This is a genomic window from Runella limosa DSM 17973 (assembly GCF_000482465.1).
Taxonomy (GTDB): domain Bacteria; phylum Bacteroidota; class Bacteroidia; order Cytophagales; family Spirosomataceae; genus Runella; species Runella limosa.
Genome location: NZ_KI519423.1, coordinates 1 through 45,761, shown reverse-complemented (window position 1 = coordinate 45,761; position 45,761 = coordinate 1). Strand labels below are relative to the sequence as shown.

Genomic DNA, 45,761 nt, shown 5'->3' with positions numbered 1-45,761 from the left:
TGTTCAGCAGGGGCTATCAACACCATTGTTTTGAGTGGAAACGTAGCAAACACTACTTATAATTGGACGCGAGATAATTCAGCAACAGTAACGGGCATTGCCGATAGTGGCAGTGGGAACATCAGTGGCTCTTTGACCAACACGACCAACGCCCCGATTACAGTCACTTTTACCATTACCCCCACGGCCAATAATTGCCCAGGAACACCCATCACGGCCACGGTGTTGGTCAATCCGACCCCCAACGCAGTGGCTACGCCTTCTGGTCAAACCATTTGCTCGACATCTGCTATCAACACCATTGTTTTGAGTGGAAACGTAGCAAACACTACTTATAACTGGATGCGAGATAATTCAGCAACAGTAACGGGGATCGCCGATAGCGGCAGTGGGAACATCAGTGGCTCTTTGACCAACACCACCAACGCCCCGATTACAGTCACTTTTACCATTACCCCCACGGCCAATAATTGCCCAGGAACATCCATCACGGCCACGGTCTTGGTCAATCCATTGCCCATGGCGATGATTTCGGGGGCAACAACCGTTTGCCAAAACAGTCCATCACCGAGCATTATTTTCACAGGAGCCAACGGCACAGCTCCTTATGCTTTCACTTACAAAATCAATGGCGGGCCTGTTCAAATGGCGAGTACGAATGTTGGAAGTAACAGCGTGACAGTTCCCGTTCCGACGACTACAGTAGGAGAGTTTACTTATACTTTATTGAGTGTGTCAGAAAGTTCCTCAACCAGTTGTAGCCAGGTTCAAAGTGGCAGCGTGGTAGTAAAAGTCCAAGGTAAACCCACAATTACGTTATCGACGCTTCAACAAACGTTAAACGAAGGCAATTCTCAAACGTTCTGCGATACAGATGCGAATCCTGTTAACAGTTTGCAGTTTACGGTTTCGGGTTTGTGTGTGGTTGGTTCTCCCGTTTGGCGGGTGCAAGTAGGTAATGGTGCATGGAGTGACTGGTCGCCCAATCCCCCAGTTTCCCAATCCTCCAATAACCAAGTTCACCGCTACCAAGCGGCTTGCGATGCCAATTGCTCTGTGACGTACACGACGCCGATTGAATTGACGATTAATTACCGCTCAACTGTCCCACAAAACGTATCGTTGTTAGTCGATGGCGTGACAGTGGTCGTGGGAGAGAGCAAAGAAGTGTGTAGTTTGGTGACAATTCCGCTGACATTTAACGCCAATTGCGCTGTTGGGGAAATAACACTTTATTCGGTGGACGGCGGTGAATATTCATCGGGCGTGCCAACTGGTTTGGTGGATAATCAGTATCACAATTACCGCGTACGTTGTCGTAAATCAGACGGAACACCGTCGTGTGTGGAGTCAGAATCGGGGGTGATGCGTTTGAAATTAGTAACCATTCCAAGTGCTCCGACGGTATCGTTGTCATCAACGAGCAGTTGTGATGCGACGGCCAGTTTCAGCGGCCAGTCATCCTGTGGGAGTTTGCGGACGGTTTGGTACAATGCTTCTACGAACGTAGCCTTGCCCAATTTACCATCGGTTGTTCCAAGCCAGACGACGTCGTATTACGCTCGTTGCCAAACTGAAAATGGTTGTGTAAGTGAAAAGAGCAATGTGGTGACATTCACGCTAACCTCCACGCAAGTCGCTCCAGTAATTACGGCGAGTCAAGAGATAGTGTGTACAGGAACGAGTGTAACAATTTCGGCGAATTGCCCCGCAGGAAGTCAGACGTTCTGGAATACGGGCGTGACCACGCCGAGTTTTGAGGTGGCGTTCAACAACGTAACCAAGCAGACCTACTGGGCAAAGTGTATTTTTGTAGGTGGTTGTCAAAGTTCAGAGAGCGTTCGCAAGGATATTTACTGGAATGCCTTTGTGGTGACTTTAATAAACGTTGGAGAAAGCAAATCTTCGGTAAAAACCAACGACCGCGCAGCATGGGCAAGTCAGTTTATCACGCGTGACGGTGGGCCAGAATTAGAACAAAGTACGCAACAAAATCCGACTTTATATTTTGTAGAAAACGCTAATAAAGTAGCCCCTCGTTATTGGACAATCAACGTGGAAACCTGCGGCTTGAGCATGGATGGTTCACTAACCTTTGATATGTTGGCAACACCCGAAATGGGGATGATTCGCTCTTTCAACACCCACGAAAACAATGCGCCGTATTTTATGTACGCCAACCGAGAAGGCTGGACGGAATTGTACGCGCAAAACCATCCAGCCTACGGTTTTTACCAAGACAACGGTGCGGGCGGTAACGCCTACGATGCTGGATTGCCTAAAGGTTTGTACAAGTTGGGGGTAAGGTATTGGGATCAAAAAGGTTGGGGTAGTATTTATCCTTCAACGCGCAAACCACAAGGCAACGTGTTGGCGTATCAAGAATATTGGTTCAGAATCCAGTCGAAAGACGGGGTAGGCGTAGGCGCTGCTAGAACAGCCGAGAGCAGTGGGCAAGGTGTATTAGTTCCCCCATTGGGACGGTACGCCGCGCGGGCTAGGGGGCTGGCTGTCCTCCCCAACCCAGTCACTAACATTCTCCGCCTCCAAGTACAAGATAGCAAGGGGCAATCGGTGCAAACTACATTGACTGATGCCTCGGGGCGGCAAGTGTTAGACCGCCGATTCGTCCCTGAGACCAACACGCACCAAGAGGAGTTTGTGGTGAGTGAATTACCAACGGGGATGTATTTCTTGAAGGTAACAACGTCTGAACAACAAGCGACATTGAAAGTAGTGAAAGTACAGTAAGCGCTACAAGGGCTATACAAATAGAGCGGCTCTTGTGGGAGCCGCTCTATTTGTATAGACGCTCAATTCCAATTCTAAATCCTCTTTTGAGGGAGTGAGACATTCTAAAATACCATCGAAAATGTAGTGACAGCATATTCGACCCTCTGCATTTGACCTTCGACATTTTTTACAACATTCCTTCATCAGCAAAACTTAGGTAGCCAAGCTCAGAGACAATTAAATGATCTAAAACGGGAATGTCAAGTAGTTTACCCGAAGTTACCAGCCGACGGGTAAGTTCTTTGTCGGCCTCGCTTGGTTTTAAATTACCAGAAGGATGGTTATGTGCCAAAATCATTGAACTCGCAAGGTGTTCTAGTGCTGACTTAAAGATGATTTTGGGGTCGGCAACGGTGCCAGAAATCCCTCCTTGGCTAATTTGAACGGGGCGGATGACTTCATTGGAGCGGGTGAGGAGCAAAATCCAAAACTCTTCGTGGGCTAAATCCATCAAATACGACCTGATTTGTTCATAAGCATCTTTAGAAGAGGTTATTTTGGGGCGACGCACTACGTCGCTGTCTTTTCTGCGCCTTCCTAATTCTAAGGCTGCGGCAATAGAAATCGCTTTTGCTTCGCCGATTCCTTTAATTTTCATTAAATCTTTGAGGCTAATTTTTGCTAGCTCATTGAGATTATTACTCGCTTTTTGAAGAATAATTTTTGACAAATCAACCGCCGACAATTCTCGGGTGCCCGAGCCAATAAGAATGGCGATGAGTTCGGCATCAGACAATGCGCCTTTCCCTTTTAACAATAACTTTTCGCGTGGACGGTCCTCTTCTGCCCAACTTAAAATTCGTCGTGAAGTGCTGTACTCTGTTTCTTCAAAAGCCATATTCAAATGCGAGGTTGGTCAATCTTGCTGAAAATTATAGTAACTTGCCGTGGTAAATCATGCGATATGCGCAATTATAGTATTATCATACCTGTTTATAATCGCCCCGATGAATTGGGAGAATTGCTGGATTGCCTTGCCCAACAAACCTTTAAAAACTTTGAGGTAGTGGTCGTGGAAGATGGCTCCAAAATCAAATGTAAAGACGTTGTGGACTCTTTTAAGTCACAATTAGATATTGCTTACTACTACAAAGAAAACGGCGGACAGGGGTTTGCCAGAAACCATGGCTTTGAACGTGCCAAAGGAGACTATTTTATTCTTTTGGACTCGGATGCACTTTTAGAACCCAATTATTTAGCGATAGTTGACAATCGCTTAAATACCGACTATGTGGATTTGTATGGTGGCCCCGACACGGATCATCCCAGCTTTACACCCATTCAAAAGGCAATCAGCTACTCGATGACGTCCGTTTTTACGACGGGCGGGATTCGGGGTAAAAAAAGCAATCTAGGAGGTACGTTTCACCCAAGAAGTTTTAATATGGGGCTGTCGAGACAAGTATGGGAAAAAACGGGTGGCTTTCAAATTAGCCGAATGGGGGAGGATATTATTTTTAGTATTTCTGCACTTCGATTTGGTTTTAAATCAGCCCTCATTCCCGAAGCTTTTATATACCATAAGCGAAGAACGGGCTTTGGGGCTTTCTTTAGACAATTGCGTTTTTTTGGTCGGGCTCGTATCAATATTGGGAGATTTTATCCTACTGAGTTGAAATTAGTACATACTTTTCCTCTGTTATTTACGCTGGGTTGCCTGAGTATTCCCTTTTTAGGGTTGATTCATCCGTGGTTATTTTATTTGGGTGCGGGTTTTCTTTGCCTTTACGTCACGCTCCTTTTTATGGATGCTACCCGTCAGTCTAAAAGCGTAAAAGTTGGTTTTTTGAGCGTTATTGCGGCATTTGTACAGTTGTTTGGTTATGGATTTGGTTTTATTCAAGAAGGGTGGACGCGATTATTTGAAGCCAAAACCCACCGCGAAACGGGCGCTCATATAGAGTATCCTTCTTAGGAAACAAAAAGCTGGAACATAAAAAAGGCGACCCGAGGGTCGCCTTTTTCTGTAGTGTCATTGGATTAGTATTCCCACAAACCGTGCTCTAGTTCCATCAATTCGTTTTCTACTTGAATTGATTTCCAAAGTGCTGATTTTTCGCTACCATAGATACTAATAAGGTCGCGATCCATTGGGTTTGAAAGTCTTGTAATACGACCGTTGAACAAACGCAAGTCGAAGGCATCGGCTAGGTTTTTGTGTTGAGCGGTGTTGTATTCGTTAAACCAAATGAATTTTTTCGGGTCGCTACGGAAAAGTTTATCCAAGTCTTTGTACTTAATTGTAGCCACAGGCATTTCAAGGCCAGCGGGGTGTACATCGGCAGGAATATAGATTGTAACGGTCTGAATGTCATAGTATTGGCGTGAACGCTTGCGGTCAAACACCCAGTCTTCTTTAATCTCCAATACTGACAACTGATCAGGGAAGTACATGTTCTCAGCAAGTGCAGTGGCTTCTGCGGCGGCTTTAGCAGCAGCTTCTTCGGCCATCTTCTTCTTGATTTCTGTAGAATCCACTTTTGGAGGTTGAACTTTCGCTACAACAGCTCCTTTTTTACCTTTTGTGGTTTTCTTTTTAGTTGGAGCACCCCAACCATCATCAACGGGCTGAGTTTCTTTCTTAGGAGTACTACCCCAGCCATCATCAGCAGGTTTGGCAGCTGTTTTTTTGTCATCCTTTTTGGTGTCTCCCCAGCCGTCTGTACCTGTAGTAGCGTTGTCGAGCCCAAAGCCAGCTTTCTTTTCTTCTTCCGTTAGTACTTGACCTTGGTTAGGGATTTGGAGTTTTTTGACAAACTCGTCCATCGTCATTTTCTTGGTCATATCTTGGTCAACGTAAGCATCCAAAAGCCCCGCTTTCACGGCGTCCATGATGTACTTGGTGATTTCGTTACCTTTTGAAAACATGGGCTGGTTTTGCTTTTCCTTCAAATCCAACCGACGCCACAGTGTACGTTTCATCATGATGTCTGCATCATTAAATTCACGTACTGAGAGCGGATTAACCCCACGGTTATCTTTCTCCTGCGCCAACGCTCCTAAGCTCACAGTAGCTAATGCTACGCATCCCAATAAGGTTTTGACTCTGTTCATTTTATTTTGTATTTAATTCGCTAGGGTATTAACGAACAATTTGTTACAAACGATATGCTTGTTTCCTGCAAAAATATTAGTTCAAAGGAATGTTTCTCAACTGGGTAGGTAAACCCGCATCATTTACGCTTCCTTTAAAGTTTTTACGTTGAACGCCCGAAACCTCAATGAACAGACGGTCACCAGCCTGAGCTTGGGATGCCAATGGTGCAATAGAACCACTCGGGCCACTGATAGAAACAGGCTGACCAACAGGGCGGTTGTTGCGTACAAGTCGAACAGTCATTTCTGAAACACGGAAACTTGCGTCTTCAGGCGAGAAAGCTTTAAAGCTAGGGTCAGCAACGGCATCCACGCGGATGCTACGTGCCATACTTGCCTGAACACCTTTACGCTCATCTGCCAAAGCTCCATTGATATAATACTCAAGACTTGGACGAGGAACTGGTGTAACGCGGAATGGCTCATTACCCATTACATTCCCTTGGTTTGAGATGCTGAGGGTTACGTTTCGGCTGTTTGGTACGATGATTACTTTTCCTTTACCATTGTTGATAAATTCGGCACCATCGCCACCAAATGATGGATTCCACAACGCACCAAGTGCGGCACTTTGTACGCTCAACACGTTTTTACAACCAAGGTAAAGCGGAGGCAACGTCCCTGTTTCGATTTGGTAAGTTGGACGAGCTACTTTATACTCATATTTCATTGAAATAGACGTATCACGACCGCTTGGAGTTGGGAATGAAATAACTCCTTGCAATACTTTTGTGGCCAAACCATCTTTGTCGTATGCACCACCTTGAGCCGTAAACTCAATGATTCCTTTTCCGTCTTGAACGCGTACTGGAGAACCACCCAAGCTCATACGTGGGGTAAGCGCACTAGAAGAAGCGGCAATGAACATTTCGCCTTTGAACTTCGTCCCAGCCACAACCACCTTCGATTCGGCGCTAATCATGGCCAAAATTTTGTCAAACTTGATGTCTTTCGCCCCTACTTTTGCGGCGAGGGCATCCAACACCTCTGCTTCCAAACGGCGGATTTCCGATTGACGCTGGCTCAATACCGCCAACGCTGCTGGAACTGGTGTTTGTTCAAAGTTGATAGCGGCAAAATCTTTGTTACGCTGATCAGCATCACGTTTAGCGAGCGGGTCGTCTTTGCCGTCGAGTGCCAACGGAGCAAAGTTCGTACCAGCAAGCTTGTTCATTTGGTCAACAAATCCGTTCAACTTGCTTTTAAGCTCATACGCTTTTCCATTTTTACCAGGACCAATCATGTAGATAGCCACTTTATCTTCTTCGTTGGGGTTTTTCACTTTGCCCGTTTCAGGGTCAATTCCACCACCCGCTTCGTCGATAAGTTTTGTTTTGATGGCATCTATCTCTGATACAATCCCGCTGGCGATTTTGCGCACATCTTCGGCTTGTTTTACGATAGCGACTTCAAACGCACGGTTTCCAGACTTTTCCACTTTGTCGCGGATGCTTTCAACCGTTCTTTGATTTATTTTATTGGCAGCATTTGCCGAACCTTCCATACTTGTGTTCAACAATTGGAATTTTTCCAATAACGCCGAACTCACTTGCAAGGCCAACATCGCTGTTAGTACTAGATACATCATCCCGATCATCTTCTGCCGGGGTGACTCTTTTCCTCCTGCCATTTTTGTAGATTACAGTTTTAGTTTACGGTATTACAGATACTTGCTCTTGGTAAGACACCTAAGAACACGTTTTAGCCACGCATGGCAGCAAGCATGTTACCATACACATTGTTAAGCGACGTGATGTTGGTAGTCAACTTAGACATTTCGGCTTTGAACTGCTGTGATTCTTTTGTCGCATCAGCCATGTTTGACATGGCAGTCGTCAAATTACCGTAGAAAGCGTTCATCGCTTTCAAATGCTTCGTAGTATCTTGCAATTCTAGTTCGTAAACTGCATTAAGGGCGCCCATGTTTTTAGTAATGAGCTGAAACTGCTCACGGTATTGTTGTGCGTCTTTGGTCGCATCCGCCATTGATGACATGGCGTTGATAGCTACTCCGTACGACTTGTTCATTTCGTTGATTGCGCCAGATGCTGTTTTTACATTTTTAGCGTAATCGTTCGTCGCTACGGTTGCGTCCGTCAAATCGCCGATTTTTGAAACATTATCCGTCAAGCTCTTAAAGCTTTTACCCAAATTTTGGAAAATCTCAGGAGTGATGTTTGCTTCAGCAAGCATTTTGTCCATGTTGGCAGTTAAGCCAGTCCCTTTTTTCTCTTCTTTGCGAGGAGCGGCTACTGGTGCCGAGTCATCTAATAATTCAGGATATACTTTTTCCCAAGCGTATTCGTCGGCAGCAGGATATAGAAAACTTTGAACTGCATATAATACGAAAATGAAAGCTTCAGTCAAAAGACCAACTGTTAGAATCTCACCGCCACCTTCGACGTGAGTAATTTTTGCCCAGGCACCGATGATAACAACCGCTGCACCGAGCGCATAAGCAGTAGGGACTATTTTACTCCAGAAAATACCTTGCTTTTGTGCTGCCATGATTTAATCAAAAAAATTGGTTATGAGATCAGTTAGAAATTATTTGTTTTAATACAGAAAGGGACAAAAATTGGGGTGCCGCTTTATGGGCAGCACCCCAATTCAGTAAAATCATTTTGATGGATTATCTTTTACGTCCTCCGCGAGCAGTTGCGGCACGTCCTGCTAGGTTTTCGACCACGCAACGGAAACCGATGAAAGCGCGTTTGTTGTCTTCATATTCCCAGCTACGTGTTCCTGTTTCGAGGAAGTAAGCGACGTCTTTCCATGAACCACCACGGATAATTTTACGTGGTTCGTCAGGATTATCATTCATTGGGTTCATATCCCAGTTAACAACGGTCGCATTGTCGGCAAAGGCATCTAGTGTCCATTCGGCTACGTTACCTGCCATGTTATAAAGGCCATAATCGTTGGCGTTGTAGGCATTGGCAGGAGCAGTGTAAGGGTAGCCGTCGGCGTCGTAGTTACCACGTTGTGGTTTAAAGTTAGCAAGGAAACAACCTTTTCCATTGGCTACGTAAGGGTTACCCCAAGGATATTTGGCCGAAGCACGACCACCACGCGCTGCCCATTCCCATTCTGCTTCGGTAGGAAGACGGAACTTAGGTGAGCTGTATTTCCCTTCTTTTGAACGGTAATCGTTGTACAGATTAGAGCGCCAAGTTGAGAAATAGCGAGCGGCTTTCCAGCTAACACCTACGACAGGGTATGTATCGAAGGCTGGGTGCGAGAAATAATACTCAGTCATTGGGTCACCATTGTGGTAGGTGAAGTCTTTCCGCCATACTGTCGTATCTGGGTGGTATTTCGCCATGATTTCTTCTTCACCTAGCACAGAAAGTGAGTCGGTCATCAAAGCAGTGACGAATTGACGGTACTCGTGGTTGGTGATTTCAGTATCGTCCATGTAGAAAGAAGTAATTGTCACGCGGCGGTTGAAGTTTACCTGCGTTGCTGCTACATCTTCATCAGCTTGTCCCATCATGAACGAGCCCGAAGGAATCAAGACCATACCATAGGGCGTATCTTGCTTGTAATCTTTACGACCAGCTGCAATGACTTCCCCATTCCGAACACCGACCTCTTGTTTGGCTCCTTTTTTGCCACCTTTACTCCCTCCTTTGCTGTTTTTACCGCCAAATTTGTCTTTGACAAAACCGCAGCTTTGTAGCATGACTGCTACCATCACAATCCAAGCTCCTTTGGTGGCATAGCCGAAAAATCCCCTTTTGTTCATGGTTATTCCCGTTAGATTCAAAATTTCAGTATAGAAACGAAGTTCTATGAGTTTATTGTGTGCTTGTTTTTAAATTTCTGTTGTTTATTATCGCAATTAGTTCGCTACTGAGCCCTAAAAATTCTAAAAACAGCCCAAAATTACTAAAAAAGCGATAACTTTTTATCAAACCTGTACTGGTGGTCTAACAATAATTCTGCCAAATGGCTTGTCGTAGTAAAAAAGTTTCAGCAAATAGTAGAATACAGTTGATAAATAGGGTAATGATGATTGTTTCTAATATCTAAATCGTGGTGTACGAACTGGCATTGCTTTCCGCTTAACAAATGGTGGTAAGGCATACGATAACATCATTTCAAACGATGCAGGGGCTTTGGTTGTTCTACCAAAACCTGTTAAATCGACCGCTCCACCCAATCGAAATGATTGCCAATTGACCCCAGCAAGCAAATTGACAGATTCCTGTAAGCGGTAGGTAATGCCGCCAAAAATCCAGTCATTCCAAGTCGCCATGGCACCTCCTTCGATAGAGAGGGTCTTGGTACTGAAATTAACGGGCGTTTTTACAAGTACCATTGGTTGAACAATCAGACCATAAATAGGCTCAAAACGATAACCTGCGGTTAGATAAGCGTTAGGTTCCAAGGCATTTTGAGCATCTCCACTCAAACTAAACTTCGGACGGTTGAGGTGGTTAATACTCGCGCCTACGTAAAAGGTGGTAGCATCATAAAAAGCCCCCAAAGCAATGTCAGGCTGGCTTTGTCCCAGTCGGCCTGTTGGAATCAGTGGATCACCTGGGTCACGCGAGATTAATTTATTAAAATCAATGTAACGGTTCTGAAATCCGACGCGCGCGCCAAGCGCTAGGGTATTATCGTTGATGTTCATCTTGTAAGCATACGACAACTGTACTTCTTGGCTACCCATGGCGCCAAGTCGGTCGTTTACATAGTTGACCCCAATGGCACTTTTAATAAAATTAAGCGGTACACTCCCCGTGAACATCAGGGTATTGGGTGCGCCACCTTCGCCGCTGGAGGTTTGATAACCTTGCCATTGCATACGGTTGATAAGCTGGAAACGCGTAGTACCGTCTTCCCCTGCCGTAGCTGGGTTAAAATAAAGTTGGCTGAAAGGAAAAAGCGTAAACTGTGCGTCCTGCTGGGCGTGCGAGATGGCAGAATGTCCTAACCAACTTATAATACTCAATAGAAGTAGCCGTGGGTATTTCATAGAGAAAAAGGGGGTATTTTCAATACAAACGACAATTAGGGAAAAAAATTTGATATAAAAAAAGGGTTGAAGACTCAACCCTTATCTTAACGCATAAAATGATTCTAATGTTGCAACTACCTCCAAGAGTTCATTGGAATGGTGTTTTGTTGCTTTACTTTTAAAGGTTATTGGCCTTTTTAATGTAAATTTCGAGTGCCCCTGTCATAGAAGGAGCGTTGGGCATTGGTGCTTCAATGTCCAAAATCAAACCGGCATCCGTTACTGCTTTGGCGGTTGTTGGACCAAAGGCAGCAATACGGGTTTTATTTTGCTCAAAATCAGGGAAATTACGGAACAAAGACGTGATTCCTGATGGGCTAAAAAAGCACAAAATGTCGTAATACACATCGGTCAAGTCGGATAAGTCGGCTGACACGGTTTCGTACATCACTGCTTCCGTTAGGTGTAATTCATGGTTGCCCATAAACTCAGGAATATCATTGCGGCGCTTATCAGAGCACGGGAATAAAAATTTTTCGTTTTTGTGCTTTTTGATAAGATCAAGCAAATCAGCTGCTGTTTTTTGACCCGCAAAAATTTTGCGTTTTCGAATCTGAATATATTTCTGCAAATAGTTGGCGGTTTGCTCGGTCACGCAAAAATATTTCATTTCGGCGGGCATTTCGAGCTTGGCCTCCTTACAGATTCGGAAGAAGTGGTCAACAGCGTTACGGCTCGTAAAGATGATAGCCGTATGGTCCATAATGTTGATTTTCTGTTTACGAAAATCTTTGTATGATATCCCTTGTATTTCTATAAACGGACGGAAATCAACCTTGAGGTTGTACCAGCGCGCTAACTCGAAGTAAGGGGATTTTTCGTCACTTGGACGAGCTTGTGAGACAAGAATACTCTCTACTTTATTCAATCGGTCTTGTTGCATCAAAATCGTTTCACTCATATCACAACTTCCTACAGGGCATACCTAACCCCGATGATGAGGGGGATTAATTCGACGATGCAAAGGTACGAAATTAAATATAAACTTTTAACAGTTGTGCTCCTGCTAATTGTAAAGAAGATGAGAATTATCCTCAAAACGTAGAAAATTACGCCTGGTATAAGCAGCATAGAACGCACCAAAACACTCCAATCAACGATATAAAACGACGTCAAAGCCGTCAAAAGAAGCAGGCTGCTGTAAAATAGTAGAGAGGATTGCAGGATTTTGAAAAAATGGATATTAGCAATTCCTTCTAGGTTGTATAAAGTGCCCAGAATGTACAGACCCACGTATTTTGCAAACAGCAAGCCCAAGCAAATGAAGATGACCTTGAAGTAATCAACCCAAGTATCAAAAAGCGATTGACCAGAGAGAATGAGTTCTTTGGACGAGAATAAATTATATTGTTTGTCTTGGGTAAAAATATACAAATAGCCGAGCTCCAAACACAAGAGTACGACAAACAGCAGGTTGACTCGACTGAAGGGCTTGTTGATAAGAAACGATTCATCACGCACATCTACTTGAAACAAATCGGGGAGGCTATAGAGCCGTTCGAAGGCGCGTGGATAACCGTTGAAAAGAAAAGCAGCAAAGGAGAGTAAAAACAACATTCCAAGAATAAAAAAATTGGAAATGCGGGCGTCTTCTTTGGGAAGAAGATTTAGAAATGACTCTTCTTCAATGGTGATGAGTTTTTCGATGGCGGCTTTTTTATGGCCAATGAGGATCGTTTTGCCAACTTGCCCAGGTGTGCCGTAAAGTGTAAGCATGAGCTGCGGACGGCGATACACTTTGTACAAACTATCAATGCTCATTACGTACCATTGTCCACCTTTTAGGTTTTGTTTCAAAGAGCTGTTCAAAAACAAATAATTGTTTTTATCGACATAGATTAATAGTTCATAATGCCGATTGCTTTCAATATCAACAATGGTGTTGATTGAAAGCTGGGTGTTGTGTTGCTCAGTGACGTAGGGGACATATTCTTTCTCGCGTTGGTCATATACTAGCCAATCTTGGGTCAAATCTTTGACCAAAAAGTACTGCTTGTTGGGGCCTACCTCGGCTTTAGCAGCCAATGAAAAAAGAATAAAAAACAGGAAAAAGCAGCGTTTTGGGTAAAAAACACGCGATTTGACCAAGGAAGAAAATGTTCCTAAGCTAGAATAGTTGGAAGTACTATGTGTTAAAAAAATCAACGTGTTTGGGCGGCTTTTGTCGATGATATAATCAGACAATAAAAAAACAGGCAACTATCGTTTGCGATAATTGCCTGCAAAATTATACATTTTGACGGTATTTATTAGGCTTTGCCCAATGCTTTCAACATCGTTTCGCCAAGAAGTGCAGGAGATTCTACCACGTGGATACCACACTCACGCATGATACGCATTTTTGCTTCGGCAGTGTCGTCTGCGCCACCGATGATGGCACCTGCGTGACCCATACGGCGACCTTTAGGTGCTGTTTGGCCTGCGATGAACCCAACGACAGGTTTTGTACCGTTTTCTTTGATCCAATGAGCAGCGTCAGCTTCCATGCTTCCACCGATTTCACCAATCATGACGATACCTTCTGTTTCAGGGTCGTTCATTAATAATTCAACCGCCTCTTTGGTAGTTGTACCAATGATTGGGTCACCACCGATACCGATGGCGGTAGTTTGGCCAAGGCCCACACGGCTCAACTGGTCAACGGCTTCGTAGGTCAACGTACCTGACTTAGACACAATACCAATCGTCCCTTTTTTGAAGATAAAACCAGGCATGATACCTACTTTACATTCGTCGGCAGTCATAACGCCTGGGCAGTTAGGTCCGATAAGGCGGCATTCTTTGGTACTGATGTACTCTTTGGCCATCATCATGTCTTTGGTAGGAATACCTTCGGTAATACAAACAATCACCTTGATACCCGCATCAGCCGCTTCCATGATAGCGTCGCCTGCAAATGCAGGTGGAACGAAAATAATTGAGACATCAGCGCCGGTTGTTGCAACAGCATCAGCGACTGTGTTGAACACAGGACGCTCAAGGTGAGATTGTCCTCCTTTACCTGGAGTAACGCCTCCGACAACATTCGTACCGTACTCAATCATTTGTTGAGCATGGAAGGTTCCTTCCGAACCTGTAAATCCCTGTACAATTATCTTGGAATTTTTATTGACTAATACGCTCATTGGTGGTTAGTGTAAAATTGCGTGATTCAAGATGTTAACTTTATTTTATTCAAGACAGGAGTCTAAAATTTTCCAGTAAAAGTAGGTTTAAATGAAGAAAGTACAAAAGCTATTCGTCAAGAAAAATTTTAAATTCAAAAAAAAACGCCCCAATTAGCGACGAAAATGGAGAATATCCCCTACCTTGTTAAAGCCCTTGAGGCAGGGATTTTGGGTAGTTTTTTTACGTCAGAGCCTTGTATTAAACGGTTTTTGAACCTAGCCTAAACTTACTTTTTTCATGCTACATCTTTCCAATGCCATTTCCGACGCCGTTTTAGCACTTGTGTGTATTGTTGCTTTTTTTCGCTTTTTTGCTCGGCAACCTTTTTATAATCGAATTTTGTGGGGCATTTTTTTGGTCACGACGGCACTGGCTGCGGCGGCTGGTGTTTTTAGGTATTTGGGCGTCAAAGATTTGACGGCTACGCATCGTTCGCTTTCTACCTTGGCAGGAAGCGTGGGGTTGGTGGCAGTGGTAGTGGCTATTTGGGCATTGGTGATGCGCCAAAGCATGTCGAAGTGGGTGGTGGTGAGTTCGGTAGGAGTAGGGTTGTTGATTTTTGTGACGTTACTTGACCCCGCTTACGAAGTGTTTGGTTCGGTGATACAGGCGTTTTCTATGCTTTTGGTCATGCTCATCGCTGTTTTTGGGCTAATGAAAAAATACCAAAAAGCAGTTTGGATTGTGGTAGGGGTGATGATTATTGGGTTAGCCACCAAAGTAGCCAATAATCACCTCCCCTTCAATCCCACGGATGTCTATCACTATGCGTTGGCGGCCATGGTTGTTTGTTTTGGTAAAGCCGTTTAGCTTTCGGCTTTGGCATTTTCGATACTTTGAACAAAAGGTTTTAGCCCTGTATATAAAAGGAAGCACGAAAGTCCAGTAGCCATGACCAATGTGATGGCGAAAGACAAATGCACTTGGTTGGGGTCATGGAATAGTTTATCGTTGAGAAGCCCGACCATGAGTGGCCCTCCTCCCAAGCCAAGTAAATTGACCACAAACAAAAACAAAGCGGAGAAAGTAGCCCGCATGGGCGCAGGTATCATTTCCTGAACCGCCGCCGTAGCTGCGCCATAGGGCATAGAAGTAGCAAAACAGCAGAGCGCCAATAACACCACAAAACCCTGAATAGGTGCAGGCGTAAGGGTGAAAAAAATAAGAATAATCAACGCTAAAAATAGCCCAATAGACATCCCGATAAAACCTACCCGCATTTTGGCGTCGGCTTTGCCTTGTTGGGTAAGTCGGTCGCTGTAACGGCCACCTACAATAACGCCCCCCGTGGAAAAGATGGTAACGATGCTACCAAGTAATAACCCCGCTTGGGCTTCGGTGAGGCCGTAGTGGCGAACGAGCAAAGTAGGTGTCCACGAGGTGGTAGCGTACGAGCCAAAAGCCATAAAGGCAATGCCGAAAAACAAACATAAAATAGCGGGACGATTGGCGGCAAAGTATCGTTTTACTTCTTGGGTCGAAACGGCGGCTTTGGAAGCGTTTTGGCGTTCGGGCTCTTTGATGGTGAAAGCAATAAGGGCAACAATAAGTAACCCAGGGATGCCCACAATGAAAAACACGCTTTGCCACGGATAAATCTCCCCAAAGAAAGGTATGCTCCAAGTCCCTTCGACGCTCACCAGTTTGAGGATGAGGGCTACCAATAAAATGGACAAACCTGAGCCTAAGTAAACACCGATGTTGTAGATACCGAGGGCTGTGCCCAGTTTTTGACGCGGAAATAAGTCGGTAATGAGTGAATAAGCGGCGGGAGAAAGGGCAGCTTCGCCAATACCTACGCCCACGCGTGCAATAAAGAGCTGATTGTAACTGCCCGTGACCCCGCAAAGGGCAGTCATGATGCTCCAGATAGTAATACCCCAAACAATAATGCGTTTGCGGTTTTTTCGGTCGGCCATGCGGCCAATAGGAATGCCCAGAAAGGTGTAAAAAATGGCAAAGCTAAACCCAATGAGCAGTCCTACTTGGGTGTCGGTAACGTTAAAATCTCGTTTGAGGGGTTTAACAAGCAAGGTGAGTACTTGGCGGTCGATAAACGACGAAATGTAGGCAAGCATAAGCACCGCTACTACGTACCATGCGTAGCGGAGGTTGGGAGTTGAATTCATGAAGTCGGAAAGGTTTAGGAGATGAGTATGCGTCGGCTTACTTTTGTACTTTCACAATATACTAATAGGAAGCTATTAAAGGCCACAGAAATGAGAAAAATCCTCTTTTTTTTATTGTTATTCGTAGATAATATGCTTTTCGCTCAAATGAACCTCGAAAAAGACCTTGACCAACTCCTGCACCAGCGGTTTGACAAGAACCAAGCAGGCATAGCTGTAATGGTGGTTAAGGAAGGAAAAGTGTTTTATAAAAAGGGAGTAGGCATGGCCAATGTAAATACCAAAGAGTCTATTAGTCCACAGTCTAATTTTCGGATGGCGTCGGTGTCTAAGCAGTTTACGGCCATGTGCATCATGTTGTTGGCCAAGCAAGAACGGCTTTCTTATGACGATAATTTACTTCGGTTTTTCCCTGATTTTGAGCCAACTATAGGAAAAAAAATCAAAGTGCGGCATTTGCTGACACATTCGTCGGGAGTATGGGATTATGAAAATAGTTTGGCAGAGGAGCGCACTGCCCAAATTTTGGATGCCGAGGTAGTGGCAATGTTGGGCAAAGAAACCCGAACGTATTTTGAGCCTGGGACAAAGTTTCGTTATAGCAATTCGGGTTTTTGTGTGTTGGAACAAATTGTCGAAAAAGCGTCAGGGATGTCGTACATAGATTTTATAACAAAACACATTTTTAAGCCACTTGGCATGTCCTCCACCCGAATTTACGAAGCGGGGACGAGTATCCCGCACCGAGCCATGGGTTATGCCAAAAATAAACAAGAAAAACTCCTCGATTCTGACCAGAGTATTACCAGCGCGACCAAAGGGGATGGTTGTGTTTATACCTCGCTCGAAGATTATTATAAATGGTATAATGGTTTGATAAATAACAAGTTGATTTCTTTGGAGGCAGAATTGAAAAAAGTAACTATTCAGCTCCCAAGCCCGTCACAAGGACAATATGGTTTGGGCTGGTTTTTTCATAAAAATAAAACCGAACCCTTGGCGCTGTACCATACAGGAAGTACGTGTGGTTTTACCAATGGCGTGCTCATCGTTCCTAGTCGAAAGTATTTGTTTTTATATTTTTCCAATATTGCTGATAATCATGGTATTGAGAAAGAGTTGATTTCGCTTGTCAAAAAACACAACGTCTATGATACTTCGTTTGATTTTTTGAACATGGTGAATTTAACCAATTAAGCACAATTAACTGTGCGAAGCACTGAAGCATGGTAAAATAATTGCGATAATCGCGTACTTTTGTGCGTAAAGCGTACGTTCATATATAAGATTCTTACAACCCAAAACGATACGTCCATGGCTCAAAAACTACCTTGGAAAAAAAGCTGGCTATTCATCGGCGTACTTTTCATTAGTAGCTGTAGTATTAGTTCCGAATCGGTTTCGCTCAAAGAAATCTTGCATCAGTCGGCTATCAAATCGTCAACGCCTAAATGCAAAGAAGGAGACTTTGTTTGTTGTAAAAAGACGCCCGAACGTTGTCCCCGTACTCGACCCATCATCTAACCATTGGTTTAGTATTTACGACGGTTCAGTTTCTAAATTAGCACTTTCGTACGCAAATAACGAGACTTGCGAACGCAAGTGTTTATTTTTGTTAATGACCGTTGATTCACACGCATGAGAACCCGCTTAAACGATAGAAAACTCTTATTTCTTGGCCCCTTGGTATTGTGGGCAGTGGCGACGGTTTTTTTTAATTTACCTACCCTTTGTAAAGACAATTGGACGGCCGCAAAGTTTTTGATGGCGAGCCTTGCTTCGGTTTATTTTTCGTGGTTTATGGGCCGCTGGCTCATTGTGGCGGTGCGACACCGAAATCCAGGGCTAGAAAAAGTCAAACAACGCCTGATTGCGCTGGGTTTTTTGTGTATTCCTGCGGTGGTTATTTTGGTGATTCAGCGTTTGCTTTTCTTCGATTATTTTGTCTATAGCAACTATCCTAAATTCGATTGGTTTCACTCCGAAACCCTCTTTATGGTGGGGCTTAATCTGTTTTATCTGGCCATTATTTTTGCCGTCTATGAAAGCCGTTATTTCTTCAGTGAGTGGCTGATTAGCAAGCGAGAAACCGAAGAATTGAGCCGCGCCAACTTAGAAATGCAGCTCGATTCGCTCAAAAATCAAGTGCAGCCTCATTTTTTGTTCAATAGCCTCAATACGCTTCAAGCGTTGGTGAAGTCGAACGAAAACAAAACGGCCGTGAGGTTCATTGGCGATTTGTCGCAAGTGTATCGGTATTTGTTACAAAGCAATGAACAACAGCTCATTTCGCTTGAAAAAGAGCTGGAATTTACCCACGCGTATTTTGGGTTGTTAAAAACGCGTTTTGAAGACGGTATTTCGTTGGATGTGAATATCGACCCTGCTTTTCGGTACGCGCACATTCCGCCTTTGACGCTGCAACTTTTGGTCGAAAATGCCGTGAAACATAACATTGTTTCCGTTTCTAAGCCATTGCATATCAAGATATTTACAAATAAAATAGGAGAGTTGGTGGTGCAAAATAACTTGCAGTGCAAACCCAACAATTCTATGCCGTCGAGCCAAAAAGGGCTGGTAAACATTACTTCCAAATATAGTCTCCTGCGCCAACCTCAGGTTCAAATCTACAAGAAAGAAGATATGTTTGAAGTGAAACTCCCCCTCATCGACGTAGCTGTGCCAGCGGCGGCAGTGTATTGAGCTTAACCGACTATGAAAGTAATCATCATTGAAGACGAAGCCTTGGCGGCACGACAACTGAAAGCCATGGTACAAGAATGCGACGAAAGTATTGAGGTCGTGACCTTGCTCGACAGCGTGGAGGCATCAGTTGCGTGGTTGCAGGCCAACGAAAGCCCCGATTTGTTGTTGATGGATATTGAACTGGTAGATGGGCAAAGTTTTGAGATTTTCAACCAAATAGAGGTGAAAAGTCCCGTCATTTTTACGACTGCCTACAACGAATATGCGATTCAGGCATTTCGGGTCAATAGCATTGATTATCTGCTCAAACCCATTGATGAAAAAGCCCTTCAACGCAGTTTGCAGAAGTTTAAGGAACTGAAAAAACTCTATGGAACTACGTCCGACAATTCGTTGAGCATCAATGAACTGGTGAACGCGATTAAACAAACAAAGCTTCCTCAAACCGAATATCGCGAACGTTTTTTGTTGAAACAAGGCTCTCGTTTGGTACCGATTGCGGTCGAAGACATCGCCTATTTTTACAGCCAAGAACGTCTGACATTTGTTAAAACTTGGGACGAACGCTCATACGTGATTGATTATACTTTGGATGAATTAGAGTGTATCCTCAATCCTAGTTGTTTTTTTCGTGCCAACCGCCAAATTATTCTTTGTGCCAAAGCCGTGGATAAAGTACACCTACATTTTAATAGCCGCCTAAAACTCGACTTAAAACCTGCTACTACCGAAGAAGTGTTTATCAGCCGAGATAAATCGGGAGAATTTCGTCTTTGGATGGGGGAATAACTGCACAGAGTTGTCGTAGGTTTTTCGTAGTTTCATGGCCTAATTCTGTTTAGAGCCAGTATTCATCAATAAAACCTAACAACAACCCTTTGCAGTTATGGAGAGTTCTTTATCGTCTGCCGCAGGCGAATCTTCTCGTTATGAATCGGCTGCTTCGAGTCGAGATTTTTTTCTTAACATTCCACCTTATTTATACGCCGTAGTATTTTCGTCGCTCTGTGTGATTACGGGCTTGATTTGGGACATTTGTTGGCACATGAGCATTGGCCGCGATGGACTGCTATCGCCTCCGCACGTGGTTATTTACGTGGGAGCGGTTGTGTCTGGGCTTTTTTCGGGCTACCAAGTGTTATATACTACTTTCAAAGGCAGTGCGACCGAAAAAGCCAAAAACGTTAAGATTTGGGGCTTTTTTTACAGTTCACTGGGGGCGTTGTTTTGCATTTGGGGAGCTATGATGATGCTTACATCGGCTCCTTTCGACGATTGGTGGCACAATACCTACGGCCTTGACGTCCAAATCCTTTCACCACCTCACACGGTGTTGGCTTTGGGAATTATTGGGGTTCAATTTGGGGCAATTGTGAGCGTGATGTCGGTTAAAAATCAAATGAAAACCGCGAAAAAAGACACTGACTTTTCACAACGTCGGCTCAAACGCCTCAACCTGATGTTTGCGTTATCGGGTGGTTTTTTGATGACGATGTGGTACACCTTGTTGTCGGAAGAACTTGGTAGCTGGGAAATGCACAACGCGAGTTTTTATAAATTGTCGGCCATGGCGTTTCCTATCTTTTTGTTGGCAATGGGGCGCGGCAATGGCGGACGCTGGGCGATGACCTCCGTGACGGCCGTTTACACCGCTTTAATGTGTTTGACGCTTTGGATTATTCCGTTGTTTCCTGCTGAACCTAAATTAGGCCCCATTTGGAATCACTTTGACCATTACCAAGGATTCGCTTTCCCGATTCTGTTGTTACTGCCTGCTTTAGCGATGGACTGGCTAATGCACCGCTTTGTGTACCTAAACGATTGGAAGTTGGCCGCCCTTATGGGCTTGGCCTTTGTGCTTATTTTGTTGTTGGTACAATGGCCTTTTGGGAGTTTTTTACGCGAATCGCCTTATTCGCGTAACTGGATTTTTGGAACACACTATTATTATTTTGGCAACGACCCCCACTGGGAATACCGCTACAAATTTGCCCCTTGGACAGTGCAAACCACTTCACAGTTTGCGCTGGGAATGGTATATGCGTTGGGCTTCGGCTACGTGTCGTCTCGGATTGGCTTGGCGTGGGGAAAATGGATGCGAACTATTCAACGATAACCAGAGGAGGAAACAATCATGCTGTTAGTTAAGTATAAAAAAATCATTTTTCTCCTTGGGGTAAGTTTGTGCTTGGTACTTCAACTGTGCGCGCACGTTGGGAGTTCGGGCGTGTTGTACCAAGGACAAGCAGGCGGGTATCGGGTGCTGGTGAGCTTGATGCCACCCGATGTGATTCCAGGAACGGCGAATGTGACGGTGTATGTCGAAGAAGGAAATGCCAAAAAAGTAATGGCGCGTCCGATTTATTTCCGAACAGGAGATGAAGGCGCTCCTTCAGCCGACGAACTTTTGCCTGTTGTTGGGCAAGTTAGTCAATTTCAAGGCGTGGTGTGGCTGATGGCGGGCGGGGCGTCAAGTGTCCAAATCACCATCGAAGGCGACAAAGGAAAAAGCGAATTGGTGGTGCCGATTGCGGCTATTTCTACTGCTCAACGCGAAATGCCTGCGGGGTTGGGGGTGCTGTTGAGCGCGTTGGGATTGTTATTGGTGGTATTGTTAGTAACAACCATCGGAGCCAGTGCCAGCGATGGGTTATTGAAAGCAGGAGAAGCCTTGACGACCAAGCAAAAACGCGCTCGGTTAGTGAACATGGGCGTTGCGGTGGTGGCGTGTACGCTCATTTTGTACGGTGGGAGTAGCTGGTGGAGTAGCTGGGCTGATGACTATAAGCAGCACTTATACAAACCTTTAGAAGGAAAAGCAGCGGTAATTAACCAAAGCGGTGAGCGACTTTTTCAACTCAAGATAGATACGACACACCTTCTCAAAACAAGGCAGCGAAATACGCTGAGTTTTTTGATTCCTGACCATGGGAAATTGATGCACTTGTTTTTGGTACGTCAACACACGTTAGACGCCTTTGCCCATCTTCATCCCGAGCGACGAGATACGGCTACGTTTGAGGCGTATTTGCCAAAACTTCCCGCAGGTAAGTACCTCGTCTATGCCGATATTGTGCAACGCTCGGGATTTACGGAAACCATCACCGATACAGTCGAAATTCCAGCCATACAAGGAAACATTTTTCCCAAAACAGACCCCGAAGATACCTATGTGGTGTCGGATCCGCTGAACAATCCCAAGCGGATTCCTGTTGACGAAAATGTAGTTATTTGCGGTAAACCTGGAACAAGCACCAAGCTAAAAGATGGCTCTACGGTGGTGTGGGAGGGTAAATCGAACGTCGCGTTTGAAGCAGGAAAGCCCTACCAACTGGCATTTGAAGTGTTTGATCCTGGCGGAAAACCTGCGGTTTTGGAGCCGTATTTGGGCATGAACGGTCACGCGGCTATCGTGAAATCGGACGGGAAGGTGTATATCCATTTGCATCCTGTGGGGACGTATTCGATGGCCGCCCAACAAAGTATGCAGAGCCGAATTGCGGATACAACCAAAATTTATCGCCTGACAACTTCTCCCAAGATATTCCGAGATAGCATCGACCGCTACGTGGCAAGTCTCAAGGCAATGACACCTTCGGAGCGTGACCGATTGTTGATGCAAACCATGACGGGCATGAACGCGCACGAAATGGGCAGCATGAAACACGAAAACCGAATTGTGTTTCCGTATGCTTTTCCCAAAGAAGGACAATACCGTATTTTCTTGCAAATCAAGCGAAACGGGCAGGTTTTGACGGGGATTTTTGATGCCGTTGTGAAAGCTCCAGCGATGTAGTGGGTGAGGCGGTCTGACTATCGTCTGACCTCGTCTCGGTCAGACGATAGTCAGACCGTATGAGCAGTCAGAAAAGAAAATCAGACGCTACAGGGCTGTTTTGGGAACTCAAATCAAAAAAAGTTAATTATTTTGCGAACGGCGTTATTGATAAAAAATACCCCAATCGCAAACTTCATGGAAATAGACATAGAATTTCTTCACTCACGTTTTAACGGTTTGTTTGAGCTAAACTTGCTTAAAGAATTAGCGCAAATAGGAACCTACATGGAAATCGAAGAAGGGCACGTACTGATGCGCCCAGGGGCTTATATTCGTAGTGTACCCATTATTTTGAGCGGCTCTATCAAAATCTTGCGCTCCGATACCGATGGCCGAGAGGCATTGCTGTACTATTTAGGAGGAATGGATTCGTGTGCTATGTCATTGACTTGTTGTTTGAATCGTCGTAAAAGTGAAATCACCGCCGTAGCGGAAGAAAAAACAAAACTAATTTCGGTTCCCGTCGAGAAAGTCGAAGAATGGGTGTCGAAATATTCCTCATGGAAACAATTTGTGTTTGCCACGTACCAAAAACGATTCGATGATTTGTTGGGAGCCATCGACCAAATTGCCTTCCGAAAACTTGATGAACGCCTTTTGAGCTTGTTGCAACGCAAATCAAAACAATGCGGATGTAGCGTATTTACGGTAACGCACGAAGAAATTGCGGGCGAATTGGCTACGTCGCGCGAAGTAATTTCACGTTTGCTCAAACAACTTGAAAAACTCGGTCGCGTAAAGCTTTCACGGAACAAAATTGAATTAATGTAAAAAAAAGAGGCTTTGTGATAATTATCACTTATTGCCCGTAAGCGTCGCTCTACTTTTGCAGCATCATTCAATTCTTCTGCAAGCGTATGAGCACGTTAGAAATTTTCGGTTTTGGAGCCTCTATTTTGATTGGCGTTAGCCTTGGGCTTATTGGCGGTGGCGGTAGTATTCTGACTCTGCCTGTTTTAGTGTATCTTCTTCATCTTAACCCAGTTACCTCAACGGCCTATTCGCTGTTTATTGTGGGTTCCACGTCGTTGGTTGGTTCGTTTACTTATATGCGTAAGGAGTTGGTTAATTACCAAGCGGCGATTGTTTTTGCGATTCCGTCGTTCATTGCGGTCTATCTTACGCGGAAGTATTTGGTGCCTTCAATTCCAAGCTCATTGTTTACGGTAGGTGGCTTTGAAGTGACCAAAAACATTGCTATCATGGTCTTTTTTGCCCTTGTCATGTTGGGGGCTTCTTATTCAATGATTAAAGATAAAAAAGAGGCCAAAGGAAATGATTCGGAAGAACTGAAATTTAATTACCCCTTGATTTCCCTCGAAGGCGGTGTGGTTGGAATTTTGACGGGAATTGTTGGAGCGGGTGGTGGTTTCTTAATTATCCCTGCTTTGGTGTTATTGGCACGCTTACCGATGAAAATGGCCGTTGGAACGTCTCTACTGATTATTGCGGCAAAATCGTTAATTGGCTTTGTGGGCGATATGTCCAATATGCAAGTCGATTGGCCCTTTTTGCTCGAATTTACCGCCTTGTCGGTGGTAGGTATCTTTGTCGGGACTTACATGTCAAAATACATTCCTGGGGAGAAACTTAAAAAGTCCTTTGGATGGTTTGTATTGGTAATGGGTATGTATATCATTGCTAAAGAACTCATGTTCAGTTAAAAAAAGACTTGTGTGACCAATGTCACGGTACAAGACGAATAAAAGTTGGAATTTTACATCACAAACAATAACATTCTCAAAAGCGCATGAAAATCGAACAAATTTATACGGGTTGTTTAGCCCAAGGAGCTTATTACATTGAAAGTGAAGGCGAAGTAGCCGTGATTGACCCACTTCGCGAAGTGACGCCGTATATCGAACGTGCAGCCAAGGATGGCGCAACCATTAAATATGTTTTCGAGACTCACTTCCACGCCGATTTTGTGTCGGGTCACTTGGATTTATCTCAAAAAACGGGAGCGCCAATCATCTATGGCCCCAATGCCAAAACAGGTTTTGATGCGCACATTGCTACCGATGGCGAAGAGTTTCCACTGGGAAAAGTGAAGTTTAAAGTGTTGCATACACCTGGCCACACCATGGAGTCAACGTGTTATTTGTTGATTGATGAAAACGGCCAAGAAAAAGCGTTGTTCAGTGGAGATACGTTGTTTATTGGTGACGTAGGCCGCCCCGACTTGGCACAAAAATCAGATTTGACCATCAACGATTTAGCAGGTCATTTGTACGATTCGCTTCGTAACAAAGTAATGACCTTGCCCGACGATGTGGTCGTTTATCCAGCGCACGGTGCAGGCTCGGCTTGTGGTAAAAACATGAGTAAGGAAACAACCGACTTGCTAGGAAACCAGAAGAAGTTTAATTACGCACTTCGGGCAAATATGACGAAAGAGGAGTTTATTGCGGAAGTAACAAACGGTTTGGCAAAACCGCCTCAATACTTCCCTCAGAACGTGAAGATGAATAAGGAGGGCTACGAAAGTATCGACGTAGTGATGGAGCGTGGTGCGCAGGCATTGAGTGCAGCGGCATTTGAAGCTGCCGCCAACGAAACGGGCGCGGTGATTCTCGATACGCGCGGTGCCCAAGTGTTCAACAAAGGGTTTATTCCAAATTCTATTAATATTGGCCTTAAAGGTGATTTTGCCCCGTGGGTGGGTGCATTAGTGCCCGATGTGAAGCAAGAAATTTTGCTAGTGACCGAAGTTGGCCAAGAAGAAGAAGCGATTTTGCGTTTGGCACGCGTTGGCTACGACAACGTGATTGGTTATCTTGAAGGAGGCATCGAAACGTGGGTGGCTTCTGGACAAGAAGTGGACACGATAACGTCGATTACGCCCGATGAACTTGCGGATAAAATGGCGGAGGAAAAAGTGTTGGTCATTGACGTTCGTCGCCCAAGCGAGTTTTCGGCAGAGCACATTGATGGCGCTAAAAGCTTACCGTTGGACTACATTAGTGAATTGATGGCCGAATTTCCCAAAGATCAAACCATGTATATTCACTGCGCGGGTGGGTATCGTTCGATGATTGCCTCGTCGATCCTGAAGTCGCGTGGGTATGACAACCTTATTGACATTGCTGGCGGTTTCGCAGCGATTTCAAAATCGGGTCGTTTTACGTTGACCGACTACGTGTGCCCAAGTACTTTGAAGAAGTCGTAGAAATATAAAGGGATAAAAAATAGCTAGAAAGTAAGGTTTTAGGGAACAATTAGTTACTCCCCAGTATTACTAGCCGCATAGGCAGTAGTACTGGGGTTTTGTGTTTATAAAAGGCTTATGCTTCGTATTTTCTATTTCGATCTTTTGGCTTTTTTACTATCTTTGTTTAGAGTTAACATAGAAATATGCAAAGGAGAATAGCAATGGTGGCAAAACAAATCCACCTGAAAGACCCCCACCAAGAAGAAGCTGATTTAGCTTATTGGCTCTCAAAAACACCTCAGGAGAGATTGCAGGCGGTTACAATATTGATACGTCAAAACATGATTGAAGGGCAAAGAATGGACAGAACAGCGAGTTCAAAACGAACGATGAGATGACACTTGACCCCGACTTCGAGGATTTTATAAAGTTGCTCAACCAATTTGAGGTTGACTACATGATAGTTGGAGGCTACGCTATGGCTTTCCATGGCAGACCACGCTATACTGGTGACCTAGATATTTGGATTGATATTTCAGAAACCAATGCTAAAAAAATGCTTTTGGTGATAAATACTTTTGGATTTTCTTCACTTGGATTTGAAAAAGAAGATTTTCTGAGAGAGAATTTGATCAACCAAATTGGTTATCCTCCTTTACGGATTGATATTTTGACAAGCATCGATGGTATTAGTTTTAGAGAAGCATATAGCCAAAAGCAAGTGATTACAATTGGTGATTTTACTGCAAATTACATAGGTTTAGCCCACTTAATTCAAAATAAAAAAACAAGTGGCCGCGAGCAGGACCAATTAGATGTAAAAGCCTTAGAAAAAAATAGAAATAAGTAAATTGCTAATTTCAAACATTCTTCAAGTTAAATCTCAGATTATTATTGGGTCATAAAGCTTTTGTCTGAATTGGGCTTACAATTTCTTTAATGAGCAGAGCGGCAGTAATCCTACTTGTTCGCAGTTATTACTTCTTTTAATATTTTACTAATAACGCTTTTACTATAAAGTTTATTAATTCTATAGTATTAAAAGAAAAAAATGACATGGCTCTTCCCTATCAAAATCTTTGGCAGTAGTACTGGGGTTTTGTGTATGTCAATTTGCCAAAGAATAAAAATTGCAAACGTTTGCATCTTGAGATAGGAGGATGTTGCTTTTCGTATAAAAAATATTATTATATCATTGTGCCTGATTTAACCAAAAACGACCCTGTGATTACCTACTTTGAACGCACTTCGCCATGCCAGTGTTGGCATGGGTTGACATTGAGCCAGTTGTCATCCAAAACCATAATTTAAAGATTTCATAACATCTCAAGGGTAGTCTCAGTGGGCAATATTACCCACTTTTGCGGCCTCAAATGGGCGAAGTTTTTATTATTATCTTATTCAACACTTCAAACAACCCTTTTTTTTATGCAACACTTTTTCGATTCTCCTCCTTTTAAGCTTCTATTCAGCATCCTTATGTTAGGGTGTATGGGGCTTTTTTCTACCCATGTGCAGGCCAACACGCCCGTAGCAGCACCGCGCTCCGTGGCAGACATTACTGTCAAAGGCCGTGTGACGGATGCGGACACCAAAGAGCCGCTTGTGGGATGTAACGTGGTGGTAAAAGGTACTCAAAAAGGAACCAATACCGACGCAAACGGAAATTTTAGCATTGTAGTCTCGGACGAGAAAGCAGTGCTCGTCATTGGATTTATTGGCTATGAAAAACAAGAAATTGCCGTAGGAAGCCGCACCAACGTAGAGGTAGTCCTCAAATCGTCGGCGTCGGAGCTTTCGCAAGTGGTAGTAATTGGGTACGGAACTACCACCAAAAAAGATGCAACGGGGGCGCTTAAAACCCTCAAAAGCACTGATTTTAACCGTGGTATTGTCAACTCTCCTGAGCAACTTCTTCAAGGTCGAGTAGCAGGGGTAAACGTTACTTCGGCAAGTGGCGAACCAGGTGGTCGTCAGTCGATTACCATTCGTGGGCCTGGTGGGGTTCGTACGGGAAGTACGCCTTTGTTTGTATTGGATGGTATCCCGCTCGACAACTCAAGCACGGGTGGAGCAACCAATCCCATGAACTTCCTTAACCCGCAAGACATCGAAGCCATTGACGTATTGAAAGATGCGTCAGCAACGGCCATTTATGGTGCGCGTGGTGCCAACGGGGTGGTGTTGATTACTACCAAAAAAGGGAAAGCAGGAACGGCCAACATTTCGGTTTCGTCAAATATTGGTGTTTCTAACGTCGCAAGGGCTTTGCCTTTGTTTACTGCCGATGAATTTCGCAAGCAAGTAGTGGCTGTGGGAGGTACGCTCGATGACCTCAAGGCAAACACTGATTGGCAAAAAGAAATTACGCGTCAGGCCATTACCCAAGACCACAACTTGTCGTTTGGTGGCGGTACCGACAAACTCACTTACTATGGTTCTGTGGGTGCTCAAAACCAAGAAGGGGTGATGAAAAACAGCTCACTCAAGCGTTATACAGGCCGTTTTAATGCTTCACAGAAAATGATGGACGGACGCTTGGTGGTGGACATGAACTTGACCGCAAGCCAGACCATCAACAACCGTCCTCCAGTGGAAGGGGTACTTGGCTCGGCGCTTTCGGCCAATCCGACCTACCCTGTACGGGATGCCAACGGTCAATTGGCGCGTTATCAAGCATTCACTAACCCCGTGTTGGCGCTTGATTTGAACAAAGACATTACGACCATCAACCGTATTGTAGGAAGTATTTCGCCTTCGTTCAAAATCTTGAAAAACTTGACTTACAAACTGAACCTTGGGGTGGACAACTCAAGCTCTACGCGTGACGTACAGGTGTTCCCAAGCACAGTGCCGCAGCAAGATGGCCGTTTGGAAGCAACTTACTTGGACAACCGCAACGTATTGGTCGAGAACTATTTTACATTTAATGAAAGCTTCGGCGACCACAGCATCAATGCCTTGGCGGGGCACTCTTACCAGAAATTTACGTTGGCAGGTCGTAACTGGAGCATTAACAAATTTGCAGTTTCTCCGATTGAACCAGCCAATAACCCAAGCTTAGGTCAAGAATTGACGTTGGCCACCAACCGCCCAGGTGGTTTTGCGGTCATCAATGAGTTGCAATCGTTTTTCTCTCGTTTAAATTATACCTTCAAAGATCGCTACTTGTTTACTGCGACCGTGCGTGCCGATGGTTCAAGTAAATTTGGAGCCAATAACAAATACGGGATATTCCCGTCGTTCTCAGCAGGATGGCGCTTGTCGGAAGAGTCGTTTATGCAGTCAGGTCCTTTCACCGATTTGAAACTTCGTGCAGGTTGGGGACAAACAGGTAACCAAGAGATTCCGTCGAAAATTACCCAAGCGCTCTTTACTTCAAGTGCTTCAGCTACAACAAGTTATCCGTTGGATGCTTCAACGAGCTATCCAGCAGGAACAACTTTCGTTCGCCTAGCCAATCCAGACATTCAGTGGGAATTATCTTCTCAAATGGACTTAGGGCTTGATTTTGGTTTGTTTAAAGGTGCATTGACTGGTTCAGTTGACTATTTCCGTAAAGTGTCAAGCAAAATTTTGTTGGAAGTAATCCCTGCTGACCCTATTCAGCCTGCTTCGACTTACTGGACAAACGTTCCTGATATGACCATCACCAACCAAGGGGTGGAATTGGATGTGAACTATCGCCACATTGCTCAAAGCGGTTTGCGTTTCGACATTGGTGGTAACATCACCTTTATCAAAAACGTAGTAAACAACTCGCCTTACACCGTGATTACTTCGGGCTCGGCAACAGGGCCAGGTTTGACATCTGCTACCGTGAACGGTTATGTAAATGGACAGCCTATCGGTACATTCTACTTGCGCCAGTACGTTGGAATTGATGATAAAGGCGTGAGCAAATACGCTGACATCGACGGCGACGGCACAGGCGGTACCGATAAAGACCGTATCTCAGCAGGAAGCGCATTGCCTACGCGTCAGTTCAACATCAATGCCAGTATCGCTTACAAAGGCTTTGATTTAGGGGCGAACTTTAACGGGGTGTCAGGAAATAAAATCTACGATAACACCGCCAACGCGTATTTCTACAAAGCACGTTTGGTTAAAAACTTGAACGGCATCACAGAATCAGCAGGAGAACCCAACGAATCTATCAACAACGCTGCGCCAGTTTCGACGCGATTCTTGAAAGATGGCTCGTTTTTCCGTCTTAACAACCTGACGTTGGGCTATAACCTCGACACCAAGAAAATCGGAATCAACAACTGGATTTCTGCGGCTAGATTCTCTGTCACTGGTCAGAACTTGTGGCTCATTACGAAATACAATGGCTACGACCCAGAAGTAAATACAGATCGGACGGTAAATGGTATTTCGTCGTTTGGTATTGACTATTTGAGCTATCCCAAAGCCCGTTCGTTTATTTTTAGCCTGAATTTAACTTTCTAAGAACATGAAAAAAATACTTATCATATCCTTCATTTCTTGTGCGCTTTTAACCCTCAACAGTTGTACTGATTTGGTTGAAAAAGTACTGGATGAATCATCGGCATCGGGCTTGACCGACAAGCAAGCGGCCGACGGTAGCCTTGCCCCTGTATATGCGCAGTTGCCCAATATTTTCTTGCATACCAACTACTTTGCCATCCAAGAAATTTCTTCGGACGAGGCTATTTTACCTTACCGAGGTGGTACCGACTGGGGTGACAATGGGATTTATTTGGCCATGCACCAACACACGCATACTAGCACCGACCCTAACATAAGAAACACTTGGTTGCTACTTACGCAGGGGATTTCGCGCGCCGTGACGGCCATGAGTGCGTTGCCAAATATCAACGACACCAACGCTAAGACCTACATCGCTGAAGCCCGTGGGATGCGTGCTTACTACAATTTGTTGTTGCTCGATTTGTTTGGACTGGTATTCTCGAAAGAAGATGCCAATGGTCTTTCGGTGATTTTGCGCGGCGACCAAGCGGTTGAGTACTTGAAAGCGGAATTTTTGGCCGTTGAACCTAGTTTGCTGACAACCGTTGGGCCTGGTCGCCTTACCAAAGGTGCTGTATGGGGATTGTTAGCACGTTTGCACCTCAATGCTGCCGTCTATCGTGATCGCTACGCTACCAGCTTCCAGTTTAAACCGGAGGACATGGACAAAGTGGTCGAATACACCGACAAAATCATCAGCTCAGGTCAGTATAGTTTGTCGGCCGATTATTTCTCAATGTTTAACTCCGATAACAACAGCAACAAAGAGTTGATTTTTGTAGGGGAACAACGTGCCGAACTCAACGGCCACAACCGTATGGCGTATTTCTCGTTGTCGGGTGACCAGTTCCCATTGCCTGCTTTCCCTGCTGCAAACGGAACCGACGGCCCTGCCATCACGCCAGATTTTTACCAATCTTGGGTTCAGGCAAACGACGGAAAAGATCCTGCGGGTATTGACCCTCGTTTCTTTAAACAAAACTGGACGATGCCTGCTGACTCGTGTATTGCGGCTGATAAGTTTGAAATGAACCGTGGAATTTTGCGCGGAACGCAGTACGGTTTAATCCGTGTCAATGGTGCTTTTGTACGTTGTGGAAACAACTACCGAGTAGGAAAACTTTTCAACGTAACACGTAACCGTCCAACTTTGGCCGTGAACTTTACGGAACAAGTAAACTTTACGGTAGTAGGTAGCGACTACAACACAGGCTACCGCGTGTTGAAGTATGAATTTAGCAAAAAATCATCTTCTGGTCGTAACCTCGGCGATGCTGACCTCGTGATTTTCCGTTTGGCAGATGCGTATTTGATGCGTGCTGAAGCCAAACTTCGCAAGAGCAACGATGCCGCTGGGGCTTTGGCAGATGTAAATACGGTACGTGCTGCACGCAAAGCAGTAGGTACGCCTGCACCAGCTTTGACCAGCATGACCCTCGACTTGCTTTTCCGTGAACGTGGGTTTGAGTTTTATTGGGAAGCCCAACGCCGTACGGACATGATTCGTTTTGGTAAATACGAAGGTACTTGGACTGAAAAAACCAACAATGACCCGAAAAAACGTATTTTCCCGATTCCTCAAACGGCCATCGACGGAGCGTCGAACCTAGTAGGTTATCTTAAACAAAACGATAGCTACTAATAAATAGCAAGTAAATCACTATTTTGGAAGGTGGCCTCTCTAGCAGAGGCCACCTTTTTTTGTTGACTGTAACAAATGTCACATTTCAATGAAAAAATTATATAGAATTTAGCGTTCTCGATTACAACCTCATTCGTCCGTATGAAATTACTTAACGTTGTGCGCGTACTTACCGTGCTCATTATTGTTGTCGCTTTATATGCAATAGGTCTTATTGGTTCGTATATTTTGGGCGAGTCAGATTGGCTAAAAAACTATACTGCCTCCTTCGCAACGGCCGATACTGCCGCCGTCACTCCTTATGATACCAACTTCCACGCGCTTTGGACACAACCTGCCGATTGGCGTTTGGAAAAACTTTCGCCCGAAAAAAGAAGTCAAATTGAATACGGAAAAGAGCTCATTGCGCATACGGCCGATTACCTTGGCCCTAGAGGAAAGGTAAAAGCGATTTCCAACGGGATGAATTGCCAAAACTGCCACCTCAACGCGGGCACTCAGCCCTGGGGCAACAACTACTTTGCCGTACAAGCCAATTACCCCAAATTCCGTGAACGTTCGGGGACGGTAGAAAACCAAATAAAACGAGTAAACGATTGCTTTGAACGTAGCCTTAACGGGAAAGCCCTTGACTCTACTAGCCGCGAAATGCAGGCAATTTTGGCCTATATCAAGTGGATTGGAGGCGATGTTCCTAAAAAATATACCCCACGCGGTTCGGGAATTTACAAACTCAAACTAATGAAGCGCGCCGCTGACCCCGATAAAGGAAGAGTTGTTTATGAACAAAAATGCCAAAGCTGCCACCAAGCCAATGGCGAGGGCGTGATGGCCGAAGGCGGGCGTACCTACACTTATCCGCCACTGTGGGGCGAGCATAGTTACAACAATGGTGCAGGTTTGTTTCGCCTTTCCAATTTGGCGGGCTACGTAAAATACAACATGCCTTTTGGGGCAACATACGAACGCCCGCAGTTGTCGGACGAAGAGTCGTGGGATGTGGCGGCTTTTGTCAATTCGATGCCACGCCCTAGCAAAGATTTGAGCAAGGATTGGCCCAACATCGCTGTCAAACCTTTCGACCATCCTTTTGGCCCTTATGCGGATCCTTTTTCGGAACAACAACACAAGTACGGGCCTTTCAAACCTATTAAGGAATGGAAGGAAAAGCACAAGAAAAAATCGTAAACTCTTAACATTAGTATTCAATGAAAAAAGTCCTGATTGCCTTATTGGTTATCCTGTCGGGTTTTACTACCCAAAGTCTTGCCCAACAAACCGAAAAAGTTCACAAAGTTGTTTTTCACTTAGCTACCAGCGATACATTGGCGCATAAGGCTTTGGCCAAACAGCTTTCCAACGTGCTGGATTACTGGAAAAATGCCCAAATCGAAGTGGTGGTTCATAACAATGGTATTGGTTTTATGAAAAAAAACGAAGCTAGAACTGCAAAAGAAATTGAAGCATTAAAAGCGAGGGGAGTGACCTTTGCGGTGTGCGAGAATACGTTGAAACAACGCAAAATTGATAAATCTGAAATACTACCCGAAGCAAGCTTTGTGCCTGTTGGCATTGCCGAGTTGGTGCTCAAACAAGAAGAGGGATGGGCGTACATCAAAGCAGGATTTTAGGCTATTAATTTGTCATTTCGAGATACGAGAAATCCAAAATCCCAGTTAACCTATGCACTCAAGACGACAATTCATTCAAGCAAGCCTATTGGCAGGATTAGTGACAGAAAATTCGACGGTTTTACCTGAAGTAAACAATGAACCGCCAGCTCCCCCAACTCAAAACGGCACCATTACTTTACTCCAAACCACGGACGTTCATTGCCAGCTTCATGCGCACGATGAGCTTTTTTGGGAGAACAAGCAGCTTACATTCCGTAAAGCAGGCGGGTACGCCCACCTCGCCACGGCCATCGACCAAATCCGCAAACAAAACCCCGATAACACCTTTGTGATGGACACGGGTGATATGTTTCAAGGGAGTATGCTGTCGGTCAAAACGTCGGGGCAGGCGTTTGTACCACTGCTCAATGCCATGGGCTATGATTTGTATTTGCCTGGTAACTGGGAAGTGGTGTATTACAAACAAAATATGCAAAAGTTGATGGGAGGGTTGATGGCTCCCAAGATTTGCACCAATATGTATCATGACTTAGGCGAAGGGAAAAAAGGAGAACTGGTTTTTCAGCCGTACCATATCATTCACAAATTGGGGGTGAAGATTGGTTTTTTAGGATACACCGACCACCTAGTACCAGTCCGTCAGTCGCCTTATTACAGTAAAGGAATTATTTACACCAAGCCCGAAGACAACATCAAGTATTGGGTGGAAGTGTTAAAGCAACAAGAGCAGTGTGATTTTGTGATTGTGTTGGCACACATAGGGTTATCTCAACAAATTGCGTTGGCCAACCACCCCGATGCCAAAGGTGTGGACTATGTTTTTGGAGCCGATACCCACGAACGAGTCCGTAAGCCGATTCAGTGCGAATATGCCAAAGTAGTAGAACCAGGCGCATTTGGGTCATTTATTGGGCAGCTTAATTTGCAAGTGAAAGACGGAAAAATTGTAGGAGAAGACTACGAATTGATTGAAGTAAACCCCAAAAAATACCCCGCCAAGCCCGAAATCAAAAAGCTGGTGGAGGAAATTGAAAAGCCTTATCATGCCCAAATCAACCACATAATTGGCTATAGCACTGAGCCTTTGTACCGAAACATGGTGGTTGAAAATACCATTGATACGCTCATTGTGGATGCCCTCAAATGGAAAGTAAATTCAGAAATTGTGTTATCAAACGGTTTTCGGTTTTGTCCACCGCGCATACCCGATGCCTCTGGCAAAGTAGCAATCACCGAAGGTTATTTATATGATATGCTTCCCGTAGATGCCACCGTCCGCGTGGGAAAAGCCACGGGCCAACAACTGGTAGATTGGTTAGAAAAAGAACTACAAAATGTATTTGCCCAAGATGCTACCAAGCGTTTTGGAGGTTGGGTAGTGCGTTTTAAAGGCATGGAAGTAGAGTTTAAGGCATTTGAACGCGTGGGTCAACGGGTAAAAAAAGTAATGATTGGCGGCAAGCTGCTTCAACCCGAACAAACCTACACCATTGCAGCCTGCGAACGCGACGGCGACCCCGAAGACATGCTTTGCCGCATGAGAGGTGTCAAAGAAGCGCGTAATACGGCCTATACGTTACATTCAGTAATGAAAGATTATTTGAAAGAATTTTCGCCCGTAAGCCCTAAATTACGCCAATCGGCCAAGGTACTTGATGCCCCCCAAACGCTGCTTTCGCAAGTTTCGGGCGTGGATTATCAATTTTTGTAGAAATCAAAGAAATTAATTAACCCATATCAAATGATTTAGGAAAGTGTTCAATTTTGACCTGTTTTTCTGCTGCTTTAGTTCCAATATCAGCTAAAAGAAAACGGTTTTCAGCTTTAGACATTTCGCGAAGTGACTGGAGGTTAATGTTCGTAAAACCCAATGAATTTAGCTCATTTTCATCTAAATTGATGTTATACCGTAGGTAATGTAAGAATTTTTGTCCGCCCAATAAATCTCCCTTCATATCGCCTATTTCTCGATTAATGCGTATAGCCGTTGGGCTTTCTGACAGGTATTGTAGTATTGTTACGCCAAGCATATTGGCATCGTACATATACATATCTGCGGCGTTTAAAGCCCAATATAAATTATTGCGTTTGGCGGCTTCGGTCATTTCTATACGGTCGTTTGAAATACCTGTGCCGATAGAAGTAATCATTAATTTATCCTCCCCAACCTCCCAATGATAGCCAAAACCTTGGAGCGTAGCCATCATAAAAAGAAGCAGAGCAGGATTGTTGTACATACTCACACCTCCATCTACAAACATTCCTTGCTGGTTTTTTCCTACATTGACTTGTTGTGGCTCAAAATAACTGGGAGCTGCCGTACTGGCCCTAACGATGTTTTTGAGCAAAATACCTTTGTTAGCCTCATAATACTTACCATGGGGATTGTTATGAAAAACCCAAGTGCCGCCTGTATCCGAACGCTTGGTAACGATAGCCAAGCCAGTTTTTAACTCCTCTGCCCCTAAAGTGAGCTCCCCAAGGTGTTCATCCAATTTGGCTTTAAGCTTGTTGGGCTTGAATTTAGCGAGCAAATACCGCCTCAGAAATGACTCTTTTTCGCTAAAAATAGCTTCTCCTAATTCTAAATACAGCGTTTTTATCTGTTCTACGCTTTTGCCCAGCGCAAGCAATGTAGCGATGATAGACCCAGTACTCGTACCACCGATTAAATCATAATAATCACAAAGCCGAAAATCTGGCTTTTGATAGCGTTCTCTGAGTATTACTTCAATTTTTTCGAGGTAACCGAGCGTGATGGCCCCTCTAATGCCTCCGCCATCTAAGGCGAGAATACGATGGTGGTTATTTATTGTCATATTTTAGATTCAAATTATACATTTGCTCAAGTGGTGTTGTTAGTGGAGATAGTAAAGTGTTAAATTTTCTAAACCAATTTTGTATTTGAGAATAGTTTAATTGAAGCTCTTTCCGCTCAATATTATCTAATCTACTTGTTATATGATCATCAAGTAGAACCTCTTTGTTTAAGAATTTGTTGATATGTATATTAAAAAAAAATCTATTATAAAATAAGTAAACCGTATTGCTATTACAAAAAAAAGCATCAATATAGTTTATTTTTTGATTAGTAAAGAATATAGAAAACTCATTGGTGCTAAGATTTTGTATTACAATCTTACTATTACTGTGCCAACATATAAATTTCTCGGTATCATCAAAATAAGCATTTATTAGCCCTTTAATATTGAGAGGCATTTTTATAAATGTTTCAGAGTATTTTTTCCATATCATTGCTCCCTCTTTAGTATGTACTGTGATTAAATATTTGCCAGTTTTAGAGGTAATTACTTTTTCTATTGGAGATAAGTTCTTTAAAAAACCTGCTTTTTTGATTTTGGTTTTACTTAATACTAATAATTCTAATTCTTGATTTCTTTGAGAAACTTTGTCGAATTTTTTTAGAATGATTAAGCTATCTCCGTATATATCAAGTCTATTAAAGTCTTTACGACTTGGAGTATATTCTATTTTGCTTGTTTGATTTGTAAATGTAAGTCTTCCATTAGTACATATCCCTAAAATGCCGCTTGAATTAAAACATACCTTTCTAAAGGTCATGTAGGGTTTTAATGTTTTGTAATTTAATACTATAATGGAATCTCTGGTATGATTAGTAAAATTAAGACAAATCAGACTGTCATTTATATTTGTATATTCTGGAATCCAAGCAATAGCACTATTGTTACTTCTAACTTCTGTAGATATGGAGTCAATTTGATTGTTTTTAATGTTTAATATTTTATGAGAAGGATGATTGTAAATTATTTCTCCATTTAAGCCACTTTTATAATACCCATTATTCTGATAAAATGCAAATTCCCCATTGTTACTAAATCCTAAATTAGATATTGTATTTCTTAAGGGTATGTTAAATATCGAATCTCCATAGAAGTTTGACAAAATCACTTTACTTGTGCCTGAATGGTACGAAAGTAAATAATCTGATTCTCTTGAAATAACAATTTTATTAATATCACTTGTAGTATCTATAATGGGATATATTCCATTATAGTTTGATAAATTTAATATTCTATTTCCATTTGTTCCTATGGAAAAATATGGAAAATGAAAAGTGTTTATTCTGCCTAAAGAAATAAGTTTTAGTGAATCTCCTTTAACTTCCCATATTTTATCATAACTCCAAATATAACGGCCGTTAAAACTTGTTCCTATTATTGAATGGCCTAAAATGCTTTCAAATTGTTGAAAACTAGGTAAGCTTCCTTGCTCTAAATCAAATATTCTATATTTGTAACCAAATTCCATAAGGTTCCAGTCATCTGCCTGTTTAAAACGGCATATTAGGTAGCGATTACTGTTAGAAACAAAAACACCATCAATCGCTTCATTGATTGTGTTTTTAAATGAAAATTTTGTTATTAATCTTTGATTTTCAATGTTGAGTATTTTTATCTCTGTCAAATTATTTGAGGTTTGGATCGTTGCGCTATATCTTCTAATGCTTAGGCTGTCATTTTGAAGCCAATCATTATTAAATTTATTATTGTGTATTTCTTCGAGAAGAGAATAGTAGGTTGATGAGTCTTTCCCAAGTTGTTGCTTTGTTGCAATTATATTTTGTTCGTTTATTAATGGGTCATTTGAGGTTACATAAGATTTGAGGAGCTTAAATTCATTTCCATTGTTTAAGAAAATATAAAAATGACTATCATTGCCAATTCCTTCAATTATTGCAACTCTTGAATCTTGTGATAAGAATATTTGAAGAATTTTGTCTGATTTATGGGTAAAATTTGTATCAAGGTTGATTTTTTTGTCAAGATTATGGTATTTTAAATCTATAAATTCATAGACATTGTTTGGGTTTACTTTAATTAAAATATCTCTATTTTTGGAAAAGTAGAACCCTTTGCTCTTAAATGATTGAGTTATTTCTTTGAACTTAGGTAGCAAAAATAATCTTCTTGAATTTCTGTCGTCAAAATAAAGAAATGAATCATTTTTGCTCATAACAAATTTGTTATGATTGTTGTATAAATCTAAGTCAAACATTAGTTTTTCTTTAAATAAATACGTAGTTGTGTCTCTAAATATTTGTTCAATTTTTTGTTGAATAATTTGCAAATTAGGATGCAATTTATCGGCTCTCAATAGCACTTGAAGTTGGTGTGCTGGTATCAATTTGTCAATTGTAGAAGCCCAATAGAGTGCTGTAGCACGGTTTCTTTCCTTTCTCGCAGAATCTCTTTGCGCCAGTATACGACTGTTTATTTCTTCTATCTTGTTATTTGCCATTCTCGTCTTAGTGGGATCACATAATTTATATGCATTAAGTTGTTTCAAAATAAATACAAAATCTGGTTCGCCCTTTTTGTCTTCATCCTGAACATGTTGCCAAAAAACTTCGCATTTTCTTTGTTGAGAAAACGTAGGAATAAGCAAGAAATAGCAAAATAAAAGATAGAAATATTTCATTTCAATGTCCTTTTTAATTCATTTATTTCTGTTTTTTTTTCTGTGAAAGCCTTGTGTTTTTTATTTTTCCATAGCAAAGTATCTGCTGTTTGGAGTTCTTCGAGGGCTAAGTTTTGACCATAACCTCCAGCGTCTTTAAAAATTTGAGCATTTCTAATAGATTCTTTTAATCGTTCAAATTCAAATCTCCGTAGATTGTTTTGGGCAGTATCTCTTTCCATTTCTGCCTTTTTTTTCTGTCGCTCTGCTTCATTTGCGTTGTCATAAGCGAACCATCCAAAAAATCCAACAACAATTACAAAAGTTATTGCTAAAAAGTAAACTGTCCATCTTGCACGACTTTCTTTTCCTTCAATATTCCTACTGGTTGTATTTAAAATATAGGCAACGATTTCCAACAAGTTAGCTCTGTAAAATCCAAAATTTCTATCTTGTTTTGCTAAATTTTCTATTGTGCTAAGGTTAGTCCAAATAGGCCTATGTTTAAATAGTGTCGCTTGGATTACGGGATGTAAAGAAGTAGAAACTAAAATGTATTGTTTTTCTACTTCTATGATTTTTTCCTGTATTGTAATTTTTCCCTTAAGTAAGATAATTTTTATGTTTTTGAGACCTCTTTTTTGTTCTATCCAATATTTAATTTCATCACCGCAGTTTTTGGAGTTTGCTGAATTGGGGGATGCCAGTATGATTAAATGCTCTGATTCATCCAAGCCTTTGTATATTTCATCTAATCCCATCTTATTATTCGCATCATTTTGATCTTTAAATATTTTTAGACGAGGTATTATTTTTAATAATTTTGCAGAGTTTTCAATGTCATCATGTAGCTTTTCAGCTATTTCCCTGTCATCCCAAGAATAAGACAAAAACGCATTGTATTTATATTTGGTTGCCATTGTACTTTATTTCAAAATTTGCTTCAGCCCCTTTAAAACCAAAGAAACCATTTGCGGTATATGGATGGTTGCAAAAAGGAGTTTGTTTTCATCTTGAGACAATCCATTATTTAAACCCTCAATTCCTCTTTCCGCAAAAAACTGATTCAATTCTTCAAAATTTATTTTTTCATCAGGATGCCGAGCATTATACAAGTTGATGGTTTCGATGTACTGAGTTTTGTCTTCAAAATGAGCTAATTTCAAAACATCCGAATTTCCCGTTTGCAAAGCATCTATCACTGCTTGAGCTGCGCCACCAAATGCCCCACATAAATAAACAGGTTTGTTGGCTTGCATGGCAAGTAGCACTTCTTCTACAATGCCCGAAAACTTACTTTTGTATCCCTTCCCACTTGGCGAAAAAGGAGTAGTTTGTCCGCCTAATACAATTCGAGCATCAATGGCATTGTTTATTGTTTCTCTCAACTGAGTCATTGAACGAAACCAGTAATAATTCGCCTCGGCATTGCTACAGGCAAACAGTTCAGAGGGTTCTTTAGAAGCTAAATCATTGGGTAAACCTAAAACATGAAATTTAACTAAATCAAGCAATTTTACCTGTTTTTCTTCTGTTAAATCTACGCCTATTGGATAGCCTAAAAAACTATGCAGATATGATCGCTTTTCTTCTTCAATGGGTGTAAAATGATTGACCAATTCATATAGTTGTTCTGTAAAACCCATTTGCCGTAAGTCACCCCCATAAGCCAATGTAAATCCTTGAGTGAGTAAATGCCTTGCTATTTCGATATTAGCATCTTCTAAATGAAAGTTGCCGAAACCAAGTGCTCCGATATTTTCACTTTCTGAAATAGAAATGCCAATTATTTTATTCTTAAAGCTCATTTTTATCCAAGGTAAATAAGGTAGTAGGGGTCATAAATTCAAAAGGGTCTAATTCTAACAATATTTCCCGTTCCTCGCTGGTAAGGGGTGGGTCTGGATAGACCACTACTTTAATACTATTAGTGGTTCTGTCTAATAAAGTTAATAATTCAGGAGGGCTTCCCATAATCTTTAAGCCCTTTTTTTCTATATCAAAAGCTTCAATCTGATTTTGGATTAGGCGTTTAGCGTATTCAAAGCGTAGGGTTTCAAACAAAATCGTATGAAATATTATTTTTATACTTTCTTGTTTGTACATACAGACAGGGCCATTGCCCAGGTACGGAAAACTTCTATCTTCTTTTTCTTTAATTGCATTGACAATGACAAATGGTCTGCTGTATTTTTTGGCTTTCAATACTTCCCAACGACACCACTCTCGTGAAGCATAGGCATCAGTAAGAATAACCAAAAGGGTTGATTCTTTTAAGTTTTCGTCAATTACCGTGTCAAATCGGTATCCGTAAGGAATATCTTTTTTATCAAAAAAAGTATTTAAAGAAGTTTTCTGATTGAAATAGTTATCAATATTCTCGGTGATAGTTTTACCATCAAATCGAGCATAGCTAAGGAACAAGGAGAGTTTTTTTCCTGCATAACTTGTAGGTATGTCAGAAATACGAGGTTTGCTGTAAATCAATCGGCACAATTCATGTGTCACTCTTATAATTAGCTCATCCTTTTGTTCCTCAAGCTTTTCATATTCATATAAATTGATGAAATTCTCTCTTCTTATCGAGTTTGAAATTTTATAGGCTGCATTTGAAATAGCAACAGGTATAAAACGGTGCATATCTTTTCTGTCCGTTTCCTTATTTTCATATACATTATGGAGTTGTTCAATATAGGCTCGCCATTCTGAATTAAGTAAACATTTTTGATCAATTAAGGCAATTATCATACTTCGTTCAATAGTCTCGTCTAAGGCAATAGGTAATGGAACTCCATTGGCTAAAGCCTTATATCTGAAAAACACGGGAATGTTTAAACCTCTTGAAAGCGGGTTTTTAATATCACGAGTAAAGAATGAATAGATATGCTCGGCAATTTCTTTTCCTTGAAGGAATTCTTCATGCCAAACGACGTAAATGTTGAGGGGAGATTTGTATCGCATGGCTGTGATTAGCTAAATGAATTTCTTTGCCTTAATATTCTTGATAAATCAGAGTTATATTTTAGACTTAATTGATACGCTTTTTCAATTTCGTTTTCGAGCGTTCTGTAATCTCTTGGCATATCAATGATATTACATAGATGTTTGTTATCAAGCAACCTTTGCGGAATCCAATGCACTTTATTAGGAATTAGAATCCCTAAAATTCCATTTTGATTCTTACCAATTTGCGTTCTAAGACTATGGTAAATTTCCCAATCTACCCACCAACGCCCACCAGTTTCTTTGCCTATCAAAACAATAGAAACACTCGCTCTGTCAATTCGAGGCGATATGTAATTTCGTTTTATATAGTCGTCTGACAAGTGGCTCAAATCTTGATTGGCTAAGGAACTATCAGAAAAAACACTTTTTTCAAGGCTAAACTTAGCCCTAAAATCATCTGCCGCATCTTGGTCTAATCTGTGTGCATAGCTAACAAATACGTTTTTCATAATTTTTTTGTTTTAAAATAGACTTAATTGGTCATATTGTCGCCAATGAATAGGGTTGCCGTGAATGCCTGTAGAAAAACTACTTTCAATCCAATTAACAAATTTCTGACATAAGGTAGCATCCAAAACGTTGGGGGACGAATAGTCTCTCAATTTACTAAACACATCTAAAAATTGATTTGGAACTTTAATTTTAGCATCTCCAAAATAATAAAAATGGTCTGATATGAGCACGAATTCGCCATTAGTGTCTGTTTTAATATGTTTAGCTCGGATATTTTCAATTGGGTGTGAGTGTTGACATTTGGCTTGTACCCAGTCATTGTTTTCATCTTTTGTGTAAACATTGTCCCCATGAATTGTAACGAGGCTACCATTTAGAATAGGTTTTTTAAACTGAAATCTTACATCATCCCAGTAGTCTGTTAGTGTTATTTTTTCGGTAACTTTCATTAAGTAAATAGGTCTATAATAAGCTGATTTTATCTTTTTTGAGCCACTACCTATTATCCAGTCGCCAACCTCCGCCTTTTTACGAATATGCGGTTTGCAAGTAGCCAAAGTACATACTCCGCCAAATGGATTGGGAGCAAATCCATAGTCACGAGTCATTTTATAGGAATAAAAGGCCATTAGCAGCTTACGGTTTTGACATTATAAAAAGATGGCCTTTTTGTTCCATCTGGATTCTCCCAATCATAAGGAGTATTGTTCTCTATTGCATCAATAATTTTCTCTACTGAATTCCACCCAAAAAGTAAACTCCCGCTGACATTCAACTCATCTGGTAAATCGGCCCCCTTTGCACCATGGGTATAAACTCCTATTATTTTCTTGCCTTTTTCCCGCGCTTGTTTTATCTCATAATCTACCCATTCGCGGGTATGGGTTCTGTCGCCAATCAAACAAATGAATATACCCGCCCAGTTGATTCTCATGCGCAACAACCTTTTAACGACTGCGTCTGATGGCTTTTTATCACGAGGTTTATGTTTTGTACTATCAATTGAACTGTTTTTTAATTGATAGCCTTTATCGGCAAATCGTTCTTTCAGCCGTTGTAGTTGAGGGTCATCTTTGTGATAATGACTAATAAAGACATTCTTTGACTTATTCATAACTTAATTTTATCATTAATGCCCCACTTTGGTGGATACCAATAGGTAATAGCTTCGTTTTGGGGCGTATAAATCTGTTTAATGCGTTTTCGGTCTGATAGTCCGCTAATTTCTGGGTGTTTAACACGAGCATACTTATCTATTTCACAAAAGAGATTTTGGCAGTCTATAAGTTGAAGTGGTCGTCCCCATAGATTTTTGAACTCAATACCCAACCGTTCAAATTCTAATTCTTGCCGTTCAGTTACGTACTTTATAATATCGGTCTCGTTATAATCTCCATAATCCGAAAAACACTTTCTTATACCATCTTTGGCGCCAGGTCCAGGGACTACAAAATCCATTTCGCCGAAGGTGAGATGTGGCCCATAGTTAAGGTCAATGGCATATTGAAACGCCAAAAAATTACCAATTGTAGGATAAGACTTTAGTAATTCAAATATTTTTTCAAGGCTTTGGGCTTCCAAAATTCGTTGTGGTAACCTTTCATCAAGCATCATTCTAATAAGACAAAGATGGTTCTCAAATTTTCGTTGATAGCCAAAAGTGCTTTTGCCTGATGCCATGATATACGCTCCCGAATACACCGTTTCACCTGCTTGCATAGCTTCTGTTAATAATTTTGCATAACGCCGAAAATTAAAGTTTTGAGAATGAATTTCACCAAATTCAGCCAAAATCAATTCCCATGTATCTATTTTATTAAAAATCTTATACAAGATAGTTCTAAAAAATATTTCTTCAAAATTTTGATTGCCTTTATAAATCACATTTTTGATAAGATATTGACTTACTCGGTCAGAAGCGCGGTAAGCATTGGTAAATTTGTGTTTTAATAAAATAGAGTCATTAGTCCACGGTCCAGCTGGTTGGCTGAATTTTTTGAAAAAAATTTCTTGACGGGCCGCAGCAAAACGCCAGTATGAATCAAAAACAATGGTAGGAGTTGGTGTTTGCTTAGGAGAAAAAATAAGCATAAGATAGGGTATTTAAACCAAAAGCCAGCATTAGCTGGCTTTTGGTGACAATATTCGATAGATAAATTAGGTTAACGGTAAATAAGCTACATTTTGAGAAAAAGCATCAAAAATGACCTTCCCACCTCGGTTTTTAGATAGAAGACGAAACATTTCATAAGCTTTCAAAATAGCTACATTCCATTCTTTACGGGTGCGTACTTTCACTTCAAAAGGCTCTGTCATTTCTTTAATAATTTGCAACGTGGTATTAGATACATTTTGAATATTTTTAAAAAAATCTTTTTTTCTGGCTTCATTGAAGATTAACAATGAAATTGCTTCTTCAGTAATAGCTGCTCTTGCGCCATCTTCTACTTCATCCATTAGCCTATCGCTTTTACGCTTACACTTTATCATGGCTCGTGCACAAGGAGACCAACCTAAAATAGCAGCAAAAGTATAATGGAAAATATCGTGATAACGGTAAAAATCATTTTGATAGGAGTTATCATTGATAATATCGCCTATTTGATAACTCTCATTGAAGAGAACTTGCACTTTATCTGTGTCAACTTCATTGAAAGTAACACTAAACTGGCGAGGAAGTTGTTCTTCCAGTCTAAAATCACTATCAAAGAAGAATTTTTCAGAGCTATTTCGTTGTGTCATTTTGAAGCTTTTTTAATTTCAAAATACTATCTACTTTACTGTTAACTATACTATCTATTTTTACTTGTTTAATTTCTTCCTGTACAGATTTAGCCTTTATGCCGTATTCGTAGCCTTTTTTCAAAGAATCATTATTGTGCTAACCGCTAATTATTGGACACGTAAATGATAGAAAGTTAGAGACTTCAAGCACAGATTTTTGTCTTATTTTGAGTTAAATTTTTCATGTCAATGTTATGTTTGAGCAAATACTTGTAAGGGCTTTGAAAGTTGATTCCTCCATGTATTCTCTCGAAATTATAAAAACTTCTAAATTCCTCCAATGTTTCTCGAGCTTGCTTCAAATCGTCAAATTCAAACCTCTGACATACAGAGCTTTCCATGATGGAATGGTAGGCTTCGATGTGCGCATCTTGTTGGGGTGTTGCAGGTTTTGTGAATTCT

39 protein-coding genes are annotated in these 45,761 nt (G+C 42.2%); 18 read left to right on the top strand and 21 right to left on the bottom strand.

Annotated features, from left to right (window positions below):
* Nucleotides 1-2,751: T9SS type A sorting domain-containing protein (locus tag K339_RS0120200; RefSeq protein WP_028525227.1), on the top strand; the 2,751-nt coding region annotated here is incomplete at its 5' end.
* A 169-nt stretch (nt 2,752-2,920) separates the two neighbouring features.
* Here the strand turns inward: K339_RS0120200 and radC are convergent.
* The gene (gene radC / locus K339_RS0120195) at nt 2,921-3,631 is read right to left on the bottom strand and encodes a RadC family protein (RefSeq protein WP_037301339.1); all 711 of its coding nucleotides are present in this window, start codon (nt 3,629-3,631) and stop codon (nt 2,921-2,923) included.
* 66 nt (nt 3,632-3,697) lie between these two features.
* On the opposite strand from radC, the gene K339_RS0120190 reads away from it, so the two are divergent.
* Nucleotides 3,698-4,708, top strand: coding sequence for a glycosyltransferase family 2 protein (locus K339_RS0120190; protein WP_028525225.1), 1,011 nt, complete (start codon nt 3,698-3,700; stop codon nt 4,706-4,708).
* A 65-nt stretch (nt 4,709-4,773) separates the two neighbouring features.
* Here the strand turns inward: K339_RS0120190 and porN are convergent, their stop codons facing one another.
* From porN to sucD, 8 genes are all read right to left on the bottom strand, one after another.
* A complete protein-coding gene (porN, locus tag K339_RS0120185) occupies nt 4,774-5,847 on the bottom strand; it encodes a type IX secretion system ring subunit PorN/GldN (RefSeq protein WP_028525224.1) in 1,074 nt (357 codons plus the stop codon).
* 76 nt (nt 5,848-5,923) lie between these two features.
* Complete coding sequence (gene porM, locus K339_RS0120180; protein ID WP_028525223.1) at nt 5,924-7,519, bottom strand: type IX secretion system motor protein PorM/GldM; 1,596 nt, start codon at nt 7,517-7,519, stop codon at nt 5,924-5,926.
* 71 nt (nt 7,520-7,590) lie between these two features.
* On the bottom strand, nt 7,591-8,397 hold the full coding sequence (gene porL / locus K339_RS0120175; protein WP_028525222.1) for a type IX secretion system motor protein PorL/GldL: 807 nt from the start codon (nt 8,395-8,397) through the stop codon (nt 7,591-7,593).
* A 124-nt stretch (nt 8,398-8,521) separates the two neighbouring features.
* A complete protein-coding gene (gene porK, locus K339_RS0120170) occupies nt 8,522-9,637 on the bottom strand; it encodes a T9SS ring complex lipoprotein PorK/GldK (protein WP_028525221.1) in 1,116 nt (371 codons plus the stop codon).
* Nucleotides 9,638-9,913: 276 nt separating this feature from the next.
* On the bottom strand, nt 9,914-10,873 hold the full coding sequence (locus K339_RS0120165; protein WP_037301335.1) for a PorP/SprF family type IX secretion system membrane protein: 960 nt from the start codon (nt 10,871-10,873) through the stop codon (nt 9,914-9,916).
* Nucleotides 10,874-11,033: 160 nt separating this feature from the next.
* Nucleotides 11,034-11,816 carry a uroporphyrinogen-III synthase gene (locus tag K339_RS0120160; RefSeq protein WP_028525219.1) on the bottom strand — a complete coding sequence of 261 codons (783 nt, stop codon included), beginning with the start codon at nt 11,814-11,816 and terminating at the stop codon, nt 11,034-11,036.
* 11 nt (nt 11,817-11,827) lie between these two features.
* The gene (locus K339_RS0120155) at nt 11,828-12,940 is read right to left on the bottom strand and encodes a DUF4271 domain-containing protein (RefSeq protein ID WP_157607663.1); all 1,113 of its coding nucleotides are present in this window, start codon (nt 12,938-12,940) and stop codon (nt 11,828-11,830) included.
* 224 nt (nt 12,941-13,164) lie between these two features.
* Complete coding sequence (gene sucD, locus K339_RS0120150) at nt 13,165-14,040, bottom strand: succinate--CoA ligase subunit alpha (RefSeq protein ID WP_028525217.1); 876 nt, start codon at nt 14,038-14,040, stop codon at nt 13,165-13,167.
* 280 nt (nt 14,041-14,320) lie between these two features.
* Between sucD and K339_RS0120140 the strand changes: the two genes are divergently transcribed.
* Nucleotides 14,321-14,893 (top strand): DUF6962 family protein, encoded by a 573-nt coding sequence (locus K339_RS0120140; RefSeq protein ID WP_028525216.1) that lies wholly within the window; start codon nt 14,321-14,323, stop codon nt 14,891-14,893.
* Here K339_RS0120140 and K339_RS0120135 read toward each other — a convergent pair.
* Nucleotides 14,890-16,212 carry a spinster family MFS transporter gene (locus K339_RS0120135; protein ID WP_028525215.1) on the bottom strand — a complete coding sequence of 441 codons (1,323 nt, stop codon included), beginning with the start codon at nt 16,210-16,212 and terminating at the stop codon, nt 14,890-14,892. The two genes, K339_RS0120140 and K339_RS0120135, sit on opposite strands and share 4 nt — an antisense overlap.
* A gap of 90 nt (nt 16,213-16,302) precedes the next feature.
* Here K339_RS0120135 and K339_RS0120130 point away from each other — a divergent pair, with 90 nt between their 5' ends.
* From K339_RS0120130 to K339_RS0120055, 15 genes are all read left to right on the top strand, one after another.
* Complete coding sequence (locus tag K339_RS0120130; RefSeq protein WP_028525214.1) at nt 16,303-17,409, top strand: serine hydrolase domain-containing protein; 1,107 nt, start codon at nt 16,303-16,305, stop codon at nt 17,407-17,409.
* 117 nt (nt 17,410-17,526) lie between these two features.
* Nucleotides 17,527-17,736 (top strand): hypothetical protein, encoded by a 210-nt coding sequence (locus tag K339_RS0120125; RefSeq protein ID WP_028525213.1) that lies wholly within the window; start codon nt 17,527-17,529, stop codon nt 17,734-17,736.
* 114 nt (nt 17,737-17,850) lie between these two features.
* On the top strand, nt 17,851-18,915 hold the full coding sequence (locus K339_RS0120120) for a sensor histidine kinase (protein ID WP_028525212.1): 1,065 nt from the start codon (nt 17,851-17,853) through the stop codon (nt 18,913-18,915).
* A gap of 12 nt (nt 18,916-18,927) precedes the next feature.
* On the top strand, nt 18,928-19,707 hold the full coding sequence (locus tag K339_RS0120115) for a LytR/AlgR family response regulator transcription factor (RefSeq protein WP_028525211.1): 780 nt from the start codon (nt 18,928-18,930) through the stop codon (nt 19,705-19,707).
* A gap of 97 nt (nt 19,708-19,804) precedes the next feature.
* Nucleotides 19,805-21,034 carry a hypothetical protein gene (locus tag K339_RS0120110; protein WP_028525210.1) on the top strand — a complete coding sequence of 410 codons (1,230 nt, stop codon included), beginning with the start codon at nt 19,805-19,807 and terminating at the stop codon, nt 21,032-21,034.
* 18 nt (nt 21,035-21,052) lie between these two features.
* Nucleotides 21,053-22,714, top strand: a complete 1,662-nt coding sequence (locus K339_RS0120105; RefSeq protein ID WP_028525209.1) for a DUF8832 domain-containing protein — start codon at nt 21,053-21,055, stop codon at nt 22,712-22,714.
* 177 nt (nt 22,715-22,891) lie between these two features.
* The gene (locus tag K339_RS0120100) at nt 22,892-23,527 is read left to right on the top strand and encodes a Crp/Fnr family transcriptional regulator (protein WP_028525208.1); all 636 of its coding nucleotides are present in this window, start codon (nt 22,892-22,894) and stop codon (nt 23,525-23,527) included.
* Between the two features lie 86 nt (nt 23,528-23,613).
* Nucleotides 23,614-24,420 (top strand): sulfite exporter TauE/SafE family protein, encoded by an 807-nt coding sequence (locus K339_RS0120095; protein WP_028525207.1) that lies wholly within the window; start codon nt 23,614-23,616, stop codon nt 24,418-24,420.
* 86 nt (nt 24,421-24,506) lie between these two features.
* Nucleotides 24,507-25,925, top strand: a complete 1,419-nt coding sequence (locus K339_RS0120090) for an MBL fold metallo-hydrolase (RefSeq protein WP_028525206.1) — start codon at nt 24,507-24,509, stop codon at nt 25,923-25,925.
* A 376-nt stretch (nt 25,926-26,301) separates the two neighbouring features.
* On the top strand, nt 26,302-26,757 hold the full coding sequence (locus tag K339_RS0120080) for a hypothetical protein (protein ID WP_028525204.1): 456 nt from the start codon (nt 26,302-26,304) through the stop codon (nt 26,755-26,757).
* 641 nt (nt 26,758-27,398) lie between these two features.
* Nucleotides 27,399-30,359, top strand: coding sequence for a SusC/RagA family TonB-linked outer membrane protein (locus K339_RS0120075; RefSeq protein ID WP_374754667.1), 2,961 nt, complete (start codon nt 27,399-27,401; stop codon nt 30,357-30,359).
* Between the two features lie 4 nt (nt 30,360-30,363).
* On the top strand, nt 30,364-32,043 hold the full coding sequence (locus K339_RS0120070; protein WP_028525202.1) for a RagB/SusD family nutrient uptake outer membrane protein: 1,680 nt from the start codon (nt 30,364-30,366) through the stop codon (nt 32,041-32,043).
* A 141-nt stretch (nt 32,044-32,184) separates the two neighbouring features.
* Nucleotides 32,185-33,231, top strand: coding sequence for a c-type cytochrome (locus tag K339_RS0120065; protein WP_028525201.1), 1,047 nt, complete (start codon nt 32,185-32,187; stop codon nt 33,229-33,231).
* Between the two features lie 20 nt (nt 33,232-33,251).
* The gene (locus K339_RS0120060) at nt 33,252-33,674 is read left to right on the top strand and encodes a DsrE family protein (RefSeq protein WP_028525200.1); all 423 of its coding nucleotides are present in this window, start codon (nt 33,252-33,254) and stop codon (nt 33,672-33,674) included.
* A 52-nt stretch (nt 33,675-33,726) separates the two neighbouring features.
* Nucleotides 33,727-35,388, top strand: a complete 1,662-nt coding sequence (locus K339_RS0120055; RefSeq protein WP_028525199.1) for a bifunctional metallophosphatase/5'-nucleotidase — start codon at nt 33,727-33,729, stop codon at nt 35,386-35,388.
* A 16-nt stretch (nt 35,389-35,404) separates the two neighbouring features.
* On the opposite strand, the gene K339_RS0120050 is transcribed toward K339_RS0120055, so the two are convergent.
* The 11 genes from K339_RS0120050 to K339_RS34265 all read right to left on the bottom strand — a co-directional run.
* Entirely contained in the window at nt 35,405-36,496 is a 1,092-nt protein-coding gene (locus tag K339_RS0120050; protein ID WP_028525198.1) for a patatin-like phospholipase family protein, read from the bottom strand.
* Nucleotides 36,483-39,137: a hypothetical protein gene (locus tag K339_RS0120045; protein WP_037301329.1), complete on the bottom strand. Its 2,655-nt coding sequence runs from the start codon at nt 39,135-39,137 to the stop codon at nt 36,483-36,485. Before K339_RS0120045 ends, K339_RS0120050 begins: the two co-directional genes overlap by 14 nt.
* Nucleotides 39,134-40,036, bottom strand: a complete 903-nt coding sequence (locus tag K339_RS0120040) for a toll/interleukin-1 receptor domain-containing protein (protein WP_028525196.1) — start codon at nt 40,034-40,036, stop codon at nt 39,134-39,136. The genes K339_RS0120045 and K339_RS0120040 overlap by 4 nt, the downstream gene beginning before the upstream one ends.
* A gap of 6 nt (nt 40,037-40,042) precedes the next feature.
* Nucleotides 40,043-40,924, bottom strand: coding sequence for a hypothetical protein (locus K339_RS0120035; protein WP_028525195.1), 882 nt, complete (start codon nt 40,922-40,924; stop codon nt 40,043-40,045).
* Entirely contained in the window at nt 40,914-42,077 is a 1,164-nt protein-coding gene (locus K339_RS0120030; protein ID WP_028525194.1) for a toll/interleukin-1 receptor domain-containing protein, read from the bottom strand. The genes K339_RS0120035 and K339_RS0120030 overlap by 11 nt, the downstream gene beginning before the upstream one ends.
* An 8-nt stretch (nt 42,078-42,085) precedes the next feature.
* Complete coding sequence (locus K339_RS36130) at nt 42,086-42,571, bottom strand: TIR domain-containing protein (protein ID WP_028525193.1); 486 nt, start codon at nt 42,569-42,571, stop codon at nt 42,086-42,088.
* Nucleotides 42,572-42,583: 12 nt separating this feature from the next.
* Nucleotides 42,584-43,204: an Nmad2 family putative nucleotide modification protein gene (locus K339_RS0120020; RefSeq protein WP_028525192.1), complete on the bottom strand. Its 621-nt coding sequence runs from the start codon at nt 43,202-43,204 to the stop codon at nt 42,584-42,586.
* Nucleotides 43,204-43,689 (bottom strand): TIR domain-containing protein, encoded by a 486-nt coding sequence (locus tag K339_RS34275; protein WP_037301325.1) that lies wholly within the window; start codon nt 43,687-43,689, stop codon nt 43,204-43,206. Before K339_RS34275 ends, K339_RS0120020 begins: the two co-directional genes overlap by 1 nt.
* Nucleotides 43,686-44,666, bottom strand: coding sequence for a nucleotide kinase domain-containing protein (locus tag K339_RS0120010; protein ID WP_028525191.1), 981 nt, complete (start codon nt 44,664-44,666; stop codon nt 43,686-43,688). The genes K339_RS34275 and K339_RS0120010 overlap by 4 nt, the downstream gene beginning before the upstream one ends.
* Nucleotides 44,667-44,732: 66 nt before the next feature.
* Entirely contained in the window at nt 44,733-45,317 is a 585-nt protein-coding gene (locus tag K339_RS34270) for a MazG C-terminal domain-containing protein (RefSeq protein ID WP_051398137.1), read from the bottom strand.
* A 185-nt stretch (nt 45,318-45,502) separates the two neighbouring features.
* The coding region (locus tag K339_RS34265) for an integrase core domain-containing protein (RefSeq protein WP_037301322.1) at nt 45,503-45,761 on the bottom strand (259 nt) is incomplete at its 5' end.

Coding starts and splice junctions, on each gene's coding strand:
- radC (WP_037301339.1), bottom strand. CDS start 3,631: ATGGCTTTTGAAGAAACAGAGTACAGCACTTCACGACGAATTTTAAGT.
- K339_RS0120190 (WP_028525225.1), top strand. CDS start 3,698: ATGCGCAATTATAGTATTATCATACCTGTTTATAATCGCCCCGATGAA.
- porN (WP_028525224.1), bottom strand. CDS start 5,847: ATGAACAGAGTCAAAACCTTATTGGGATGCGTAGCATTAGCTACTGTG.
- porM (WP_028525223.1), bottom strand. CDS start 7,519: ATGGCAGGAGGAAAAGAGTCACCCCGGCAGAAGATGATCGGGATGATG.
- porL (WP_028525222.1), bottom strand. CDS start 8,397: ATGGCAGCACAAAAGCAAGGTATTTTCTGGAGTAAAATAGTCCCTACT.
- porK (WP_028525221.1), bottom strand. CDS start 9,637: ATGAACAAAAGGGGATTTTTCGGCTATGCCACCAAAGGAGCTTGGATT.
- K339_RS0120165 (WP_037301335.1), bottom strand. CDS start 10,873: ATGAAATACCCACGGCTACTTCTATTGAGTATTATAAGTTGGTTAGGA.
- K339_RS0120160 (WP_028525219.1), bottom strand. CDS start 11,816: ATGAGTGAAACGATTTTGATGCAACAAGACCGATTGAATAAAGTAGAG.
- sucD (WP_028525217.1), bottom strand. CDS start 14,040: ATGAGCGTATTAGTCAATAAAAATTCCAAGATAATTGTACAGGGATTT.
- K339_RS0120140 (WP_028525216.1), top strand. CDS start 14,321: ATGCTACATCTTTCCAATGCCATTTCCGACGCCGTTTTAGCACTTGTG.
- K339_RS0120135 (WP_028525215.1), bottom strand. CDS start 16,212: ATGAATTCAACTCCCAACCTCCGCTACGCATGGTACGTAGTAGCGGTG.
- K339_RS0120130 (WP_028525214.1), top strand. CDS start 16,303: ATGAGAAAAATCCTCTTTTTTTTATTGTTATTCGTAGATAATATGCTT.
- K339_RS0120125 (WP_028525213.1), top strand. CDS start 17,527: ATGGCTCAAAAACTACCTTGGAAAAAAAGCTGGCTATTCATCGGCGTA.
- K339_RS0120120 (WP_028525212.1), top strand. CDS start 17,851: ATGAGAACCCGCTTAAACGATAGAAAACTCTTATTTCTTGGCCCCTTG.
- K339_RS0120115 (WP_028525211.1), top strand. CDS start 18,928: ATGAAAGTAATCATCATTGAAGACGAAGCCTTGGCGGCACGACAACTG.
- K339_RS0120110 (WP_028525210.1), top strand. CDS start 19,805: ATGGAGAGTTCTTTATCGTCTGCCGCAGGCGAATCTTCTCGTTATGAA.
- K339_RS0120105 (WP_028525209.1), top strand. CDS start 21,053: ATGCTGTTAGTTAAGTATAAAAAAATCATTTTTCTCCTTGGGGTAAGT.
- K339_RS0120100 (WP_028525208.1), top strand. CDS start 22,892: ATGGAAATAGACATAGAATTTCTTCACTCACGTTTTAACGGTTTGTTT.
- K339_RS0120095 (WP_028525207.1), top strand. CDS start 23,614: ATGAGCACGTTAGAAATTTTCGGTTTTGGAGCCTCTATTTTGATTGGC.
- K339_RS0120090 (WP_028525206.1), top strand. CDS start 24,507: ATGAAAATCGAACAAATTTATACGGGTTGTTTAGCCCAAGGAGCTTAT.
- K339_RS0120080 (WP_028525204.1), top strand. CDS start 26,302: ATGACACTTGACCCCGACTTCGAGGATTTTATAAAGTTGCTCAACCAA.
- K339_RS0120075 (WP_374754667.1), top strand. CDS start 27,399: ATGGGGCTTTTTTCTACCCATGTGCAGGCCAACACGCCCGTAGCAGCA.
- K339_RS0120070 (WP_028525202.1), top strand. CDS start 30,364: ATGAAAAAAATACTTATCATATCCTTCATTTCTTGTGCGCTTTTAACC.
- K339_RS0120065 (WP_028525201.1), top strand. CDS start 32,185: ATGAAATTACTTAACGTTGTGCGCGTACTTACCGTGCTCATTATTGTT.
- K339_RS0120060 (WP_028525200.1), top strand. CDS start 33,252: ATGAAAAAAGTCCTGATTGCCTTATTGGTTATCCTGTCGGGTTTTACT.
- K339_RS0120055 (WP_028525199.1), top strand. CDS start 33,727: ATGCACTCAAGACGACAATTCATTCAAGCAAGCCTATTGGCAGGATTA.
- K339_RS0120050 (WP_028525198.1), bottom strand. CDS start 36,496: ATGACAATAAATAACCACCATCGTATTCTCGCCTTAGATGGCGGAGGC.
- K339_RS0120045 (WP_037301329.1), bottom strand. CDS start 39,137: ATGAAATATTTCTATCTTTTATTTTGCTATTTCTTGCTTATTCCTACG.
- K339_RS0120040 (WP_028525196.1), bottom strand. CDS start 40,036: ATGGCAACCAAATATAAATACAATGCGTTTTTGTCTTATTCTTGGGAT.
- K339_RS0120035 (WP_028525195.1), bottom strand. CDS start 40,924: ATGAGCTTTAAGAATAAAATAATTGGCATTTCTATTTCAGAAAGTGAA.
- K339_RS0120030 (WP_028525194.1), bottom strand. CDS start 42,077: ATGCGATACAAATCTCCCCTCAACATTTACGTCGTTTGGCATGAAGAA.
- K339_RS36130 (WP_028525193.1), bottom strand. CDS start 42,571: ATGAAAAACGTATTTGTTAGCTATGCACACAGATTAGACCAAGATGCG.
- K339_RS0120020 (WP_028525192.1), bottom strand. CDS start 43,204: ATGGCCTTTTATTCCTATAAAATGACTCGTGACTATGGATTTGCTCCC.
- K339_RS34275 (WP_037301325.1), bottom strand. CDS start 43,689: ATGAATAAGTCAAAGAATGTCTTTATTAGTCATTATCACAAAGATGAC.
- K339_RS0120010 (WP_028525191.1), bottom strand. CDS start 44,666: ATGCTTATTTTTTCTCCTAAGCAAACACCAACTCCTACCATTGTTTTT.
- K339_RS34270 (WP_051398137.1), bottom strand. CDS start 45,317: ATGACACAACGAAATAGCTCTGAAAAATTCTTCTTTGATAGTGATTTT.